Raw genomic sequence first — 41,837 nt, 5'->3', positions numbered from 1 at the left:
ATCTATTACTTATTACCTAAATTAAGATTATGAACAGAATCATTTATAAAGGTTTTGCAGTGGCTTTTGTAGCCCTTACCCTTACCGCTTGTGCAGGTCGTAAAACTTACGAGCGTCCCAATGTCGTGAATGAAAAACTTTTCCGTACGGATAATATCCCTACGGATAGCCTTAGCAGTGCCAATGTGTCTTGGCGCAACATCTTCACCGATGCCACTCTCCAGCAGCACATCAGCAAGGCACTTTCTAATAATCTCGATGTGCGTATAGCAATGCAAAGTGTAGTTTCAGCACAAGCCTACCTCAAGCAAAGTAAAGCTGCTTTTATCCCTACCCTCTCAGTAGGGACAAACTACACCCGCAGCACCAACTCTATCAATGCAGCGGGAGGTCTGGGAGAACGTACTTACAACAATCTATTTGATATCACAGGCTCAGCCTCGTGGGAAGCCGATATTTGGGGTAAACTCTCCGCCCAAAAACGCGCCTCTTATGCCTCTTATTTGGCAACGGTTGAAGCTCAAAAAGCAGTGCAGTCCGAAGTGGTAGCAACTTTGGCGACAGCTTATTACCAATTGTTGATGCTCGACGAACAGAAAAAAGTACTCGAACAAACCATTGAGTTCCGCACCAAAAGTTTGGAAACTACCAAACAACTTAAAAATGCAGGTTCTACTACCGAAGTAGCGACCAAGCAAATCGAAGCACTCGTGTACAACGCACAAGCACAACTTATTACAATCAACAATAGCGTATGGGCATTAGAGAATACGATATGTGTACTCCTCGGCGAAGAACCTCATCACATAGAGCGAAGCACCCTTGCCGAACAACAATTCCCTACTGAATTCCGTCAGGGATATGCTGTGAGTTTGCTCGAAAATCGTCCTGATGTGGCACGTGCCGAACTGAACTTGCGCAACGCTTTTGAACTCACCAATGTAGCCCGTGCTGCTTTCTATCCTACCCTCACTCTCAGTGCTCGTGGCGGTATCAGCAGTACTGAACTCGATACTTGGTTTTCAGCCAAATCGATGTTTGCTAACTTTATAGCGGGATTGGCGCAACCTATCCTCAATCGCCGACAAATACGCACCCAGTACGAAGTACAAAAAGCTGCTCAAGAAACCGCTTTACTCAACTTCAAAAAGGCAATTCTTTCAGCAGGCAAAGAAGTCTCCGATGCAATGCACCAATTCAACTCTCAAGACGAGTTTATCCAACTCAAAACTAAAGAGATGGAAGCCTATCAAAAAGCGACTGATTTTTCTAAACAACTCTTTGATAGCGGTATGGTGAATTATTTAGAGGTGATCACTGCCGAAGTAAACCGCCTCAATGCCGAACTTAGTGTAGCCAACGCACAATTCACTCGTATGCAGTATGGTATCACCCTGTATAAAGCCCTCGGAGGTGGCTGGAAATAATTGGCAAATTAGTAAATTAGCAAATTAAAAAGAAGAATCTATAACTTAAACTTATGATAAAAAGTTTTATAAACAGACCGGTACTATCAACGGTAATTTCTATTCTGATAGTAATTTTAGGGATTTTAGGGATTGTATCCTTACCTATTTCCCAATACCCCGACATTGCCCCTGTAACGGTGCAGGTATCGGCTAACTATGCAGGTGCCAATGCCGAAACAGTGCTTAAAGCAGTGGTGATTCCGCTGGAAGAACAAATCAATGGGGTGGAAAATATGGATTATATCACCTCATCGGCTTCTAATAGTGGTTCAGCAAATATTACTGTGTATTTCAAACAAGGCACCAATGGTGATATTGCAGCAGTAAACGTGCAAAATGCGGTGTCGCGTGCCAACTCTATTTTGCCATCGGAGGTAACCCAATCGGGGGTAACCGTTCGCAAGCAGAGTTCAGGTAACCTGATGTTCCTCAGCTTCTTTTCCGAAAATAAAGAGTTAGACGATGTGTTCTTGCAAAACTATTTGAGCATCAATGTGATTCCTGCAATCAAACGTATCAGTGGGGTAGGGGATGCCAGTGCTTTTGGAGGTAAAACCTATTCTATGCGCGTTTGGATCAATCCGCAAAAACTCCAAGCATACGGTCTCAACCCTACGGAGGTAACTGCTGCAATTTCAGCTCAAAGTAAAGAAGCAGCTGCAGGTACTTTGGGGCAAAATAGCGGTAGTAGCTATGAATATGTGATTAAGTACAAAGGAAAATACACTCAAGTGTCTGAATATGAGAATATAGTACTCAAAGCCTTAGATGGCGGACGTGTACTTCGCCTCAAAGATGTGGCTACGGTAGAACTCGATGCCCTCGGCTATACAGGATTTTCTGAAAGCAAAGGTCGTCCTGCGGTGGCTATGGGTATTTCCCAAACCCCAGGCTCTAATGCTCACGAAATTATCCAAAATATAGAAAAACTCTTAGAAGAACTAAAACCTTCTTTGCCCGAGGGGATTACTTATAGTATCAACTACAACGCTAATACGTTCTTAGATGCTGCCATTTCTAAAGTGGTGTCTACCCTCTTGGAGGCTTTCTTGTTAGTGTTCTTGGTAGTGTATATTTTCTTGCAAGACTTCCGCTCTACGCTCATTCCTGCTATTGCGGTGCCAGTGTCTATCGTGGGTACTTTCTTCTTCTTGAACCTCTTTGGTTATTCTATCAATATGCTCACCCTCTTTGCACTAGTGTTGGCTATTGGTATAGTGGTAGACGATGCCATAGTGGTCGTTGAGGCGGTGCACGCCAAGATGGAGCAAACTCACGAGAAAGCAAAACCTGCTACCATTTCGGCTATGAACGAGATTACAGGAGCGATTATTTCTATCACTTTGGTAATGGCAGCAGTGTTTGTGCCAGTAACCTTTATGGGCGGTACTACGGGGGTGTTCTACAAACAATTTGGGGTAACCCTTATTGTAGCTATCGTGATTTCAGCAATCAATGCGCTCACTCTCAGTCCAGTACTTTGCTCGCTCTTCCTCAAACCTCACGGTGATAAGCAGTACGAAGAAAAATCGTGGTTTGGCAAGTTCTTCCACAAGTTTAATATAGCTTTCAATGCCGCTACGCATAAATATGGGCAAACTTTTACTTTCTTCCTTCGTCACAAATGGGTAACCTTGGTGCTTTTACTCTTAGCAGGAGGTGGTATCTATTTTGCCAATAAAAGTATGAAATCGGGGTTTGTACCCAATGAAGACCAAGGCTTTGTGATGATGGATGTATCAATGATTCCTGGTGCCTCTATGGAACGTGTCGCCAATATTATGCGTGAGGTAAACGAAAATCTTTCCAATATCCCAGGAGTGGAAAATGTTACCTTAGTAACGGGACGTGGTATGATTTCGGGCGAAGGTAGTAACAATGGTATGGGCTTTTTCAAACTGAAACCTTTTGCCGAACGTTCTAAACAACCCGGACAAGATATACAAAGTATTATAATGCGCGCCTTTGGAGCTGTAGCAAGTGTCAAAGATGCTAATGTGATTTTCTTCCAACCGCCTTCAGTACCTGGTTTTGGTATAGGTGGTGGGGTATCGTTTGTGCTCTTGGATAAATCCGGAAGTGATATCAGTGAGGTGAACAAAAATGCACAACAATTTTTAGGTGCTTTGATGCAACGCCCCGAAATACAATTCGCTCAAACCTCATTCAACGTGAATTACCCTCAATACCAAATGGATATCAATGTGGAACGCGCTATGCAATCGGGTATTACAGTGAGTACAATTCTCTCTACCTTACAGAATTACATAGGTGGTTTTTACGCTACCGACTTTACCCTCTACGGAAAGCAATACCGCGTAATGGTACAATCGTTGCCCGAAGCGCGTAAAGACCTCAATAGTCTCAACAACTTATTTGTAAAAACAGGTAGTGGCACAATGGCGCCTATTACCGAGTTTGTAACGCTCACACGTACCTTTGGACCTCAATCACTCAGCCGTTACAACCTATTTACTTCGGTATCTATTTCGGCTCAGAATAACCCTGCTTATAGTACGGGTGATGCCCTTACAGCAGTACAAGAGGTAGCTGCCAAAACCCTCAACGCTAATTATAGTATTGATTATACAGGTTTGACACGTGAAGAACAAACCGCAGGCTCACAAACCATACTCATTTTCTTACTCAGCTTGGTGTTTACTTATTTTATCCTTTCAGCACAGTATGAGAGTTACCTATTACCATTATCAGTGCTCTTCTCATTGCCTTTTGGTATCTTTGGAGCTTATTTAGGACAGTGGCTTTTCGGATTGGAAAACAATATTTATTTCCAAATCTCTCTTATTATGTTAATGGGACTTTTGGCTAAAAACGCTATCCTGATAGTAGAGTTTGCGGTACAACGCCGCCGTATGGGTGAAAGCCTATCTAAAGCAGCTATCAATGCTGCTATGGCGCGTTTGCGTCCTATCTTGATGACCTCTTTCGCTTTCATCGTTGGTTTGATGCCATTAGTATTTGCCTCAGGAGTAGGTGCTGAAGGTAACCGCTCAGTAGCTACAGGAGCTGCGGTAGGACAGTTGATAGGTACTTTTTTTGGATTGATAGTCATACCTGTACTTTTTGTGATTTTCCAAGATTTGCAAGAGCGCATAAGTGGTTATCGCCATAAAGTTGATGAAATTTTTGTAAACCCAACCGATGAATATTAATGTCATTGTGGATTTAATTTTATAGATTCTTCCCTTTGATAGAAACTCTCCGACAACAGAGTGTTTAAGAAATAAATTTTATATCTCTTAGGGTATAAAAAATTTTAACAAAAATATAAGATTTTACTATCTAAAGTGTAAAGAAAAAGTTAAAAATAAGAATGTAAGCTATTTTTGTAACTCAAAAATGTGGTGGATATAAAAAATAGCCATACATTTGCCCTCAATATTAATCGTGAATAAGTTTTTTTTTAATTTTATTTTTATATGAAAAGAACTCTTTTAAGCGTTGCAGCTATCGTTGCAACTTTTGTAAGTGCTAATGCACAAGAAATGCTAAGTAAAAGCAAATTTTTTGACAACTGGCAAGTAGGTGTTAAAGGTGGTGGATTCTCTTGGACTACCCGTGAAGCCTTCATCAAAAACACACGTGCCACTTTTGGAGCCGAGATAGGTAAACAAATCTCTCCAGCGTTCCGTTTAGGCGTTGAAGGTATGGCGTATGTACGTCCAGTAGATTATGACAACAATCCTGCTTTCAACAACTTTATCGACGAAACTAATGTAAGTTTGGTAGGTACTGTAAACTTGAGCAACCTTATTGCTGGTTACAAAGGAACCCCTCGTTTCTTTGAAGTAGAAGGTTTTGCTGGTTTAGGTTGGATGCACGCTTATGTTCAAAACATTATTCCTAATGTGAACACTCGTGAATTTTATCCAAGTAATAAAATGACAGCTCAATTTGGTTCTAACTTGTTGTTCAATTTAGGTGAAAGCAAAGCTTGGGGTATTAAAATTAGTCCAGCACTTGTTTATGGTGTTGATACTCCTGCACAAAATTCACAGAATAGCTTGAACATCCACAATTCATTCACTCAAGTAACTGCTGGTGTGGTTTACCGTTTCAAAGGTAGCAATGGAGCTCACCACTTCACTACAGCTGCTCAAGCTCCTGATAACAGCGGTGAGTTAGCAAGACTTCGTGATGAGTTGAACAGCAAAAACAAACAATTAGCTGATAACCAAAAACAAATCAAAAACTTGCAAGATGAGTTAGAAGCTGCTCGTAACAAAAAACCTGAAGTAGTTGAGAAAGTTGTTACTAAAAACAAAAAAACTTTGGAATCTGTAGTTACTTTCCGTGTAGCTAAAACTACTATCGAAGCTTCTCAATTGCCTAACGTAGAGCGTATCGCTTCTTACCTTAAAAAACACTCTGACACTAAAGTGGTTATCAAAGGTTATGCTTCTCCTGAAGGTGACTTAGAGAAAAACAAAAAATTAGCCGCTGCTCGTGCTGAAGCTGTTAAAACTCTCTTAGTAAACCGTTACAAAATCTCAGCTGATAGAATCCAAGCTGAAGGTAATGGTATCGGTGATATGTTCAGCGAACCAGATTGGAACCGCGTAAGTATCGCTAATATTGTTGAGTAATTATTTAGATAATTTGAACTTAAAAATAAGAATTACTAAAAAGCGAGGTGAAAACCTCGCTTTTTTTGTTCTCTATTACTTGTTCTCTGTTATTTGTTACCTGTTACCTGAAAAGCTCCTACTTCAATCACTTCTTTAGCATTGCTGAGGCGTACGGTAGTTTCTTCTTGTTTTTGCTGTGGAGTACCAAAGTGTGTGTAGAAAGTAATGCGCAAACTCACGGGCATCAATTGCTTTTGTGAGTGAGTGCCAAAGTAATCCACTTGTACTTTGTATTTCCCATTTTCTGCTTTCTTGAGCATAAACTCTTCTGGTCCATAACCTTGGGTAACATCATGTGATATTTTACCACCGAGGTAAGTGAGTGTGTTTTGATAATAACATTTCTCGTCTTTAGGGTCGGTTACCCATAAGTCCATATCACAATTATCGGTGTCCCAAGAGAGTACTACACGTACATCTACGGGTTCTTTTTTGAGCAAATGCTTGTCGATATAACTTACGTCTATGCCTTGGTGGCGTGCAATAAGACTGTTGAGGTCGTTGAGGGTAACGAGTTGTACATCACCAAAGCGACTGCTCCACTCATTTGTAACTACTCTATAAAGATTTTTTGCTGCCTCGTTGTACTGAGCGTCTTCAGCTAAGGCTAAACCTAAATCACGGAATGATTGGGGTTCTTCTTCGCGCAATTGGGCTACTTTGCGGAACACTTGTACCGCTTCTTTTTTAGCACTGTAGTTGCTGAGTTTATAGCCTAACATACGCAACAATTGTGGATCGTCTAAACTGAGTTCCGCTAAATTAGATACTACCAAAATAGCTTGCTCATGATTGCCTTTCTTGAAGAAATAATCGGCTACATCCACATAGAAGGACGGAGTATTGCCGTATTCTTTTTTCAATTTGTAATAGGTTTCTACAGCTTTACTTTCCTCAGTGTACTGCATTACCTTTAAATAAGGGGTATCGGGGTTATAGGCATTGAGTTCTATTTTAGAAGTAGGAACAGAAGCAGGTGCTGGTGTGCTACGTGGAGCAGTGGCTCTTTTTGCCATCGCATTACTGCTAACCTCTTTACTTGCACTGCGTTCCATTGAAGGTGCTTCTACAGCAGCGACATCGGCAATAGCATTATTATCTATAGGATATACCACTTCTTCCATAATTACCGCTTTATTTTTGGATTTACTATCTTTGAGAGGATATTGGGTATTCCACCATTTAGATTGTTCAGCTGATTGTGCTATCACATTCTCTAAAATGCGTTTAGCACTATCTTCTTTTTGTTTTTCTTGGTTAGCCAAACGTTTGGAGTATTCCATTTGCAATTCTTTAGGTGGTGTAATGCGGTAGCGCACATAATCTTCTACGGTTTCTAAAACGATAAGTGAATTACCTTCGGTTACAATGCCATACTCACGCCCTACCGCGTCTATTTGTTTTTGTTCAGCGCCTTCGCGTTCTAATTGAGCAATTTGTTTTTCTGCCCATATACGGCGTAAAAGGTCAAACTCACTTTCCGAAGCATCGGGATTGGCTGCCAAATGTATTTCTTTTTGTAGTATTACATTTTTAGGGTAGCCAAAACTAAGTACTAAAGTAGCTTCTTTAGTTTGTAATTCTCCTGCAAGGGTAAAATTTCCTTTGCTAATAGTAGCACCTTTCTGTGGGAAAATATTGGCTATTTTGCCATTTTTCACTTCTATATCCAGCAGTTGGAAAGGTATAGTCTGTGCTGCTTTTAGTGCTTGCTCGGTAGTGAGGGTGGTCAAATCTATAAAGCTACCCCCCGTAGCATTGGCGAGGTATTGCATTTTTGGGGTATTGGCAACTGCCGAAGCATTGACTACTGTTATAGGGGTTTTAGCTTGTTTTACCACTTCTTTTACTGAAAATTCTTTACTGCCAAAATTGAAAATGCCATCGCTAAAGAAGAGCAATTCATCGGCTTTAAGACTGAAATTGATAGCATTGCCATCGGTAGCACCGTCATAAGGCAGACTTTCTAAATGTGATTTCAGCGCTTGCCAATTGCCGTTTTTCACTTCAAAACTAAGGGGTTTGTCAGAGCGAATATTGAAACTGCTAAGAATGACTTTCACATCTTTTACTTCCTTGAAATAGCTTTCTAAGAAAGCAAATTCTTTTGCTCTATCGCGATTGGCTGCCGAATGTGATGCATCCCATAAAAGCCCTATTTCCTTAGGGGTAGGTCTGTTTTTGGGTTGGGCAGTAGCCAAAGCGATATTGCCATAGCAATAGGTTTTGTTGCCTTTAGTAGCGCTAATGCTTTGCGGTTTCTCAATTTTCGGGAAAGTGAGCGCAATGTTCTGGTTGAGCGCAAAATTCTGTTGGCTCACCTCACTGATATAGCTGTTGCGCGCTTGTTTGAAGTCTAATTGCAAGCTGTTTTGAATATCAGCTTTTACAAAGCGCGATACCACCTCAGTGCGTACTTTGAAGTTTTTAAGGGTGGTGTTAGCCGTGATAGGCAAGAAGTAATAATCCTGTCCGTCGCGCTCGTGTAGCTCTTGTTCAAAGGCGATGAGTACACGCCGAGTGCCTTTGGCAGGCATAGGATACACGCGGGCTTTGAAGTTATTGCCCTCTGTTTTTTCTAACAAACCAGGGTCTATACCCCTGCGCACTATGTCCTCAAAGGCTTTGCGCCCTAAGGCTTTGTCTACCACCACTCCTTCGCGCATTTTGCCGTTGATATCCAAGGCAAAGCGCGACACCTGCTGACCGTCGGCAAGAGGAAACTGAAACTCGCCTTCCATTACGCGGGTATTGGGGTTGTAGAAGGTCATTTCCATAGTGGTAACGGCTGTTTGCCCTATGACCAATATGTCTATGGAGAGGTCTTGCAACACCATCGGGTTGGCATTGCGTTCGTTTACTACCTTCACCTCGGGCACTACCGATTTCTGTGCGGTGATTGCTAAGGGAAGCAGTAAAGCTGCTGAAGATAAAAAATGTTTGATTTTCATTACTAAACAATGTTTTGATGAAACTTATTAGCTGTAAATCAAACAATATACCAAAAAAATTATTCGTCTAAGAACTGCACTTCGTACAAATTGCGGTAGTAACCATTCTCTATTTGTAGCAACTCCTCGTGAGTACCTGTTTCTACAATTCTTCCTTTGTCTAACACAATAATTTTGTCGGCTTTTTTCACCGTTGTAAGGCGGTGGGCGATGATAATAGAAGTGCGCCCTTTGGTCATTTTATCGGTAGCCTCTTGTATAAGTTGTTCAGAATGAGAATCGACTGATGAAGTTGCCTCGTCTAAAATGAGTATCTGTGGCTTGTGTACATAAGCGCGCAAGAAAGCAATGAGCTGGCGTTGTCCTGCCGAAAGCATTGTGCCGCGCTCTTTCACATTGTAGTGATAACCTTCGGGTAAGCTCATCAAGAAATCGTGAACGCCTATGCTTTTAGCAGCTGCAATCACTTCCTCCTCAGTGATAGCAGGATTTTTCAGGGTGATGTTGTTCAGCACACTATCAGCAAACAAAAATACATCTTGCAATACAGTGGCGATGTGTTTTCGCAATGAACTGAGGGTGTATTCCTCTATATTTACCCCATCGATGTAAATCGCACCCGAGCTAAGGTCGTAAAATCGGTTTAGCAAATTGGTAATCGTGGTTTTTCCAGCACCTGTAGCCCCCACAATAGCAATGGTCTCGCCTTCTTTGACTTCAAAACTGATGCCGTGCAAAATCTCTTCGCCTGCTACATATTCAAAGTGAACATCTTTAAATTGGATAGCCCCTTTCACTTCGGTAAGTTCCTTATCTCCTTCAGTTTCCGAGTCGTTTTCAGTTTCCAAAATAGCAAACACACGATCGGAAGCGATGATACCCATCTGCAAGGTGTTGAACTTATCGGCGATATGCCTGATAGGGCGGAAAAGCTGTTGTGAGAGTTGTATAAACAAGAAGATATTTCCTAAATCGTACACATTATCGCCTACGATTTGTCGTCCGCCAAACCACACGATAAGGGCAATGGTAATCGATACACACAAGTCGCCAATAGGGAAGAAGATAGAGTTATACCATATTGTTTTGAGCCACGCTTGCTTGTGCTTCTCGTTGATTTTCTTGAAGTTTTCTAATTCTTCGCGCTCTTGGGCAAAAAGCTGTACCACTTTGATGCCCGAAATGCGCTCCTGCACAAAGGCATTGAGGTTAGCCACTTCTTTGCGCACTTCCACAAAAGCAGCATTCATAGAACGCTGAAACCAACGAGTGAAATAGAGAATTAGTGGCATAGTAGCATAGCTGATGAGTGCTAATTTCCAATCGATTACAAACATTACGACGGTGATAACTAACATTTTGAGCACATCGCTTGCCATCTCAAAAAGCCCTGAACTGAAAATTTCACCTATGCGTTCCATATCGTTCACCGCACGGGTTACCAGTACGCCAATTGACGATTTATCGAAATATCGCATCTTCAGGCGTAACAAGTGAGCGAAGAGTTTTTCGCGTATATCGCGTATAACGGTTTGCCCCAGCCAGTTAGAATAATAAGAAAATAGGAATTGCATCAGCACTTCGGCGCAGAGCAAGGCTACTAATATATAGGTGATGCGCAACAGCCCTTCGTAGTTTTTAAGGGTGATATAATCGTCTATTGCTACTTTTATGAGGTAAGGCTGAGCCGTTGAAAAAATAGAAGAAAGTACCGCAAAGAGTGCGACGGCTATAAATACGCCTCGATAAGGTTTTACAAAGCGTGATAACTGATGAAATGTATGTTTAGTGCGTGATGTTTTTTCGGACATTGTTTTCTTTTAAGACTGCAAAAGTACAAAATAATTATTAAAGTTTAGTAGTTAGTCGTTAGTTTTTAGTCGTTATCGTTTCCTTCTTGCCCCCAGATACCTGACCCCAGCCCCCTGAAACCTGTCCCCTGACACCTGAAACCTTTTTAATAACTTTATGTTTAAATGCTATATTAGCAGTATATATGTTAAAATTATAATAAAATATAGGTTTAAAGATAAAATAATTGCTAAAAAACTTGCATAGTATTCTCTATTTATAGACTTTTGTACGCGAATAATAAAAACACGTACGTACAATGGAAGAAAAAGAATTTTTGGACAATGAGGAGATTTTCTCAAAAGTCCTAAGGGCGGGTAGGCGCACTTACTTCTTTGATGTGAGGGCTACACGCGCTAATGATTATTACTTGACCATTACTGAAAGTAAGAAGTTTACGCACGACGATGGGTCTGTACACTACAAAAAACACAAAATCTACCTCTACAAAGAAGATTTTGAATTATTTAAAGACATTTTGAACGAAATGACTGCTTATGTTTTTGATGAAAAAGGAGAAGAAGTAATCTCTGAACGCCATCAAAAAGATTTTAAAAGAGAGCTATATGCCGAGCGATTGGAAGGCGTAAGAACTAATGGAGCTGCCAATGGTGTTACGAATGGTGCTTATCGCAACCTTGATTTTGAAGACCTCTAACTAAAAAATGCTAACAAGGTGGAGCTTCACTCATTGTAATATTAAGAGTGATGACGTAATGGGCTATTGGGTAAAGCTCATCTTCTGGCGTGGGTGGTACTTTATAAGTGCTTCTCGCAAATAACTCTTCTCAACGTGTACGTATATTTCAGTAGTAGTAATATTCTCGTGACCTAACATCATTTGTATAGCGCGCAAGTTGGCACCATTCTCCAGTAGGTGCGTGGCAAACGAATGCCTAAATGTATGGGGACTAATTGTCTTCTGTAACCCTATACTTTCCGCTACTTGTCTTACAATCGTAAAAATCATCGCTCGTGTGAGCTGTTTTCCCCTTCTGTTTAAGAATACAAAATCCTCGTGTCCTTTAGCTATTTTTAGCTGTCGCCGCTGGTTGTCTATATATTGCTTCACTTGCTTTTGAGTGTATGCCTCAATAGGTACCAACCGCTGTTTGCTGCCTTTTCCCATCACCCTGATAAAATCTTCATCAAAAAACAAATCGGATAATCTAAGCGAAATGAGTTCCGATACACGCAATCCGCAAGCGTATAGCATCTCTATCATCGCCTTGTTGCGATGACCTTCATCGGTGCTTAAATCTATAGAAGCCAGCATCGCATCTATCTCTTGTAGTGAAAGGGTATCGGGGAGTTTTACTCCTATTTTTGGGCTTTCAATGAGGCTCATCGGGAAGTCTTCACGCCCTTTTTCGTACATCATAAATTTAAAAAAACTCTTCAATGCCGAAATGAGTCGCGCTTGTGAACGTGCATTCAGGTCTTTTGCTACTTCGTACACGAATTGTCGCAAAGTGTCTTCCTCTATGTTGCTGGGAGTTTCGGTGATGTTGTATTTTTCTAAATAGCAAATAAGTTTTTCGATATCCAAACCGTATGACACAGCCGTATTCTGCGACAAGCCTCGTTGCAGTCGCAGATAATGCTGAAAAGCTATATTTGTTTCACGCCACACCTATTAATTGTTAATTATCAATGGATAATTTTTCACTATCGTTATAGTGTTTTTTATCAATGATAGTTCCTTTGGAGAGGGTAATAAGCCCTGGATTAGAGCGAATCATCGTTTTTAGCGTAGTGGCATCGTTGTAATAGAAGTTGAAATTGAGTTCGTATTTCTTTACGATATAAGGCGCTTTTTCCATTTGTGAAGTGAGACCTATTACTGTATAGCCGTTTTTCATTGCTTTATCGGTAACGGTTTTAATAGCTTTAAACGCCTCTTGGTTAGCGCGGTCAAGACGATAGGAAATCACCATCAAAAGTTTGTCTTTGTTGATGAATTCCTCTAAATAATCGGTGGTTCTATCCTTATCCTGAATGTAGAAGTCGTGGATAGGAGGCATTTCGGTTTTAGAAGTAAGACTCACGTACTCACCCGCTATTTTAGGGAAGGAAGGGTCTTTAGTTTCAATCACTTTGTTTTGCCCATCTATTTTAAAAGTCCAATAGTAAGTAACAGCATTAGGAGGTAATTCCATACCTTTAGGGATATTAGTACCTATTTTGTACACGCGGAAGTCCTTCACTGGCAAGTGGTTGTACACGTAATAAACGAAAATGATGCAGAAAAGCACAGATAAGTAAGTTACAACCAAGGGTAGTTTGCCTTTTGTAAGTGGATGAATATATTTCTGACCGAAGAAAACGACCAAAGTGAGTGCTAAAAGCACTAAATCTTTAGTAAACGATTGCCAAGGAGTAAATTTGATGGCATCGCCAAAACAACCGCAATCGGTTACCTTGTTAAAATACGCCGAATAGAAAGTAAGGAAGCCAAAGAATACTAACATGGCAATCAAAAGCCATAAAGTGAGTTTCTTTTTATAGCCTACTAATAGGGTTACGCCTAATACTACCTCGAAAATGCATACAAAGATAGCAAATGCTAAAGCATAAGGCACGAGGAAAGGCAAATTGAGTACACCAGGGGCGAAATAATCTTCTAATTTGAAAGAAAAACCCATAGGGTCGTTGAGCTTTATCATCCCACTGATGATGAAAGTAACGCCTACTAATATACGACAAAGTTGTACAAGATATTTCATGCTGAGGTTATAATTTTAGGGAGGGTGTATGACATATACACCTAGTTAATTTTGAGTTTGTTTAGCTTCAAAAACTTTGCCAAACTACTTAGTTTATCTATTAACTAAAAAGAAAAGAGCCACTTATTATTTTAAGTGACTCTTTTCTTTTTAATAATTTTAAATTTACAATTATGCTTCTAATGGAATAACAGAAACATAAGATTTATCGTTTTTCTTTTTCTCGAATTTTACGATACCATCTATTTTAGCGTGCAAAGTATGGTCTTTACCAATGTACACGTTCTCGCCAGCATTGTGTTGAGTTCCACGTTGTCTAACGATAATGTTTCCAGCGATGGCAACTTGTCCACCGAAAATTTTCACGCCTAAGCGTTTAGAGTGTGATTCTCTACCGTTCTTTGAACTACCGACACCTTTCTTGTGAGCCATTTTCTTAGATTTTTAAGTTTAACAATTATTTTACAACAATGTTCTCGATTACAATCTGGGTGAGGTACTGACGGTGTCCGTTCTTCACTTTGTAACCTTTACGTCTTTTCTTTTTGAATACGAGCACTTTGTCTCCTTTCAAATGTTTTAAAACTTTAGCTTCTACAGAAGCTCCGTTTATAGCTGGGGCGCCTACAGTTACAGCTCCGTTGTTATCAATGAGAAGTACGTTAGAAAAAGTTACTTTTTCATCTTCTGCATTAGGCAAACGGTGCACGTAAACTTTTTGGTCTTTGCTTACTTTAAATTGTTGCCCTGCTATCTCTACAATTGCATACATAGCTTAACGTTTTTAATTATTGTTTAAATCGGCGGCAAAGGTACGAATTATTTTTTACGTGGCAAAATAAAATGAAAAATATTTGCTGCTTTTATAGATATACTTTACCTTTGCCAAAGTTTAACAACACTTTTAGTTGGACAAGATTGTTAATTATTAATTGTCAATTGTATGAGAATTGTATTTATGGGAACGCCCGATTTTGCTTTAGCGTCCCTAAAAGCCTTAGTAGAAAATAACTATAACGTAGTGGGCGTGGTAACTGTTGCTGATAAACCTTCTGGTCGCGGACAAAAATTGCATCAGTCGCCTGTGAAAGTCTATGCCGAAAGTAAAGGTATACCCGTACTCCAACCTTTGAAACTCAAAGATGAGAATTTCCTTAGTGAACTTAAAGCCCTCCAACCCGATTTACAAATAGTAGTAGCTTTCCGTATGTTGCCTGAAGTGGTATGGCGATTGCCTAAATATGGTACTTTCAACCTCCACGCTTCACTTTTGCCTAACTACCGAGGTGCTGCTCCTATCAATTGGGCGATTATCAATGGCGAAAAACAAACGGGGGTGACAACTTTCTTTATAGATGAAAAGATTGATACTGGGGCAATTATCGCTCAAGCTGTTACCCCTATCGATACTCACGAAACAGCCGGCACACTACATGATAAACTAATGCTGCAAGGGGCAGATTTGGTGCTCAAAACAGTAGATAGTATCGCCGATGGTACTTGCACCACACAACCGCAAGATAAGGAGATTACTTTTGCCGAAGCTCCTAAAATATATAAAGAGACTTGTAAAATCAATTGGGAAGATGAGGGAATAGCTATTGAGCGCCTTATTAGAGGAATGAGTCCGTACCCTACTGCTTGGGCGGAGTTTCCTCATAAGGGAGAAATGCTTGCTGCCAAGGTGTATGATGCTGTGTTTGAGCCTGCCTCTCATAACGAACCTATCGGGAAACTTTTGACAGAGAAAAAACAACTGCGCGTAGCGGTGAAAGATGGCTTTATCCAGCTTTTAGAGTTACAACTCCCCGCCAAAAAACGTATGAAAACAGCCGATTTGCTCAACGGGTTTTCTTTTGAATAAAACTCAAATTTACACAAAATATATTGTTAATAAAAAAGACTTTGTAGCATTTTTGATGCTGCAAAGTCTTTTTTGTTATTGATTTACAATTGTTTTTATTCGTTATTCAGCTTAGTAGGTTGAGGAGATTTAATAATTTTCTTCTTATTACCTTTAACTTTTTTAACTTTATCCTTTGTCCATACCATCAACTTGTGTGTGAGAGGGAAATGGAAAACTTCTTTGTCTTTGGCAATTCTTGCGGTGAGATAAATGCCTAAAGGCATTAATATCAAGGCGGGAATCCACGGAGCTAAAGCGGGGTTGATAGTGTTGTTCTCGGCTATGTTCTTCATAAACATTCCTATAAAATAATAGGATAAGAATAATATCATCGCAAAAACTAAGGGTAAGCCTATACCACCCTTGCGGATAAAAGCGCCTAAAGGAGCAGCAACAAAGAATAGAACAAAGCAAGCTATAGTGAGTGCAAACTTATCACTGAGGTTCATTATGTGTAAGTTCATCAGTTTGTAGCGATACTCAATGTCCATCTGGCGAAATTCTACATTGTCTAACTGTGCTTGGTTGTTATTTATAGCCATTTCAAGCACTCGTTGTTGATCGTAGTTATTGAGTATTTTTAGTAGTTGAGTTACTGATTTTATTTCTTTAGGGGTGGTCGTTTTTTCTTGAGTTTTATTATCGTGAGGAGTAGAGTTAAAGCCTGTACGGCGGAACATGTTATTTCCGTAGTCAGTAATATTTTGCTTGAAGTCAGAACGCAATGAGTCGATAGCATAATCTAATTGATTTACGTTCATCATTCTATAGGTAGTGGCATCAGTTTTTTCGTTGAAATCTACACTGTTTAAGTGAGAAAGGTCGAGATTGATTATATATTTTTTAAAATGCACTTTAGCGAAAGGCATTTTTTGTTGAGTTTCATAAGTGTTTGTTTTGATGTCCTCGTAGTAAGTTCCGTCTTCTAAGATGAGTTGTAGGAAGTTTGGGTTAGATTTAGCACTTCTCAATTCACCACGCTTAGCATTGATAACAGTACGATTCACTCTATCAGGTGTTTTTTTATGGATAAGTACGCTTTCCAAAAACTGGTCGTTGTCACCCTTTTTTTTACCTACCTTAATGCTTATATCTTCGCCTATATTAGAGAAAACCCCTTCGGCTATAGCCATTGCAGGTTTTACTTTTGCGATGTTAGATCTTAGGGTATACACCTCGCGATAAGCTACAGGAATCACGTTGTTGGCCAAGAAGAAAGTTCCTAAACTCAATAGAGCCATTAAAACAATCAGTGGACGCATTACACGCATCAGTGAAATACCCGAGGCTTTCATTGCGGCAAACTCATAGCTTTCGGCAAAAGCGCCAAAGGTCATAATGGAGGCGATAACCACCGCCAGCGGCATAATGATAGGGATAAGTTGAGGGATGAAATAGATGAGGAATTTGAAGATAATCCAAAGTTCTAAGCCACGGCCAGCCAGCTCATCGATGTATGTGAAAATAGTGTGGAATACAAAGATGAGAATGAGGATAGAGAGTGCCCCGAGGAAATTTTTGAGGAACTGAGTAATGATATAGCGATCTATGATTTTCATACAACTAAAGCTGACGACTAACGAACTAACGACGAACTACATTTCGGTGATAGTGTAACCGTCTTTTTTATATTTTTCGCGGTCAAACTTGAAAATATTAGCTGATAACGGCTGATTGGTTTTGAAAGTATTCACTGTAATAGTGGTTTTAGTGCCGTTTTTGCCTATTTCAATAAGGTTGTAGATGTGTTTAGTTTGAATATCAATACCTAATAGGATTTGTTTTACCTCGCTATTAGCTTTTTGAGGTTTCAATTCTACGTATTGAATTTTGCGACCACGTACATTTTGTTGTATATCCCATTTGTACTTATAGCCTTTTTTGTAGAAGGTAAGCATTTTAGAGGGGGTAATGGTACTGTCGTCGGAAGCGTTTTTTTCTATGGTAATTTCCTCGTTTTCAGGAACAATAGTATATGTTTTACTGCCGTCGTACATTTTAGTAGCTCCTAAATAGTTTAGCACATACTTATCTTTGGCAATAGTTACATTACCTTTAGTTTCCTGATTGATATTTTCAGCAATATTATCGAGGTTGTATTTAAAATCTATATAGATATTGTTGTAAGCCACCATTTTAGCATACACTTCATCTAATAGTTTTTTAGCTTTATCAACCTGTTGGGCTTGTATGGTTACGCTACAAAGAGCGATGATAACCAATAGTATTCTTTTCATTTTCAGTGTTTTTAATGATTTTAGCTCAAGATTACAAGCAATTTTCGTGCCAATCAAAGTAAAAGCCAAATAGTAAAAGGGCTATTTGGCTTTTGTTGATTGTTTTATCAATTGTTAATTAATAACTATTTTCGTCAATTTCTACTTTGCCCCAGAATACTTTGTAAGCAAAATAAGTGTAGATAAGCAATAGAGGTGCACCTATCGCCGTGATAGTGAGCATAATCTCTAATGATTTTTGAGAAGCAGCAGCGTTGTAAACCGTGATGCTATTGCCTGTTTCTAAAGTAGTTCTCAAGAAAGTAGGGTGCAAGTTGAGTGCGGCTACTACCATAAAGAAAGCAATAGTGAGTATTGTGCCTACAAAAGCCTTTTTATAGTCTTTTTTCTTCATAAAGAATGCTATGCTCAAGATGCTGAGGAGCAATAGAATAGGGAATACTTTTAGCGCGGTACTGTTAGCGATATTCTCAGCCAAATGCGGTGTGAGCATACTGTAAATCGCTACAGCTGTGAACACTACCACAAAAGCGAGATAAGCGTAATTGATGCGTTTCTCGATGCGGTGGTGCATATCACCGTGAGTTTTGATGAGTAAATACAAACCTCCGTGTACCATAAAAAGCAATAAAGTCATTACGCCTACAAGCAGTGCATAAGGAGTAAGGAATGTAAAGAGAGCGCCTCCTTGGTATACGAAGTTCTCGTCTAATGGTAATCCTTGTAATACGTTGGCAATCACCACTCCTAAGAGTACGGGTAACACAATGCTGCACACACTGTACACAGTGTCCCAAGTATTGCGCCAACGATCACTATCCTCTTTGCCACGTACCTCAATGGCTACTGCTCTAAAGATAATAAAAGTGAGGAATAGCATAAAAGGTGTGTTCATAGCCGAAAACAATTCGGCGTACATTAGTGGGAAGCCTGCAAAAATACCAGCACCCCCAATTACTAACCATGCCTCATTACCGTCCCACACAGGACCTATGGCATTCAGAGCTACGCGGCGTTCTTTTTTCTTATCGAAACATAAATGCCACGCTCCTGCGCCGAAGTCAAAGCCGTCTAAAATAGCATAGCCTGTAATCAAAAATCCTATAATGATGAACCACCACGTAGGGTAGTCAATTCCTAAAAATGTTTCCATATCTGTATAATGTTATGCTGTTTGTAATTGTTCTTGAGTATCGTGTTCATCAATACCGTGAACAATTTTCTTGTTCATCAAGTAGATGAATAAAGCGAAGAGGATGATATAAATAACGGTAAATAAGATGATTGCGAAGAGTATTTGGTTCGCTGTTACCGATTTAGACAACGCATCGCTAGTGCGCAAGAGTTTGTACACTATCCAAGGTTGGCGACCCATTTCGGCTGCAAACCAACCTACTTGATTGCCTATTTGTGGCAAGAGTACGCTCCACACAAAAATGTGCAAGAGCCAGCGTTTGTCGTACAATTTGCCTCTCCACAATAGGAAAGAAGCATAGAGAGTAAGTGCGATGAGGAACATACCAATGGCTACCATTATATGATAGAATTGGAATACAGCATTCACTTGCCCTGGGCGGTCTTCCACTGGATATTGGTCGAGACCTGTTACAGGAGCAGCTGTGTCGTAATGAATCATATACGAAAGTCCGTTAGGGATTTTCACTCCGTGAGTTACCTCGTTTTGTTTATCCACCCAACCAAAGAGATAGAGATCGGCGGGACCTGTTTGGAAATGCCCTTCCATAGCTGCCAATTTCTCTGGTTGATTTTGAGCTACACCATCAGCTGAACTGTGTCCTGAAACCAATTGTAACAAGCACACAACAGTAGCAATGATAAGGGTTACTCTAAAGGCTTTTTTAGAAATTTCGACGTGGCGACCTTTGAGTAAATACCAAGCGTGTACGCTCAATACTAAGAAGATACCAGCCAAGAAAGCTCCTTGCCACACATGCCATATACGGTCTACACTTGAGGGGTTGAACACCATCGCCCAAAAATCGGTAATGACGGCTTTAGCTTGCAAACCTTCACCGGCAACTACATAACCTGCAGGAGTTTGTTGCCAGCTGTTGGCAATCACAATCCAGATAGCGGAACACATAGAACCCAAGAACACCCCAAGGGTTGCTAAGAAATGCCATATAGGTTTTACTTTCTTCCACCCGAAAAGTACAATGCCAAGGCAGGTACTTTCAAGCGCAAAAGCAAAAACACCTTCAGCAGCCAAGGCACTACCAAAAATATCACCTACATAACGCGAATAGGTAGCCCAGTTAGTACCAAATTCAAATTCCATTACAATCCCTGTAGCGACACCCAAACCAAAGGTAAGTGAGAAGATGCGCGTCCAAAAGCGGGCGAGCGTGTCATACTCTTTTTTACCAGTACGCAAGTAGATGCCCTTAAAAACAACCATTAGCAGTCCAAGCCCTATACTTAAAGGCGGATAGATGTAATGGAACGCAATTGTGAGCGCAAACTGCACCCGTGCTAAAATTTCTGTTTCCATACGTGAGTAATTTAATTAGTGAAATATGCGACAAAAATACGCTAAGTGATTGAGATTCCCAAAGAAAAGCTAAAAAAATAATGATAATTTATATTGTTTCTAATTAAATAAGCAAATTTGAAAATTAGTAAATTAGCAAATCGACAAATTTGCAAATTGATAAATTATTTGTATCTTTGCCCAAAACAAGACAATATCAGTATGATAAAATTACACATCACCAACGAAACCAATAGGTTAGAAGCCGTAATTTTAGGTACGGCTACCAGCAATGGACCTACTCCTAAACTCGAAGAAGCCTACGACCCTAAGTCGGCAGAGCACATCAAAGCAGGTACCTATCCTATAGAAAAGGATATGGTAGCCGAAATGGATGCTTTTCGTGCAGTACTTGAAAAATACAATGTAAAAGTATATCGCCCTGAAATTATTACCGATTGCAACCAAATATTCACTCGCGATATTGGTTTTGTGATTGAAGATACTTTTATCAAAGCGAATATCCTGCCCGATAGACAAGCTGAATTTCAGGCTATTGAATACATTGTCGCTCAAATACCTCCTGAAAAAGTAATTACTCCTCCCGCCGATGTACATATAGAAGGGGGCGATGTAATGCCTTGGAACGACCATATTTTTATTGGTACTTATAAAGGTGCTGACTATAAAGAACAAGTAACTGCGCGTACTAATATGGCAGGCGTTGCCTTTATCCAGCAGCTTTTTCCTCATAAAAAAGTGAAGGAGTTTGATTTGCTCAAATCAAAAACTGAAGCACGCGACAATGCCCTGCATCTCGATTGCTGCTTCCAGCCCGTAGGAAAAGACAAAGGGATTATCTACAAAGGAGGCTTCCGCTCCGAAGCTGATTATCAATATTTGGTAGACCTCTTTGGCAAAGAAAACCTCTTCCATATAGAGCGCGAAGAAATGTACAATATGTGCAGTAATGTATTCTCTATCAGTCCGGAAGTAGTAGTTTCCGAAAAGAATTTCACCCGCCTAAACCAATGGTTGCGCTCACAAGGCTTCACGGTTGAAGAAATTCCATATTCCGAAATTGCCAAACAAGAAGGATTGTTGCGATGCTCTACCTTACCACTCTGCCGTACTACCGATTAACCAATTAGCAAATTAGCCCGTGTGGCTCGCACCAAATTATTTAGACTGCTTACATATTTAGGTGTTTTAATGATAAAAGTTCGCTGTATCTTGTTTTATTTACAGCGAACTTCTTATTTTTGCCCCTGAAAAAACAACTGTAAGTAGTATCAATCACTAACAAGCTATGACACAACATTCTATCTCAAAGAACAAATCTTTCTACTGCATAGGGCTTAGTTACCAAAAAGCCGATGCAACCATACGTGGGATGTTTAGTCTTACCCCTGAAAATAAAGACCAATTACTCACTCAAGCCAAAGAAGAAGGTTTTGAGGAGCTTTTAGTTATTTCTACTTGTAACCGCACGGAACTCTATGGCTATGCCGAACACCCTTTTCAACTCATTCAATTGTTATGTGAATACGCCAAAGGATCGGTAGATGATTTTCAAAAAGTAGGCTATGTAAACAAAAGCAAAGAAGCTGTAGAACACCTTTTTAGAGTAGGTACAGGTTTAGATAGCCAAATATTAGGAGATTTTGAAATCATAGGGCAAATGAAACAAGCCTTTGCGCTCTCACGCGACAAAGGATTGGCAAATGCTTTCTTAGAGCGATTGATGAATTGTGTAATCAATGCGAGCAAGCGCATCAAGAATGAAACAGCTCTATCCTCAGGAGCTGCCTCGGTATCGTTTACGGCGGTACAGTACATTATGCAAAATGTGCCTGAAGTGTCACAAAAAAATATCCTCCTCTTTGGAGTAGGAAAGATAGGGCGTAACACTTGCGAGAACCTTATTAAGCACACTCAAAATAAGCATATTACCCTTATCAACCGCACACGTGAGAAGGCTGAGCAGGTAGCAGGAAAATTCAACGTAGTGGTAAAAGATTTTGCCGATTTACAAACTGAAATTAGCAAAGCCGATGTACTTGTAGTTGCTACTGGAGCAGCTACTCCTACTGTACACGAGCAATTTATCAACCCTAATAAACCTATTCTCATATTAGACCTTTCTATCCCTAAAAATGTAGCTGAAGAGGTGGCGCAACTCCCTAATGTAACCCTTTTGCATATGGATGAACTTTCTAAACGCAAAGATGAAGCCTTAGAACGTCGCAAAGAATCCATCCCGCAGGCTCTAGAGATTATAGAAGAGGTAAAAGGAGAATTTTTCCAATGGGTAGACAATCGCAAATTTGCACCTACTATTAAAGCGCTGAAATCTAAACTTGAAAGCCTTAAAAATGCTGAAATGGATTTTCATCGCAAGAAGATTAGCGATTTCAACGAGGAACAAGCTGAACTCATTAGCAATCGCATCATTCAAAAAATTACTACTCAGTTGGTAAATCACCTGAAAGACACATCGTCTATTGATGAAAGCATCAGTTGGTTACAAGAAGTCTTCCAATTAGAAGTGAGTGCTTAAAATTTTGAAAATATACATAATAGCGAATTATAAACAAAGAGAGGCTGCCTTATATAGGCAGCCTCTCTTTTTAGGTTCAAATGTTTTTTCAAAATTCATCTTTAATTTTTTTAGAACACTGAGTCGTCTTCTATAAGTTTTAAAACATTTAAGTATTTAGAAGTTTTTAAGTATTTAGCGTCGTTATAGTAAGCAAAAATCATTGTTTTATCTTTAATAGTGTTGATTACTTGCTTGTAGATATTAGGGGGCAACACGGGGCAACCCAAACTTCTACCCATGCGACCATTGCGAGCGATATAATTTTCATTAGCATAATCGGCTGTGTGAATTACTACCGAACGTTTTGCTAAGTTGCTGTTGTAACCTTTTTCATCGCCGTGGAGCGTTAGGCTATAGCCATTACTACCTTCGTAGGTTTCTCCAGTGATGTAAAATCCAATACTACTTTTGTTAGATTCCACTACATCCGAAAAAGAAGTGGCTACGCGTTCACCGCTTTTTTTACCATGAGCTACATAAGTGTAGTACACGATTTTCATTTTTTCTAAATCGATAGTATAAAAGCGTTTAGAATTACAATCTTTAGTGAAATCAATAATCGAGAAGAGTTCTTTATCGTTTAAGCGGTGTTGTTTTTTGAGTGATTGGTAACCTATGTAAGCATAGCGAAAAGCTTCAAAGCTGAGGTCATATTGATTAGCATTAAGCTCACTATACAATTCTTTGATGTTTAGTTCTGCTTTATTCAAAGCCAATTGCTTTTCCTTACTCAAGTGTGTTTGCGCATTCGCAAAGTACAAAAATGTACTCAAAACAAAGATAAGAAATAAGAAAAAATATCTTTTGTTCATAGTGTTGTTAAGGGTGTTTAAAAAAATAATACTAAGAAATCATTGCAGGGGCAAAAGTAGTACATTTTTCTCATATTGTATACATTTACACACAATTTTAACAAATATTTAACATTGTAAGTTGGTTTGAGGTAAGTTTTACAAGCATTTATAAGAGGAAGCAGTTTTTATTAGGCAAGAATTATACCGTTTTTTTAGGGGGCAGGGGTTAGGGAACAGGTTTTAGTAAATTGGCAAATTGACAAACTATTACTACTTTTGCTTTCTGATTGAAAATAACAACTTTATGCGCACACTGCTAATCGCTCTTTTCTCCTTTTGTTTTAGCACTGCTTTAGCCCAAAAAGCAGATGTCGAAACAGTGCGCTTTATAATGTTGCTTGATACGGTGAAAGAAAACCAACAAGCTGCTGCAATCAAACAATTTATAACTAAAACATTTCCATCTCAGCAGGGGGGTAACTCTCCTGCTTATTGGCTTACCAAAGTGCGCTTGCTAAAAGCTGAAAAGAAAAAAGATAGTATTACTTATGCTTTAAATGCAGTGCAACTGAAAGATAATCAATATGAATTGGCAGTTTTGCACTTTGTAGAGAGTTTGCAAGCAAAAAATGAGTACAAATCGTTAGCGCCTCACCAAACTGTAAAAACACTCTTGCAACAAACCCAAATAGCAGAACAACACCATTGCAGGAATGTATACAGATTATACGATGAGTTGGCTAAGTATGCTTACCTAAATGCACTGAGTTTTGGTAACTATACCGAAAGCAAAAAATACGTACAACAGTATATAGACCACCACCCTTACAAGCAGCACCCCCGCGTGCGACAACGGTATTACGATATCTGTTGTATGATTGCCCTCAGCGAGAAAAACATCAATGATTTTGAAAAATACTACGCATTAGCGGCTCCTTTAGCCAAAAAATTGAATGAGCCCGAAGCCCTCAATCGCTTGCATCAGTTTGAAGCTGAATACTACAAACTTACAGGCAAAAACGCTCAGTCGCTGGCGATAATGCAACAGAGTTTTCAAGTGGCGAAAAAGCGCCGTAATCTTTCCCCTCAGTTGCTGCTCAATATGTCGCGTACCTTTCTGCAAAACAAACAGTACGATTCGGCTATCTACTACTCGCGCGAGGCAATTGCGATGAATCGCGCTATTGGTGCTGACCCCGCAAACAGTTTTAACTACTATCGCGCTCTCAACGAGGCTTATAAAAAGAAAGGTGATTACCGCAATGCTTACTACGCACTGGATACTGTACTCACCCTTTTTGCAGCTCGCGAAAAATCCATACAAGCCGATAAAAACAACGAATTGCTCACTCAGTTCCAAACCGAGAAAAAAGACCTGCAAATCAGGACTCTGAAAATAAACAACGAACTGAGCGAAAAGAGAATTTCTCAGCAGAAGTTCCTCATTATAACTATTGTATTCTTTCTGGGGGTAATTTTGGTGTTGTTCTATCTCTTTTACAACCGTAGGCTGTTGAAAGCTAAAAACAAACAACTTCAAGCTGAAAACAAACAATTGCTCTTAGAGCAACAAACCCGACAACTACAACTAAATCCGCATTTTATATACAACGCAATCGCTAACCTGCAAGGACTTATCGGCGACCAGCAAACTGAGCGTGCCAATAGTTACCTCGTAGCTTTCTCTCAATTTATTAGAAAACAATTGGAGTTAAACCGCGAAGAGACGATCACCTTACAAGAGGAAATAGAAGCTATTGAAATTTATGTAAAACTTCAGCAAATGCGATATGAGAATCGTTTTACTTTTCACGTGGAAACCGATTTGGATACCGAAGCCTACTTGATTCCGCCTATGCTCATTCAGCCTTTTGTAGAAAATGCTATTGAACACGGCTTTAAAAATATCAACTACCAAGGAGTGCTCACGCTCACCATAGAGGAAAAAGACAACAAACTGCATCTTATCCTTATTGATAATGGCAATGGCAAAGGGATGCCTAACCCTCATAAAAAATCACTTTCTAAACTGATTACACAAGAGCGTTTAGACCTTTTGTTTAACACCCAACAAAAAGGCAATGCTTATTTTGAAGCTGCCCCCTTGTCCCCTCACGAAACTGGTTACCGAGTAGCAATTGTAATCCCCGTAATCCCCTCTTAACTGATATGAAAGTTTATATTTTAGAAGACGAAACTAATATTTTAAAATACCTCATCTCCTTAGTTGAGGCACTTCCGTTTGTGCAAATCGTAGGTTATGCTTCCGAAATTGCTAAAGCCGAAAAAGAAATTCCTATTTTGCAGCCTGAGCTCATCCTTTCGGATATTCAGCTTGCTGATGGCAATAGTTTTACACTTTTTTCACGGATAAAAACTGATAGTTTGCAGATTATCTTTATCACCGCCTTCAATCAGTTTGCTATGGAAGCCCTAAATTTAGGGGCTTTTGCCTATCTGCTAAAACCCATAGACAAAACTACTTTAAACGATACCCTATTGCGCTGTTACCAAAAACAAGAGCAATACAAGTTCAACCAACACCAAATGCAGCTAGCAATGCAGTATTACACCGAAAAGAAAGAAGTGACCAAACTCGCTCTCAAAACAGCTGATTGCATACAAATAGTACCCGTACAAGATATTGTGTATTGCCAAAGCGATAAAGGCTATACTACCTTCTACCTCGCCGATAAACAACAAATTGTAGTGAGTAAAGTGCTAAAAGAATACGAATCGCTATTGCCCGAAACGCAATTTGTGCGTTGCCACCAGTCGTATTTGGTGAATAGCACCTATATAAAGAAGTACTACAAAGATGGACTCTTAGAACTTACTACCGGTCATACGCTCCCCGTATCCGACCGCAAGCGCGAATACGTACAAGATTTTTTGTTGAAAAACTAATTGGCAAATCGGCAAATTGTCAAACTTCTTCCGCACTTATTTACCCAACTTCCGCGAATATTGAAATTCTTCTTTTTGTAACTATATATCCCATACTTTTGCCTCAAGAGAAACCTCCTCTTCCTTTATAGATTTTGGAGCTAACCTTTATCTATAAACTTTGAAATAAAAGTTTAACAAAAGTTTAACTTTATTTTAACAAATGGGGGGGTAAATTCTTAACTTTGCCGCGTGAAATTTATAAACAAATAACAAAAAATCAAAAAAGTAACATCTATGGGACTCTTAGACAAGAACATCACCATTACTTTTCTCGAAGGAAAAGTATCTTTAGAAGACTTATTTGAGCTATTAAAAGAAAAGCTCGGTAACAAGTATGAGGTAAAATTTCTCAAAAAAGGTAGTGCAGCCGCTCAATTTTTTGGAACTGGTAATGCTGAAGATCGCATTTTTGTAGCCAAAAATGCTTATCACCGTACGCTCATCACCACCAAATATGCTCCAATGACTGATGATATGAGCCGTGAGGATACTTACCTCGGTTTTGACCGCAGTACTATGAAAGGTTGGCTCAAAATGCTTTACTCTGAAGGGGGCTGGATAGGGCAATGGATTATCAGAACCATATACGGTAGCAACCAAGATTTTGATACCGATATCCTCGACGCTATCAATAGCAAATACCCTGTACAGCAAAAAGACCAAAACGTAGGTATTTCAGCCTTGTGGAAGAAAAATTAGTAGTAATCAATTTTAAAAATCAATAGTACAATGAAAAAAATCGTATTCGTAGTAGGGACAGTAGTAGCCCTTTTGATTACCGCTTGTGGTGGTAATGACAACTCTAAAAAAGAGGATAAAAAAATAACTTTTGCCGATAAAGATATTATCGGTGCATTGAAAACGGCTTTAGAGAAAAGTCCTTTAGCTGATAAAGAGTTTACTAGAGTACATTTTGGGAGTGAAGGTCCTATGAACGATGTGTTTAAGGATATTTCGGTTGGTTATTTTAACCCAGGTGACAAACAATTTTTCTCTCAACGCGTAGATGCTCAGGGAGTAGCTGTGGGTGAACCTCAAGCTCGTCCAAAAGACAGAGATGATGAGTTTATCTTCAAAGCAGCGGATATACCTTATGCTCGCATTGGTACTGAAATACAAGAAGCAAAGAAATTTTTAGCAGAAAACAAAGATTTTGCTGATTTTCATAACTTTACTGTTTCCGAAATCATCATTGATAAACAAAGAAGAAGCAAATTTCCCAATCATATAATGAATACCATCTATATTGATATGAATAAAAAGGGTGAATCAGAAAGTTATTACTACAGAGTCCATCTTCTAAAAACTGAAGAAGGTGGTAAGTTTGAAGTGTCTGAAAACTAATAAAAAATGAATTTAACAGAAGCCCAAGAACTCGTACTAAAAGAATGTGAACGCGAAAAGAAAATCGCACTCCGCAACCTTATTCTCGTAATTGCATTGGTGGTGATTGTAATAACACTACTCGCTGTTTTTGCTTTGCCTTTTATCAGCAAGGCGCTTAGCAGCAGCGACAGCATCCCACCGCATATCAAGTATATCCTCCCCGTTGCTATTTTGCTCTCACTCTACTACCCTATAATGCGCACCCGCACTATCTTCACCCGCGCTAAAAAAGTAGATGAATTTTTCGCTCTTTTGCAACAAGGTCTGGAGGTGCGCATCAATCGCGAATTAGAGTCCTACCTCACTACTATCCCTTTAGGAAAAGTGAAGTATCAGTTAGACCCTATTACTTATTTATACGTATCTATAGGAACGCAAAACTTTGAGTTGCCTATTGCTAAATATGCAGCCCCCGAGCTGAAACGCGTGCTCAACCAGCCGCAAAATTTAGCTACTTACAATACTGTAATGCAGGAGCTTTACAGCGATGAAACAACTACTTCACAAGCAACAGCTCCTCAAGAAACGATTGTGCTCAAACCTGTTGAAGAGTTCCGCACTTTTGCTGAAAACGAATTTGGTGCTGAACTCGATGCTATGGAAAAAGGGCGTACCACTACCAAAAAAATGACTTATGTGCAATTCGCTTTTGCCTTTGGAGTAATAGGTTTGATAGGCTTCTTAGTCGCTTCAGGCAGATTGAGTTTTAGCAATCCTGTGAATATCTTTATCGTAATAGGTATCATCACTGTAGGGAGTTATGTGTGGGGTATGCTCTCCAAGCGATATGCTCAAAACCAACTCTCTGGCGCTGGCGATTATACCCAAGTGAAAAAGAAAATTTTTGGCAAATTAGTGAATTATATCAGTCCGCAGTTTGCTTATTACGAAAATGCACACATAGGTATAACCGAATTTTTAGATTCGTTGTTGTTCAAAGCGGAACGTTATACCCTTAAAGGAGGTGATCAAATCGTAGGACATTACAACGGAATGCCTTTCCAATCGAGCAATCTCAGTGTTACATTTCGTCCTAATTTCCGCAACGAAAAAGAAGGTGATGATGTAGTTTTCTACGGTAATTACTTTGTAGCGCGTTCTCCCAAAAAGTTTGAACACCCTATTGTAATCCACCCCGTAAAAGGTTTCTTTAGTGACCTTAAAGACAATGAAATAGCTACTTACCTCAACCACGGTGGAGAAAAAATACGCTTAGAAGACCCCGAGTTTCAAAAACAGTTTGAAGTGTATTGCGACGACCAGATTACAGCGCGCTATGTGCTTACTCCAGCCTTTATGCAACGCCTTAAAAAACTGAACGAACGCCACAAAGGGCAAGTGTATATCGCTATTAATAAGTACAATATTGTGATCGCTACCAACGAAGGCAATGCCCTTATGCGCACCGATAATTCGCCTACCGCGATGCTCTTCCAAAAGATAGACCTCGCTATGGTAGAAAGTGTATACCGCGAACTTATAGAACAATTGCAAATGCTTGACACAATAGGGGGTAGGGGATAACCCTAACCCCTAACCCCTGACCCCTGAAACCTAACCCCCGCCCTATGATAACCTATATTTTAATTGCAGTAGGAGTACTCCTATTAATTTTTGTGATTGCAGCGTTCAACAGTTTGTCTAAACGCCGCAACCAGATAGAGAATGCCATTTCGTCATTAGACGCTTTGTTTATACAGCGTTCCGATTTGATACCCAACCTCATCGCCACTACTAAAGAGTATATGGCTTATGAGCAAGACACTCTCAGGCAAATCACCGAATTGCGCCGCCCAGTGCAACCCACACTTGCCGAGAATCCTTATCTGCAACCCGATGAAGCGAGCACAACTATCAGGAATATTATGCTACAAGCCGAAGCCTACCCTGAACTTAGAGCCAATAGTCAGTTTGTGCAACTGCAACACGCTCTCAGTGATTGCGAAGAGCAATTGGCAGCGGGTCGTCGTTACCTCAGTGCTTCCATTACTGATTACAACGACCGCATTGTAGTATTCCCCTCCAATGTAATTGCCTCCCTTTTTGGTTTCAAAAAATACGAATGGCAGTATGCCACTGAAGCCCAACGACAAAATGTAGATGTCGCAGGACTATTTTCCAATTAGAAATAGCGAATAGTTTTGTTTATTTACAAATAATTACTATTTTTGCCCCATTATTAGTAACAAATAAAAATTGTAATACAATGAAAAAACTTAGTATTTTAGTAGGCACTATGGTTGCCTTAGTAATGACCTCTTGTGGAGGTTCTTCCCTTTTTGGAGATGACCTTATCAGTAAAGAAGGAATGGATAAAGCCAAAGAAGTGCTGTCCAAAGAACCTTTTGCCGATAAAGAGTTCAACTGGATAGAACTCAAAACCAAAGAAGCTTTGAATAGCAAGTTTGACGGGGTGCTTACCAGCTACTACGATCCTGCTGTCCAAAAAGATATGGTACAGACTTATGACAAAACTTCTAAATTAGGAGATCCTAAAGCTGACCAATCTGCGGCTATTAGAGCTAAAGCAGGCTTAGACAAGGACAAAGACCGTTTCAAAGTGTCTGACATTCCTTTCGATAAACTCGTTTCCGAAGCTCAAGAAGCTATAAAATTCTTTAGCGGTTTAGAAGAAACTGCCGAGTATGAAGGTTTCAACGTAAATGAAATTGAGTTGATAAAAGAAAACGGCAAACTTAAAACTACCTTCAAAATTGATATGACTAAAAAAGGTGAAGGTTCTTACCGCCGAGGAAGAGAACGTATCACTAACTACTACGAAGTGAGAATTTTCCGCGGTGAAAATGGTGAGTGGGATTTAGTAACTGATTAATTATGAAAAAGATATTCACTTTACTATTTGCTCTTACACTCGTGGCTTGTATGCCAGGCGATAAAGGAGCGAATCTCAACAGCCCCGAAGGACTAAAAGTAACTCAAGAACTTTTGCAAAAAAACTTTGCTAAGTACAATAATATTACAGAAGTTTCGTTTGGAACTAACCGAGGTGTGATAGATATCATCACAGTGAGGTTCAATAAAGGTGAAAAAGACTTCTATGTAAATTATGTTACCTATAACGACCAAGTAAATGAAACTGAAACAGGCTTGTCTTCTAAGCAAGGTCGCACTATTAGTTTGAGCGAGGTCAATCTATCAATAGTACCTAATTTGATAAAGAAAGCTGAAAGCCTTATTCTAGAAAAAGACAATAAGTTCAATAGTTTCCGTATGGATAAATTGAATTATGAAGTTCAAGAAGATGGTACAATAGAAGTTTCTTTTGTAATAGATGCCATACACCCCGCTACTTCCTACTACGGAGAACGCAAAGGTGATAAAGGGCATTTCAGTTTTGAATTTAAAGCCGATGCCAAAGGCGAGAATGTAATAGCTACCGAAGGTTTGACTATTTAGTATTCTAAAAAAGCTCATAAAAAAGCGACTCAGCTTCACGCTGAATCGCTTTTTTGTTTATTGTCAATTCTCAATTGAGCAATGTATTTTCCATCTTTTTCTTCGATGTTGTATTGATGTTTTTTAGGATAAAGAAGTGTTAAGCGTTTCTTTAGGTTTTCAATGCCAATACCTGAGCTATATAAACTTTCTTGTTTAGGAATTATAGTGTTCTCACTTCTAAATAGTACCTTATTCTCTTCCACTCTCAAACTAAATGACAATTCTGTTGCTTCCGTTGCTGATACGCCGTGTTTAAAAGCATTCTCTACCAAGCTGATAAACAACAAAGGCGCTATGGTGAGAGGGGGGAGTTGCTTCGGGAAATCTACTTGCACCGTAGTTTTATCGGTGAGGCGTAACTGCATTAAGCTGATGTACTGCTGCAAGAAATCCACTTCTTCTGCAAGGCTAATTTGCTTTTGGTCGCTGTTTTGCATAAAGTGGCGCATCAGTTTGCTAAGGCTATGCACGCTCTGTTGTGCCTTTTGAGGGTCAAAAGCAATAAGCGAATAGATATTGTTGAGCGCATTAAAAAAGAAATGCGGTTGAAGTTGGTATCTCAATTGAGTAAGGTCGGCTTGTAGTTTGTGTGCTTGAGCTTCTTTTTGGGCGATTTCCAAAGAAAAGTTGCGTTGGGCATAGCGTATTGCCATAGCAAAGACTACCGGCAAGAGGTTCGAGAGGAAATCAAAATACACAAAAGCGTGGAAAGGTGGCATTTTGTGTTTATTTTTGTGAAGAGCAAAGTACGAAAAAAGCTCGTATTTGCTGTATGAAATACATAAAATGAGTACCACTGCCACCCATATAAAAAGTATATATCGTTTTTTAAACCACAGTTTATCAATAAGCCAATAGAAACTGATGTAGAACAAAAACATCAAAAAAGGCAATGATATAAGCGAACGATAAAGCGCCTCCTCAAAGCGTTGATTGCCTTCGGAGATAAAGATAAGGGCAGGCAGAATACAAACCACTGCCCAAGAGGCTATATGTGTTAAAAGTTTCATTTAATTTAGGTAAGAGATAAAAATTGCTTGTGCAGTTCGCATTATTCGTATCTGAGGGCGCTAATAGGTTCTAACTCGGCTGCTTTGCGGGCAGGATACCAACCAAAGAACACCCCTGTAATGGTACATACTAAGAAGGATATTACGATAGAATACAAGGTGATACTCACTGGCCAACCTATGAACAGCGATACGCCTACAGTAGCTAATAAGCCAATCACTACCCCTAATACACCCCCAGTAATGCTAATAAGCACCGACTCGATGAGGAATTGTGCCAAAATATCCTTACCCTTAGCCCCAATAGCCATACGCAAACCTATTTCCTTAGTGCGCTCTTTTACTGATACGTACATAATGTTCATAATACCTATACCGCCCACGATGAGCGAAATGCTGGCAATAGCTACCAATAAAATAGTGAGCATCTCGCTGGTAGAGCTAAACGTACTGATGAGCTCTTGTTGTGAAAACACATTGAAATCATTCTCTTGTGTAGCCGAAAGATTATGAGTACGCTCCAAAATTTTCTTTACTTGGTTTACTGCATTCTCCGACTGACTTTCATCTATTACCGAAGCGACAATACTCTGCAAGAACGTTTGCGCCAAAATACGCTTTTGTACCGTAGTATAAGGGGCTATAATCACATCGTCTTGATCTTGACCAAAGTTGCTCTCACCTTTTTTGGTAAGGATTCCAATCACTTTAAAAGGGATATTCTTAAAGCGTATGGTTTGCCCAATAGGGTTTTCGCCATTTGTAAAGAGGTTCTTAGCCACCGTTTGCCCTATCACGGCTACTTTGGCAAAATTGGTAATCTCATCTTCACCAAACATACTCCCTTCAGCCACACTCCATTCGCGTATGGGCAGGTATTCGGTATTCACTCCGTAGATAGAGGTAGGCCAGTTGTTGCCCCCTGCTATACTTTGTCCGTTGCCACTTACTACCGGCGACATATATTTCAGTAGGGTACCTTCTTTTTTAAGGGCTTCGTAATCCGTCATTTTGAGTGATTGCATATCGCTCATACTCATACGCACGCCGCCCATCATACCCGCCCCTGGGCGGATATTGAGCATATTAGTACCCATTTTAGAGATATTCTCCTTGATGCTCTTTTTAGAACCCTCGCCAATGGCAAGCATGGTTATTACTGAGCCCACCCCAATGATGATGCCCAGCATCGTAAGCATAGCCCTTGTTTTATTGAGCAAAAGGGCACGCCACGCTATTTTAAAAAGATTTTGTATATTCATAGTGTTTAGGTGTTAGGGGTCAGGTGTTAGGTGTTAGGGGGTCAGACCTATCCGACAAGTTTGACCAATCAGATTATATTGAAATTATTAAAGCGGTTTTCTAATGGTTAAAAATTTCTATACAAATATCGCTTTATCAATCCTTTTTCATCAAATACAAAAAGAGCGTTGTAGCCTTCAGCGCCATCGCCTCCCTCAAAATCAATCATATATTGTCCGTTTCCTCTATCATACACCCTTACTGATGAGAGTGTAGGATTAAATAAGTATTTGGTTTTAGGTAAAAGATAAGGTTCTTTACCTGCAAATGTAATGCGAATATAGGCAATTTCTTTTTTTGGATAGTCTTCTAAATAGAAATAGTCCCAAACACTTTCTCCTTTTCCGACAATTGTTTCTCCATTTTTGTTAATCTTGAACTTATAATCGCTTTTGTTTACTTTTTTAGTAACAAATTCTAACTTAATATCTTTGTTACTTACCGATAGTTCATTGTCTTCTGTTACTTTATGGGGTATTTTTGGATAGTTGTACCCAATGATAAAGAAAGAAGTTGTTCCTTTTAATGAGTTAAGTTTTACAATTGTATCACGCAATCTTTCGTTCTCTGCTTCAGGTGTACCGTCTTCAAAATCAATTTTCAGGGCAATCAATTCCTTATCATTAACTTTCTGAATCCTGCTTTTGTGTACGAAACCTTGTACTTTGTGTTGGGTACTTACCTCATACCAACCGCTTGGATTTTCTGTATAGAAAAAATATTCGTTCTTCAGTAATTTGCCTATAATCTCTGCTTTGCTGTTAGGGGATTTCCGGATATTAGTATAGCCATCGGGGTCATTTATTTGTCCGATGTATCGCTGTTGAGCTAATGATATATTAGCAACTAAGAAAAGAAATAGTAGCAAATTTTTCATTTGATAATTAACAATTATTAAAGTGGTAGTCCTATAATACGGGTTTTATACTCGCCTTTTACTATTTGCCAGCACACTTGGTAAAATAAACCAGCTTCGCTATTGTGCGCAAAAATATAAAGTGCCTCAGCTTCCTCATCGTAGTATATGGAACTGCTAAAATAGAAAATTTCATACAAATCATCATAAGCACTTTTAGGGATAGATACGTTTTTGCCTTTCATAGTTACAATGATACTCTTGTAGTGGTTTTCAGGTATAAAGGCCGCACCTTGAGGTATCTTACCATCAATGATTAACTCCTCATAATTTTTATGTTTTTTTATTATAATCTTGTGCTTGGTTTTGTCGAACTTCTGTTTGGTAATGGTCACTTTTACGTCCTTATCATCATAGACAACACTATTGCCTTGTACTTTTCCCTCTATAGCACGAAAGTCAAATATTTTTTTCAAGCGACTTTGATGCACATACCCTTTATCAACTTCAATCCAGTTAGTAGGGTTAAATTCTTTATCAAAGAAACCATACACAAGTGTATTGTTAGGCAAAGTACCTACAATTTTGCTTTTTACATTTTCTTTGGCGCGAATGTTTACATAGCCGTCTTTGTCTTTTACTACGGCATAATCTCCAAGAGGACCTTGCGCAAAGGCATTGGTACTGAGGAGCAGGAATAAAATAAATAAGTATTTCATATAACCTATTTTTTCGGCAAAGATACTAATTTCTTTTCAACTTTGCCAGAGCCCCGCACCATTATTCTTCATTCGTATTTCTCAATTGCGCCAGCTGTTCCTTCGCATTCAGCCTATCGGTTACTTCCTTATCACTGATGATATGTCCGTCTTTCAGCACTACGGTGCGTTTGCTAAATTGGGCAATATCATCTTCGTGGGTTACGAAGCATATAGTGCTACCTTGGTCGTTGAGGCGTTGAAAAAGCTCCATTACTTCATAGGAAGTTTTGGTATCGAGGTTTCCAGTTGCCTCATCGGCGAGAAGGATAACAGGTTGGTTTACAAGGGAGCGCGCAATGGCTACCCGCTGCTGCTGTCCGCCCGAGAGCTCACTAGGCAAGTGGTTCAATCGCTTTTCTAACCCTACACTGATAAGAGCTTCGATAGCGCGCTCACGGCGTTCTTTGGCTGATACTTTAGGGTTGTACATCAGTGGGAGTTCTACATTCTCAATGGCTGAGGTACGGGCTAATAGGTTATACGACTGAAAGATAAAACCTATTTTCGTGTTGCGTATATGTGCTAAATCGTTCTTGCTCATATCTTTCACCGAGATACCATCTAAAATGTAATCGCCAGAAGAGGGGCGGTCTAAGCACCCTAATATGTTGAGCAAAGTTGATTTACCCGACCCACTCGGTCCCATAATGGTTACAAACTCGCCTTCTCTGATGGTCAGGTTGATGCCTTTCAGGGCGTGTACCGTCTCGTTGCCCATCTGGAAGTTGCGCTTCATATCGCGTATATCTATAATGGCTTTTTTCATCTATTTAGCTTTTGAATTGTTTCTATTAGGGCGTTTTGGCATAAACGGACTGCTGCTATCGCTGTTCTTACTGTCGCCTCCAGCCACTTGCGGGCGGTCGCCTTGCAGGTTAGTGGCTACTTTCTCACCAACGTTGAGTCCACTCACTACTTGTACGTTGATACCATCATTGCTACCTATGGTTATGGCTTTTTGGGCAAGACTACCATCGGTGTTCACTACCCATACGTATTTTTGTTTGCCCTTGCCGTGTTGTACTTTAGGAACTTCAGCTGTAATACCTTTTTGAGCGTAATATTGTAGTAACACATCGGTATCAGGAGTAAAGTTGATAGCTTTGGCGGGCACGATAGTTACGCCTTTCAGTTCATTGGTATAAATAGCGATGGTCGCGGTAAGTCCTGGTTTCAGCTTTTCATCAGGGTTTTCTGCCTCTACTATCACCGTATAAGTTACCACGTTTGATGAAGTGGTAGGCGATAGACGCACTTGGGTAACACGTCCCACAAATTCTTCTTGAGGGTAAGCATCTACGGTGAAACTCACGCGTTGCCCCACTTTCACTTGTCCTATATCGGCTTCGTCTACATTCACTTCCACCTGCATACGCTTGATGTCTTTGGCTATTTTGAAGAGCGTAGGCGCACTCATTGAGGCGGCTACAGTTTGTCCTTCTTCAACTTCTTTGCTGAGGATAATCCCGTCGATAGGTGAATAGATATTGGCATAGCCTAAGTTCGTTTTCGCCTGATTGAGGGTCGTAAGACGTTGGGCTACACTGGCTTTCGCATTGTTAAGCTGATACAATGCTTGCTCATAATCCTGCTGACTAATCACTTGGGCATTATACATTTTCTTTTGCCGATCGTAATTTTGCTGATAGTAGTTCAGTTCGTTAAGGGCAGAATTATAGTTAGCCGTAGCGTTGATAACGTTTTCTTGTAGATTAGTTTTGTCGAGCTCTGCTAGTAGCTGACCTTTCTTCACTTGGCTGTTATAATCCACATAGATTTTGCTCACCAACCCTGATACTTGCGTACCTACTTCTACCTCGTCTACCGGTTGCACACTACCCGTAGCAGTTACTTCAGTAGTAACATCACCTTGGGTAACCTCATCGGTTTGGAGGAGAATAAGGGCAGGTTTTTCCTTCATAAAGAAGTGATACACGCCATAAGCCACTACCGCTAATAGCGCAACAATAATGATTTTCTTGATGTGTTTTTTCATTGTATTTAGTTGTTAGTTATTAGTTATTAGTCGTTAGATAATATCCTATAAATTATTTTTTCAGAGAGATGACCGTCGCTACATTCCCCCTCCTTGGGAGGGGGGTAGGGGGAGGACTCCCATATAAAACTTCAGCAACTGTACATATAATGCCGACATATATTTGTTTTGCAAATACGTTTGTTCGGCAGTGAGGTAGGCGTTTTGGCTCACGAGAAGTTCAGTATTAGTAAGTCCGCCGAACTCGTGTTTCTTTATTGCCAAATCGTAAGCTAATTTAGCATTGTCGCGAGCCGTACGCGAGGCTGCTTGTTGCGCTTGGTGAGTGGTGGCATTCTGCCAAGCGGTTTCTATCTTAGCATAAAGGTTTTTTTCAGCTTGTTGCTTTTCCAAAACGGACTGCTGCTGAGTGAGTTTTGCTAACTTCACATTATTCTTGTTCTTATTTTGCGAAAAGATAGGGATATTAAGCGATGCCCCTATCGTCTGACCAAAATTGCTATCTAACTGAGTAGCATAACCCAAACTATTGAGGTTAGAATACCCTGTATTCACTCCCGCCTGCAAACCTATAGAGGGCAACGCTCCTGCTTTGGCTATCTTGATGTCCTTTTCGGCTATCTTTTGTTGCGATTGATAGATTTTTAGGTTAGGGAGTGTTTCTTTGGCTTGAGCAAACACCTCGTCTTTGTTAGGGATAATCGCTACATCCTCATCGTTAGGAAGGTCGAGAGCAATAGCAAAGTCGCTATTAGGAGGGAGCTCTAAAAGTTGTTTGAGCGTTAGCACACGGTTAGCATACTGATTCTCTGCCTGAATGATAGCATATTCATTGTTGGCGTGACGCGTTTCTATCTCTGCCAAACTCAGTTTAGCTATCGAGCCATTGACGAACTTAGTTTGTGCTTGCTTGAGTTCTTCAGCCGAGGAGAGCGCTGTGTTTTTGGCTACTGCAATCCCTTCATAGCTGTAAAGTGCTTGCAAGTAGGCTTCCAGCACACTCAGGGTGATATTGTTCTTCGCTTCTTGCACATAGAGTTCGTTCTGCTCAAGCAATAGCTTGCTGCGGTCTATTTGTAAATTGATTTTATTCCCTTGATACAGAGGCACAGAGGCTGATACTCCAAAGTTGTTGGAGAACGTACGGCGCGATACCCGTTCGTTAGAAATCTGGTTGATTGCAGACCCGTTGTTGAGGTTTGCCGATGCCGAACCACTGACGGTAGGCAAGCGGTTATCCTTTGCCTGATTGAGGTTGATTTCAGCCGTTTGCTGGTTGAGTTCTGTTTTCTTTACAGAGATGTTGTGCTGCACGGCGTAGTTGATACAATCGGTTAGTGACCATTGTTTGGATTGTGCTATAGTCCATAAAGGAGATAGCAAGAGAGATATGTATAAAATTCTTTTCATAGGCTTTAGTTTTTTAGATGAAAGAAGAAGGTGAAAAAGATATTAGGATAGTACAATGAAAATTATCACCCTCTTCTTTACAATTTAATAACCATTTTTTATCATTTAGCTGATGCAAAGATAACTTGTAAAGGTAGGGGAAAACAAACTTTATCGACGAAAAGGTTAATTTTGTCGACGAAAAGGGGAAATCTCTCTATCTCGAAAAAATCTCTTATGTAATTTGCTAATTATCAAATTGGCTAATTGACAAATTATTGCTACCTTTGCCCCCGATAAAGAAATATGTAATGAAAACAATTCGTATAGGTACGCGTGATAGTGAGTTGGCTCTTTGGCAAGCTAAAACCGTACAACACCAATTAGAAGTTTTAGGATACTCTACTGAAATAGTTAGTACTAAGTCTCACGGCGATATAGAACTCAGCAAACCGCTCTACGAAATGGGAGTTACAGGTATCTTCACTAAAGCCTTGGATATTGCCCTGCTCAACGGTGAGATAGATATAGCAGTACATAGTATGAAGGATGTGCCTACCGCTTTGCCCGATGGAATTGTAGTAGGAGCAGTGCTCAAGCGGGGGAACCCTCACGATGTGTTAGTCTACAAAGGTGATCTTTCGTTTTTAGATGCCGAAATAGCAACCATCGCTACCAGCAGTTTGCGACGCAAAGCACAATGGTTGCACCGCTATCCACATCACAATATAGAAAACTTGCGTGGCAATGTGAATACTCGCTTGCAAAAACTTGCTGATAACCCTTGGAATGGGGCTATTTTTGCTGCAGCAGGCTTGGAACGCATTAATAAACTACCTGAAAATCACTTGCGACTCGATTGGATGCTTCCCGCTCCCGCACAAGGGGCTATAATGGTCACACTACACGAGGACAACGTGCCATTACAAGGTGTGCTTTTGCGCATTCACGATGGTAATACCTATGTGGCAACGCAAGTGGAACGCGCTTTCCTCCGTGCTTTAGAAGGCGGTTGTACGGCACCTATCGGAGCTTTTGCTCAGTACGACGGACAACAAAAAGTGTATTTTAAAGGCGGATTGTGGAGTGAAGATGGTAAAAAAGCGGCTGTAATAGAAGAAATTCTCACTCAAATAAACGAACATACGGGTGAGCAACTCGCCGAAAAAGTAAAATCCAAATTTGAAAATTGATAAATTAATTATTATGTTATATATCAAACAATTATTACAAAACGGAAAAAGCATACACGAGGAAATTACCCTCAAAGGTTGGGTGCGTACCTTTCGCAGTAACCGATTTATAGCCCTCAATGATGGCTCTACTATCGATAACCTCCAAGTAGTAGTAGATTTTGAAAATACAAACCCCGATATACTCAAACGCATTACCACAGGGGCAGCTATTGAAGTAAAAGGGAAATTAGTAGAAAGTCAAGGCAAAGGTCAGTCGGTAGAGTTACAAGCTACCGAGGTAGTGATTTTAGGTGATAGCAATCCCGAAGAATATCCTATCCAGCCTAAAAAACACTCATTGGAATTCTTGCGCGAAAATGCTCACTTGCGTGTGCGCTCTAATACTTTTAGTGCCGTGATGCGCGTGCGCTCTACTTTGGCATTTGCTATACATAAATACTTTCAGGACAACGGATTTTTCTATGTGAATACACCTATTATCACCGGTAGTGATGCCGAAGGTGCTGGTGAGATGTTCCGTGTAACTACTTTGGATGCTAAAAATCCACCACTTACCGAAAATGGTGAAGTAGATTATAAAAAAGATTTCTTTGGTCGTGAAACAAACCTCACAGTGTCTGGTCAGTTAGAGGGTGAAACCTTTGCTATGGCACTCGGCAAGATTTATACTTTTGGACCTACTTTCCGTGCCGAAAATTCTAATACTTCACGTCACTTAGCTGAATTCTGGATGATAGAACCCGAAATGGCGTTCTATGACCTTATCGACAATATGAATTTAGCTGAAGATTTCATCAAATACGTGCTCAAATATACTTTAGAAGTGCGTCGTGACGACCTTGAGTTTCTCGATAAACGTTTCTTAGAAGAAGAAAAAACCAAACCGCAAAACGAGCGCAGTTCTATGTCGCTTATTGAAAAACTCGAGTTTGTAATTCACAATGAGTTTAAACGTGTGAGCTATACTGAAGCAATTGATATTCTTAAAAATAGCAACCACAACAAAAAGAAGAAATTTCAATATCCTATAAACGAATGGGGGGTAGATTTGCAAAGTGAACACGAACGTTACTTGGTAGAAAAACACTTCGAGTGCCCTGTAATTCTCTATGATTATCCAGCGAATATCAAAGCTTTCTATATGCGATTGAATGACGATGGTAAAACAGTACGCGCTATGGATATCCTCTTCCCAGGCATTGGTGAAATCGTTGGTGGTTCCCAGCGTGAAGAGCGTTACGATGTACTCAAACAAAAAATCGCTGACCTGAATATGGATGAACAAACGCTTTGGTGGTATCTCGATCTCCGCAAGTTTGGTACAGCTGTACACAGTGGTTTTGGTCTTGGTTTTGAACGTTTGGTACTCTTTGCAACAGGAATGACTAACATTCGCGATGTAATTCCTTATCCTCGTACTCCACAAAGTGCAGAGTTTTAAGAAGAGTGTTGTGAGTAAAATAAAAATAGAGAGGATTATCAATTGATAATCCTCTCTATTTTTTTAGGGTGAAATAACTTAGTTAGAATATTTGTTTACTTTTTCTTTAGCTTTGATAAGATCGATGCCAAGGCTGTTGATTTTTTGCTGTTTGTTAAGCAATTTACCTTTTAGTTTAGCTTCGTCCTTAGGAGAAAGAGATCCTTTAGCTTTTTTTATGTCAAATTTAGATTGCTCTTTAGCTAAATCACCTTTAGCTTTAGCTATCTTAGCTTCCACTTTACTTACTTCACTATTAGCTTTACTTAATTGTTCTTTTCTTTTTAGAGCAGCTTTTTCGGCTTTAGCTCTTTCTTTAGCGGCTTTTTCTTCGGCTTTTCTAGCTTTTTCTTCAGCTTTAGCTTTTTCTTTAGCGG

The 41,837-nt window shown here is 39.8% G+C and carries 34 protein-coding genes and 2 pseudogenes; 17 read left to right on the top strand and 19 right to left on the bottom strand.

All coding sequences use genetic code 11. The features are described 5' to 3' along the window. Positions 1 to 29: 29 nt before the first annotated feature. The 3 genes from Q0162_RS10125 to Q0162_RS10115 all read left to right on the top strand — a co-directional run bounded on the left by Q0162_RS10125 (position 30) and on the right by Q0162_RS10115 (position 6,076). Positions 30 to 1,427: an efflux transporter outer membrane subunit gene (locus tag Q0162_RS10125; RefSeq protein WP_297891232.1), complete on the top strand. Its 1,398-nt coding sequence runs from the start codon at positions 30 to 32 to the stop codon at positions 1,425 to 1,427. A 53-nt stretch (positions 1,428 to 1,480) separates the two neighbouring features. Beyond that, entirely contained in the window at positions 1,481 to 4,642 is a 3,162-nt protein-coding gene (locus Q0162_RS10120; protein ID WP_297891231.1) for an efflux RND transporter permease subunit, read from the top strand. 267 nt (positions 4,643 to 4,909) lie between these two features. Continuing rightward, positions 4,910 to 6,076, top strand: a complete 1,167-nt coding sequence (locus tag Q0162_RS10115; protein ID WP_297891230.1) for an OmpA family protein — start codon at positions 4,910 to 4,912, stop codon at positions 6,074 to 6,076. An 89-nt stretch (positions 6,077 to 6,165) separates the two neighbouring features. Here Q0162_RS10115 and Q0162_RS10110 read toward each other — a convergent pair whose 3' ends face one another. Continuing rightward, positions 6,166 to 9,069, bottom strand: coding sequence for a VIT domain-containing protein (locus Q0162_RS10110; protein ID WP_297891228.1), 2,904 nt, complete (start codon positions 9,067 to 9,069; stop codon positions 6,166 to 6,168). A gap of 59 nt (positions 9,070 to 9,128) precedes the next feature. After that, the gene (locus Q0162_RS10105; protein WP_297891227.1) at positions 9,129 to 10,880 is read right to left on the bottom strand and encodes an ABC transporter ATP-binding protein; all 1,752 of its coding nucleotides are present in this window, start codon (positions 10,878 to 10,880) and stop codon (positions 9,129 to 9,131) included. A gap of 299 nt (positions 10,881 to 11,179) precedes the next feature. Here Q0162_RS10105 and Q0162_RS10100 point away from each other — a divergent pair, with 299 nt between their 5' ends. Then, entirely contained in the window at positions 11,180 to 11,578 is a 399-nt protein-coding gene (locus Q0162_RS10100) for a PUR family DNA/RNA-binding protein (protein ID WP_002679964.1), read from the top strand. Between the two features lie 63 nt (positions 11,579 to 11,641). On the opposite strand, the gene xerD is transcribed toward Q0162_RS10100, so the two are convergent. The 4 genes and pseudogenes from xerD to rplU all read right to left on the bottom strand — a co-directional run. After that, complete coding sequence (gene xerD, locus Q0162_RS10095) at positions 11,642 to 12,553, bottom strand: site-specific tyrosine recombinase XerD (protein WP_297891225.1); 912 nt, start codon at positions 12,551 to 12,553, stop codon at positions 11,642 to 11,644. A gap of 10 nt (positions 12,554 to 12,563) precedes the next feature. Continuing rightward, the gene (locus tag Q0162_RS10090) at positions 12,564 to 13,646 is read right to left on the bottom strand and encodes a BT_3928 family protein (protein ID WP_297891224.1); all 1,083 of its coding nucleotides are present in this window, start codon (positions 13,644 to 13,646) and stop codon (positions 12,564 to 12,566) included. Positions 13,647 to 13,817: 171 nt separating this feature from the next. Beyond that, positions 13,818 to 14,078 (bottom strand): 50S ribosomal protein L27, encoded by a 261-nt coding sequence (gene rpmA, locus Q0162_RS10085; protein ID WP_002679833.1) that lies wholly within the window; start codon positions 14,076 to 14,078, stop codon positions 13,818 to 13,820. Between the two features lie 34 nt (positions 14,079 to 14,112). Next, positions 14,113 to 14,418, bottom strand: a pseudogene (gene rplU / locus Q0162_RS10080) (50S ribosomal protein L21); the annotation flags it as partial. Between the two features lie 171 nt (positions 14,419 to 14,589). On the opposite strand from rplU, the gene fmt reads away from it, so the two are divergent. After that, complete coding sequence (fmt, locus tag Q0162_RS10075; RefSeq protein WP_096087923.1) at positions 14,590 to 15,510, top strand: methionyl-tRNA formyltransferase; 921 nt, start codon at positions 14,590 to 14,592, stop codon at positions 15,508 to 15,510. Positions 15,511 to 15,605: 95 nt separating this feature from the next. On the opposite strand, the gene Q0162_RS10070 is transcribed toward fmt, so the two are convergent. From Q0162_RS10070 to Q0162_RS10055, 4 genes are all read right to left on the bottom strand, one after another. Further along, complete coding sequence (locus Q0162_RS10070; RefSeq protein ID WP_297891220.1) at positions 15,606 to 17,111, bottom strand: LptF/LptG family permease; 1,506 nt, start codon at positions 17,109 to 17,111, stop codon at positions 15,606 to 15,608. Positions 17,112 to 17,147: 36 nt separating this feature from the next. Beyond that, positions 17,148 to 17,789 carry an outer membrane lipoprotein carrier protein LolA gene (locus tag Q0162_RS10065; RefSeq protein ID WP_095899052.1) on the bottom strand — a complete coding sequence of 214 codons (642 nt, stop codon included), beginning with the start codon at positions 17,787 to 17,789 and terminating at the stop codon, positions 17,148 to 17,150. 118 nt (positions 17,790 to 17,907) lie between these two features. After that, complete coding sequence (cydB, locus tag Q0162_RS10060; RefSeq protein WP_297891219.1) at positions 17,908 to 18,942, bottom strand: cytochrome d ubiquinol oxidase subunit II; 1,035 nt, start codon at positions 18,940 to 18,942, stop codon at positions 17,908 to 17,910. Positions 18,943 to 18,954: 12 nt separating this feature from the next. After that, the gene (locus tag Q0162_RS10055) at positions 18,955 to 20,301 is read right to left on the bottom strand and encodes a cytochrome ubiquinol oxidase subunit I (protein ID WP_297891218.1); all 1,347 of its coding nucleotides are present in this window, start codon (positions 20,299 to 20,301) and stop codon (positions 18,955 to 18,957) included. 201 nt (positions 20,302 to 20,502) lie between these two features. On the opposite strand from Q0162_RS10055, the gene Q0162_RS10050 reads away from it, so the two are divergent. Both Q0162_RS10050 and hemA read left to right on the top strand, forming a co-directional pair. After that, positions 20,503 to 21,423 carry a dimethylarginine dimethylaminohydrolase family protein gene (locus tag Q0162_RS10050; RefSeq protein WP_297891217.1) on the top strand — a complete coding sequence of 307 codons (921 nt, stop codon included), beginning with the start codon at positions 20,503 to 20,505 and terminating at the stop codon, positions 21,421 to 21,423. 166 nt (positions 21,424 to 21,589) lie between these two features. Beyond that, the gene (gene hemA / locus Q0162_RS10045) at positions 21,590 to 22,840 is read left to right on the top strand and encodes a glutamyl-tRNA reductase (protein ID WP_297891216.1); all 1,251 of its coding nucleotides are present in this window, start codon (positions 21,590 to 21,592) and stop codon (positions 22,838 to 22,840) included. Between the two features lie 110 nt (positions 22,841 to 22,950). Here the strand turns inward: hemA and Q0162_RS10040 are convergent, their stop codons facing one another. Next, entirely contained in the window at positions 22,951 to 23,694 is a 744-nt protein-coding gene (locus tag Q0162_RS10040; RefSeq protein WP_297891215.1) for a murein L,D-transpeptidase catalytic domain family protein, read from the bottom strand. 286 nt (positions 23,695 to 23,980) lie between these two features. On the opposite strand from Q0162_RS10040, the gene Q0162_RS10035 reads away from it, so the two are divergent. From Q0162_RS10035 to Q0162_RS10000, 8 genes are all read left to right on the top strand, one after another. Then, complete coding sequence (locus Q0162_RS10035) at positions 23,981 to 25,840, top strand: histidine kinase (protein ID WP_297891214.1); 1,860 nt, start codon at positions 23,981 to 23,983, stop codon at positions 25,838 to 25,840. A gap of 5 nt (positions 25,841 to 25,845) precedes the next feature. Next, positions 25,846 to 26,583 (top strand): LytTR family DNA-binding domain-containing protein, encoded by a 738-nt coding sequence (locus tag Q0162_RS10030; protein WP_297891213.1) that lies wholly within the window; start codon positions 25,846 to 25,848, stop codon positions 26,581 to 26,583. A gap of 276 nt (positions 26,584 to 26,859) precedes the next feature. Then, on the top strand, positions 26,860 to 27,324 hold the full coding sequence (locus Q0162_RS10025) for a hypothetical protein (RefSeq protein WP_297891212.1): 465 nt from the start codon (positions 26,860 to 26,862) through the stop codon (positions 27,322 to 27,324). Between the two features lie 30 nt (positions 27,325 to 27,354). Then, a complete protein-coding gene (locus tag Q0162_RS10020; RefSeq protein ID WP_297891211.1) occupies positions 27,355 to 27,969 on the top strand; it encodes a hypothetical protein in 615 nt (204 codons plus the stop codon). Positions 27,970 to 27,975: 6 nt separating this feature from the next. Next, entirely contained in the window at positions 27,976 to 29,535 is a 1,560-nt protein-coding gene (locus tag Q0162_RS10015) for a DUF3137 domain-containing protein (protein ID WP_297891210.1), read from the top strand. A 44-nt stretch (positions 29,536 to 29,579) separates the two neighbouring features. Beyond that, complete coding sequence (locus Q0162_RS10010) at positions 29,580 to 30,137, top strand: LemA family protein (protein ID WP_088594900.1); 558 nt, start codon at positions 29,580 to 29,582, stop codon at positions 30,135 to 30,137. A gap of 80 nt (positions 30,138 to 30,217) precedes the next feature. After that, positions 30,218 to 30,844, top strand: coding sequence for a hypothetical protein (locus Q0162_RS10005; protein WP_297891208.1), 627 nt, complete (start codon positions 30,218 to 30,220; stop codon positions 30,842 to 30,844). 2 nt (positions 30,845 to 30,846) lie between these two features. Beyond that, complete coding sequence (locus Q0162_RS10000; protein ID WP_297891206.1) at positions 30,847 to 31,428, top strand: hypothetical protein; 582 nt, start codon at positions 30,847 to 30,849, stop codon at positions 31,426 to 31,428. A gap of 35 nt (positions 31,429 to 31,463) precedes the next feature. Here Q0162_RS10000 and Q0162_RS09995 read toward each other — a convergent pair whose 3' ends face one another. The 7 genes from Q0162_RS09995 to Q0162_RS09965 all read right to left on the bottom strand — a co-directional run bounded on the left by Q0162_RS09995 (position 31,464) and on the right by Q0162_RS09965 (position 38,805). Then, on the bottom strand, positions 31,464 to 32,480 hold the full coding sequence (locus Q0162_RS09995) for a sensor histidine kinase (RefSeq protein WP_297891203.1): 1,017 nt from the start codon (positions 32,478 to 32,480) through the stop codon (positions 31,464 to 31,466). A gap of 41 nt (positions 32,481 to 32,521) precedes the next feature. Then, positions 32,522 to 33,742, bottom strand: coding sequence for an ABC transporter permease (locus Q0162_RS09990; RefSeq protein ID WP_297891201.1), 1,221 nt, complete (start codon positions 33,740 to 33,742; stop codon positions 32,522 to 32,524). 107 nt (positions 33,743 to 33,849) lie between these two features. Further along, positions 33,850 to 34,659, bottom strand: coding sequence for an SH3 domain-containing protein (locus Q0162_RS09985; protein ID WP_297891200.1), 810 nt, complete (start codon positions 34,657 to 34,659; stop codon positions 33,850 to 33,852). Between the two features lie 17 nt (positions 34,660 to 34,676). Further along, positions 34,677 to 35,357: an SH3 domain-containing protein gene (locus tag Q0162_RS09980; protein ID WP_297891199.1), complete on the bottom strand. Its 681-nt coding sequence runs from the start codon at positions 35,355 to 35,357 to the stop codon at positions 34,677 to 34,679. Positions 35,358 to 35,418: 61 nt separating this feature from the next. Continuing rightward, positions 35,419 to 36,165, bottom strand: a complete 747-nt coding sequence (locus Q0162_RS09975) for an ABC transporter ATP-binding protein (protein WP_297891197.1) — start codon at positions 36,163 to 36,165, stop codon at positions 35,419 to 35,421. Further along, positions 36,166 to 37,395, bottom strand: coding sequence for an efflux RND transporter periplasmic adaptor subunit (locus tag Q0162_RS09970; protein WP_297891195.1), 1,230 nt, complete (start codon positions 37,393 to 37,395; stop codon positions 36,166 to 36,168). Positions 37,396 to 37,473: 78 nt separating this feature from the next. Next, entirely contained in the window at positions 37,474 to 38,805 is a 1,332-nt protein-coding gene (locus Q0162_RS09965) for a TolC family protein (RefSeq protein WP_297891193.1), read from the bottom strand. Between the two features lie 290 nt (positions 38,806 to 39,095). Between Q0162_RS09965 and hemC the strand changes: the two genes are divergently transcribed. Both hemC and asnS read left to right on the top strand, forming a co-directional pair. Further along, positions 39,096 to 39,977, top strand: a complete 882-nt coding sequence (gene hemC / locus Q0162_RS09960; protein WP_297891192.1) for a hydroxymethylbilane synthase — start codon at positions 39,096 to 39,098, stop codon at positions 39,975 to 39,977. Positions 39,978 to 39,990: 13 nt separating this feature from the next. Then, positions 39,991 to 41,421, top strand: a complete 1,431-nt coding sequence (gene asnS / locus Q0162_RS09955; protein WP_297891187.1) for an asparagine--tRNA ligase — start codon at positions 39,991 to 39,993, stop codon at positions 41,419 to 41,421. A gap of 78 nt (positions 41,422 to 41,499) precedes the next feature. Here asnS and Q0162_RS09950 read toward each other — a convergent pair. Further along, positions 41,500 to 41,837, bottom strand: a pseudogene (locus tag Q0162_RS09950) (hypothetical protein); the annotation flags it as partial.

It is taken from the genome of uncultured Capnocytophaga sp., from assembly GCF_937936315.1.
Taxonomy (GTDB): domain Bacteria; phylum Bacteroidota; class Bacteroidia; order Flavobacteriales; family Flavobacteriaceae; genus Capnocytophaga.
This window is presented reverse-complemented; position numbering and strand designations above follow the sequence as displayed.

Coding starts and splice junctions, on each gene's coding strand:
- Q0162_RS10125 (WP_297891232.1), top strand. CDS start 30: ATGAACAGAATCATTTATAAAGGTTTTGCAGTGGCTTTTGTAGCCCTT.
- Q0162_RS10120 (WP_297891231.1), top strand. CDS start 1,481: ATGATAAAAAGTTTTATAAACAGACCGGTACTATCAACGGTAATTTCT.
- Q0162_RS10115 (WP_297891230.1), top strand. CDS start 4,910: ATGAAAAGAACTCTTTTAAGCGTTGCAGCTATCGTTGCAACTTTTGTA.
- Q0162_RS10110 (WP_297891228.1), bottom strand. CDS start 9,069: ATGAAAATCAAACATTTTTTATCTTCAGCAGCTTTACTGCTTCCCTTA.
- Q0162_RS10105 (WP_297891227.1), bottom strand. CDS start 10,880: ATGTCCGAAAAAACATCACGCACTAAACATACATTTCATCAGTTATCA.
- Q0162_RS10100 (WP_002679964.1), top strand. CDS start 11,180: ATGGAAGAAAAAGAATTTTTGGACAATGAGGAGATTTTCTCAAAAGTC.
- Q0162_RS10090 (WP_297891224.1), bottom strand. CDS start 13,646: ATGAAATATCTTGTACAACTTTGTCGTATATTAGTAGGCGTTACTTTC.
- rpmA (WP_002679833.1), bottom strand. CDS start 14,078: ATGGCTCACAAGAAAGGTGTCGGTAGTTCAAAGAACGGTAGAGAATCA.
- fmt (WP_096087923.1), top strand. CDS start 14,590: ATGAGAATTGTATTTATGGGAACGCCCGATTTTGCTTTAGCGTCCCTA.
- Q0162_RS10070 (WP_297891220.1), bottom strand. CDS start 17,111: ATGAAAATCATAGATCGCTATATCATTACTCAGTTCCTCAAAAATTTC.
- Q0162_RS10065 (WP_095899052.1), bottom strand. CDS start 17,789: ATGAAAAGAATACTATTGGTTATCATCGCTCTTTGTAGCGTAACCATA.
- cydB (WP_297891219.1), bottom strand. CDS start 18,942: ATGGAAACATTTTTAGGAATTGACTACCCTACGTGGTGGTTCATCATT.
- Q0162_RS10055 (WP_297891218.1), bottom strand. CDS start 20,301: ATGGAAACAGAAATTTTAGCACGGGTGCAGTTTGCGCTCACAATTGCG.
- Q0162_RS10050 (WP_297891217.1), top strand. CDS start 20,503: ATGATAAAATTACACATCACCAACGAAACCAATAGGTTAGAAGCCGTA.
- hemA (WP_297891216.1), top strand. CDS start 21,590: ATGACACAACATTCTATCTCAAAGAACAAATCTTTCTACTGCATAGGG.
- Q0162_RS10040 (WP_297891215.1), bottom strand. CDS start 23,694: ATGAACAAAAGATATTTTTTCTTATTTCTTATCTTTGTTTTGAGTACA.
- Q0162_RS10035 (WP_297891214.1), top strand. CDS start 23,981: ATGCGCACACTGCTAATCGCTCTTTTCTCCTTTTGTTTTAGCACTGCT.
- Q0162_RS10030 (WP_297891213.1), top strand. CDS start 25,846: ATGAAAGTTTATATTTTAGAAGACGAAACTAATATTTTAAAATACCTC.
- Q0162_RS10025 (WP_297891212.1), top strand. CDS start 26,860: ATGGGACTCTTAGACAAGAACATCACCATTACTTTTCTCGAAGGAAAA.
- Q0162_RS10020 (WP_297891211.1), top strand. CDS start 27,355: ATGAAAAAAATCGTATTCGTAGTAGGGACAGTAGTAGCCCTTTTGATT.
- Q0162_RS10015 (WP_297891210.1), top strand. CDS start 27,976: ATGAATTTAACAGAAGCCCAAGAACTCGTACTAAAAGAATGTGAACGC.
- Q0162_RS10010 (WP_088594900.1), top strand. CDS start 29,580: ATGATAACCTATATTTTAATTGCAGTAGGAGTACTCCTATTAATTTTT.
- Q0162_RS10005 (WP_297891208.1), top strand. CDS start 30,218: ATGAAAAAACTTAGTATTTTAGTAGGCACTATGGTTGCCTTAGTAATG.
- Q0162_RS10000 (WP_297891206.1), top strand. CDS start 30,847: ATGAAAAAGATATTCACTTTACTATTTGCTCTTACACTCGTGGCTTGT.
- Q0162_RS09995 (WP_297891203.1), bottom strand. CDS start 32,480: ATGAAACTTTTAACACATATAGCCTCTTGGGCAGTGGTTTGTATTCTG.
- Q0162_RS09990 (WP_297891201.1), bottom strand. CDS start 33,742: ATGAATATACAAAATCTTTTTAAAATAGCGTGGCGTGCCCTTTTGCTC.
- Q0162_RS09985 (WP_297891200.1), bottom strand. CDS start 34,659: ATGAAAAATTTGCTACTATTTCTTTTCTTAGTTGCTAATATATCATTA.
- Q0162_RS09980 (WP_297891199.1), bottom strand. CDS start 35,357: ATGAAATACTTATTTATTTTATTCCTGCTCCTCAGTACCAATGCCTTT.
- Q0162_RS09975 (WP_297891197.1), bottom strand. CDS start 36,165: ATGAAAAAAGCCATTATAGATATACGCGATATGAAGCGCAACTTCCAG.
- Q0162_RS09970 (WP_297891195.1), bottom strand. CDS start 37,395: ATGAAAAAACACATCAAGAAAATCATTATTGTTGCGCTATTAGCGGTA.
- Q0162_RS09965 (WP_297891193.1), bottom strand. CDS start 38,805: ATGAAAAGAATTTTATACATATCTCTCTTGCTATCTCCTTTATGGACT.
- hemC (WP_297891192.1), top strand. CDS start 39,096: ATGAAAACAATTCGTATAGGTACGCGTGATAGTGAGTTGGCTCTTTGG.
- asnS (WP_297891187.1), top strand. CDS start 39,991: ATGTTATATATCAAACAATTATTACAAAACGGAAAAAGCATACACGAG.